Annotated in this window: 52 protein-coding genes and 2 riboswitches (1 of these 54 only partly in view); of the genes, 31 read left to right on the top strand and 21 right to left on the bottom strand. The window is 54.3% G+C overall.

The window, feature by feature from the left end; all coding sequences use genetic code 11:
* Positions 1-105, bottom strand: partial view of an LPS translocon maturation chaperone LptM gene (gene lptM / locus AC0VXT_RS17730; protein WP_475546474.1) — the 5' portion only. The gene continues 42 nt to the left of window position 1, outside the view; the window shows 105 of its 147 coding nt (coding positions 1-105); it begins with the start codon at positions 103-105; its stop codon lies off the left edge, out of view.
* A complete protein-coding gene (argH, locus tag AC0VXT_RS17725) occupies positions 102-1,517 on the bottom strand; it encodes an argininosuccinate lyase (RefSeq protein WP_475546473.1) in 1,416 nt (471 codons plus the stop codon). The genes lptM and argH overlap by 4 nt, the downstream gene beginning before the upstream one ends.
* A gap of 33 nt (positions 1,518-1,550) precedes the next feature.
* Here argH and AC0VXT_RS17720 point away from each other — a divergent pair, with 33 nt between their 5' ends.
* The gene (locus tag AC0VXT_RS17720) at positions 1,551-2,111 is read left to right on the top strand and encodes a TlpA disulfide reductase family protein (RefSeq protein WP_277276326.1); all 561 of its coding nucleotides are present in this window, start codon (positions 1,551-1,553) and stop codon (positions 2,109-2,111) included.
* A gap of 139 nt (positions 2,112-2,250) precedes the next feature.
* Here the strand turns inward: AC0VXT_RS17720 and rbsK are convergent, their stop codons facing one another.
* From rbsK to AC0VXT_RS17680, 8 genes are all read right to left on the bottom strand, one after another.
* A complete protein-coding gene (gene rbsK, locus AC0VXT_RS17715) occupies positions 2,251-3,174 on the bottom strand; it encodes a ribokinase (RefSeq protein WP_430471943.1) in 924 nt (307 codons plus the stop codon).
* Positions 3,175-3,327: 153 nt separating this feature from the next.
* Complete coding sequence (xylB, locus tag AC0VXT_RS17710) at positions 3,328-4,794, bottom strand: xylulokinase (protein WP_475546472.1); 1,467 nt, start codon at positions 4,792-4,794, stop codon at positions 3,328-3,330.
* A gap of 154 nt (positions 4,795-4,948) precedes the next feature.
* Entirely contained in the window at positions 4,949-5,836 is an 888-nt protein-coding gene (locus AC0VXT_RS17705; protein WP_022730970.1) for a 3-hydroxybutyryl-CoA dehydrogenase, read from the bottom strand.
* Between the two features lie 69 nt (positions 5,837-5,905).
* On the bottom strand, positions 5,906-6,841 hold the full coding sequence (locus tag AC0VXT_RS17700; RefSeq protein WP_101298962.1) for an electron transfer flavoprotein subunit alpha/FixB family protein: 936 nt from the start codon (positions 6,839-6,841) through the stop codon (positions 5,906-5,908).
* Between the two features lie 15 nt (positions 6,842-6,856).
* Positions 6,857-7,606 (bottom strand): electron transfer flavoprotein subunit beta/FixA family protein, encoded by a 750-nt coding sequence (locus AC0VXT_RS17695; protein ID WP_028791341.1) that lies wholly within the window; start codon positions 7,604-7,606, stop codon positions 6,857-6,859.
* Positions 7,607-7,846: 240 nt separating this feature from the next.
* A complete protein-coding gene (locus AC0VXT_RS17690; protein ID WP_475546471.1) occupies positions 7,847-8,425 on the bottom strand; it encodes a cob(I)yrinic acid a,c-diamide adenosyltransferase in 579 nt (192 codons plus the stop codon).
* Positions 8,426-8,478: 53 nt separating this feature from the next.
* Positions 8,479-8,673, bottom strand: a complete 195-nt coding sequence (locus tag AC0VXT_RS17685; RefSeq protein WP_102783355.1) for a twin transmembrane helix small protein — start codon at positions 8,671-8,673, stop codon at positions 8,479-8,481.
* Positions 8,674-8,841: 168 nt separating this feature from the next.
* Positions 8,842-10,788 (bottom strand): sigma 54-interacting transcriptional regulator, encoded by a 1,947-nt coding sequence (locus tag AC0VXT_RS17680; RefSeq protein WP_475546470.1) that lies wholly within the window; start codon positions 10,786-10,788, stop codon positions 8,842-8,844.
* Between the two features lie 213 nt (positions 10,789-11,001).
* Between AC0VXT_RS17680 and AC0VXT_RS17675 the strand changes: the two genes are divergently transcribed.
* The 6 genes from AC0VXT_RS17675 (at position 11,002) to AC0VXT_RS17650 (ending at position 16,993) form a co-directional block, all read left to right on the top strand.
* Positions 11,002-12,459, top strand: a complete 1,458-nt coding sequence (locus tag AC0VXT_RS17675) for a CmpA/NrtA family ABC transporter substrate-binding protein (RefSeq protein WP_475546469.1) — start codon at positions 11,002-11,004, stop codon at positions 12,457-12,459.
* 1 nt (position 12,460) lies between these two features.
* Positions 12,461-13,291: a nitrate ABC transporter permease gene (ntrB, locus tag AC0VXT_RS17670; RefSeq protein ID WP_276654305.1), complete on the top strand. Its 831-nt coding sequence runs from the start codon at positions 12,461-12,463 to the stop codon at positions 13,289-13,291.
* Positions 13,292-13,302: 11 nt separating this feature from the next.
* The gene (locus AC0VXT_RS17665) at positions 13,303-14,229 is read left to right on the top strand and encodes an ABC transporter ATP-binding protein (RefSeq protein ID WP_475546468.1); all 927 of its coding nucleotides are present in this window, start codon (positions 13,303-13,305) and stop codon (positions 14,227-14,229) included.
* A gap of 38 nt (positions 14,230-14,267) precedes the next feature.
* On the top strand, positions 14,268-14,708 hold the full coding sequence (gene cynS / locus AC0VXT_RS17660) for a cyanase (RefSeq protein ID WP_475546467.1): 441 nt from the start codon (positions 14,268-14,270) through the stop codon (positions 14,706-14,708).
* Positions 14,709-14,990: 282 nt separating this feature from the next.
* Positions 14,991-15,695, top strand: coding sequence for a glutathione S-transferase N-terminal domain-containing protein (locus tag AC0VXT_RS17655; RefSeq protein WP_276654308.1), 705 nt, complete (start codon positions 14,991-14,993; stop codon positions 15,693-15,695).
* A 131-nt stretch (positions 15,696-15,826) separates the two neighbouring features.
* A complete protein-coding gene (locus AC0VXT_RS17650; RefSeq protein WP_475546466.1) occupies positions 15,827-16,993 on the top strand; it encodes an adenosylhomocysteinase in 1,167 nt (388 codons plus the stop codon).
* 78 nt (positions 16,994-17,071) lie between these two features.
* Here the strand turns inward: AC0VXT_RS17650 and AC0VXT_RS17645 are convergent, their stop codons facing one another.
* The 3 genes from AC0VXT_RS17645 to ccrA form a co-directional block, all read right to left on the bottom strand.
* Positions 17,072-19,171 (bottom strand): methyl-accepting chemotaxis protein, encoded by a 2,100-nt coding sequence (locus AC0VXT_RS17645; protein WP_475546465.1) that lies wholly within the window; start codon positions 19,169-19,171, stop codon positions 17,072-17,074.
* A 235-nt stretch (positions 19,172-19,406) separates the two neighbouring features.
* Positions 19,407-21,074, bottom strand: a complete 1,668-nt coding sequence (locus tag AC0VXT_RS17640) for an acyl-CoA dehydrogenase family protein (protein ID WP_475546464.1) — start codon at positions 21,072-21,074, stop codon at positions 19,407-19,409.
* A 155-nt stretch (positions 21,075-21,229) separates the two neighbouring features.
* Complete coding sequence (ccrA, locus tag AC0VXT_RS17635) at positions 21,230-22,510, bottom strand: crotonyl-CoA carboxylase/reductase (protein ID WP_101298979.1); 1,281 nt, start codon at positions 22,508-22,510, stop codon at positions 21,230-21,232.
* Positions 22,511-22,812: 302 nt separating this feature from the next.
* On the opposite strand from ccrA, the gene AC0VXT_RS17630 reads away from it, so the two are divergent.
* Positions 22,813-24,870, top strand: a complete 2,058-nt coding sequence (locus AC0VXT_RS17630; protein WP_475546463.1) for a protein meaA — start codon at positions 22,813-22,815, stop codon at positions 24,868-24,870.
* Positions 24,871-24,897: 27 nt separating this feature from the next.
* Here the strand turns inward: AC0VXT_RS17630 and AC0VXT_RS17625 are convergent, their stop codons facing one another.
* Complete coding sequence (locus tag AC0VXT_RS17625; protein WP_475546462.1) at positions 24,898-25,518, bottom strand: TetR/AcrR family transcriptional regulator; 621 nt, start codon at positions 25,516-25,518, stop codon at positions 24,898-24,900.
* A gap of 104 nt (positions 25,519-25,622) precedes the next feature.
* On the opposite strand from AC0VXT_RS17625, the gene AC0VXT_RS17620 reads away from it, so the two are divergent.
* Positions 25,623-26,363: a 3-oxoacyl-ACP reductase family protein gene (locus AC0VXT_RS17620; protein ID WP_475546461.1), complete on the top strand. Its 741-nt coding sequence runs from the start codon at positions 25,623-25,625 to the stop codon at positions 26,361-26,363.
* 186 nt (positions 26,364-26,549) lie between these two features.
* Here AC0VXT_RS17620 and AC0VXT_RS17615 read toward each other — a convergent pair whose 3' ends face one another.
* The 4 genes from AC0VXT_RS17615 to ispH form a co-directional block, all read right to left on the bottom strand.
* Positions 26,550-28,949: a putative bifunctional diguanylate cyclase/phosphodiesterase gene (locus tag AC0VXT_RS17615; protein WP_475546460.1), complete on the bottom strand. Its 2,400-nt coding sequence runs from the start codon at positions 28,947-28,949 to the stop codon at positions 26,550-26,552.
* Between the two features lie 241 nt (positions 28,950-29,190).
* A complete protein-coding gene (gene rnhA / locus AC0VXT_RS17610; protein ID WP_475546459.1) occupies positions 29,191-29,643 on the bottom strand; it encodes a ribonuclease HI in 453 nt (150 codons plus the stop codon).
* A gap of 12 nt (positions 29,644-29,655) precedes the next feature.
* Positions 29,656-30,624, bottom strand: a complete 969-nt coding sequence (locus AC0VXT_RS17605) for a homoserine kinase (RefSeq protein ID WP_276654333.1) — start codon at positions 30,622-30,624, stop codon at positions 29,656-29,658.
* A gap of 38 nt (positions 30,625-30,662) precedes the next feature.
* Positions 30,663-31,610: a 4-hydroxy-3-methylbut-2-enyl diphosphate reductase gene (gene ispH / locus AC0VXT_RS17600; protein WP_101298991.1), complete on the bottom strand. Its 948-nt coding sequence runs from the start codon at positions 31,608-31,610 to the stop codon at positions 30,663-30,665.
* A gap of 256 nt (positions 31,611-31,866) precedes the next feature.
* Here ispH and AC0VXT_RS17595 point away from each other — a divergent pair, with 256 nt between their 5' ends.
* The 7 genes from AC0VXT_RS17595 (at position 31,867) to AC0VXT_RS17565 (ending at position 38,929) form a co-directional block, all read left to right on the top strand.
* Entirely contained in the window at positions 31,867-32,421 is a 555-nt protein-coding gene (locus AC0VXT_RS17595; protein ID WP_475546458.1) for a hypothetical protein, read from the top strand.
* 90 nt (positions 32,422-32,511) lie between these two features.
* A riboswitch (glycine riboswitch) is annotated at positions 32,512-32,612 on the top strand.
* Positions 32,613-32,615: 3 nt separating this feature from the next.
* Positions 32,616-32,716, top strand: a riboswitch (glycine riboswitch).
* A 59-nt stretch (positions 32,717-32,775) separates the two neighbouring features.
* Positions 32,776-33,888, top strand: a complete 1,113-nt coding sequence (gene gcvT, locus AC0VXT_RS17590) for a glycine cleavage system aminomethyltransferase GcvT (protein WP_475546457.1) — start codon at positions 32,776-32,778, stop codon at positions 33,886-33,888.
* Between the two features lie 73 nt (positions 33,889-33,961).
* Positions 33,962-34,333 carry a glycine cleavage system protein GcvH gene (gene gcvH, locus AC0VXT_RS17585; RefSeq protein WP_412778071.1) on the top strand — a complete coding sequence of 124 codons (372 nt, stop codon included), beginning with the start codon at positions 33,962-33,964 and terminating at the stop codon, positions 34,331-34,333.
* Positions 34,334-34,335: 2 nt separating this feature from the next.
* Entirely contained in the window at positions 34,336-35,691 is a 1,356-nt protein-coding gene (gene gcvPA / locus AC0VXT_RS17580; RefSeq protein ID WP_475546456.1) for an aminomethyl-transferring glycine dehydrogenase subunit GcvPA, read from the top strand.
* Entirely contained in the window at positions 35,688-37,184 is a 1,497-nt protein-coding gene (gcvPB, locus tag AC0VXT_RS17575) for an aminomethyl-transferring glycine dehydrogenase subunit GcvPB (RefSeq protein WP_475546455.1), read from the top strand. The genes gcvPA and gcvPB overlap by 4 nt, the downstream gene beginning before the upstream one ends.
* A gap of 204 nt (positions 37,185-37,388) precedes the next feature.
* Positions 37,389-38,315 carry a protein phosphatase CheZ gene (locus AC0VXT_RS17570; protein ID WP_475546454.1) on the top strand — a complete coding sequence of 309 codons (927 nt, stop codon included), beginning with the start codon at positions 37,389-37,391 and terminating at the stop codon, positions 38,313-38,315.
* Positions 38,316-38,524: 209 nt separating this feature from the next.
* Positions 38,525-38,929: a hypothetical protein gene (locus AC0VXT_RS17565; protein ID WP_022730993.1), complete on the top strand. Its 405-nt coding sequence runs from the start codon at positions 38,525-38,527 to the stop codon at positions 38,927-38,929.
* Between the two features lie 86 nt (positions 38,930-39,015).
* On the opposite strand, the gene AC0VXT_RS17560 is transcribed toward AC0VXT_RS17565, so the two are convergent.
* Both AC0VXT_RS17560 and AC0VXT_RS17555 read right to left on the bottom strand, forming a co-directional pair.
* Positions 39,016-39,495: a peroxiredoxin gene (locus tag AC0VXT_RS17560; RefSeq protein ID WP_022730994.1), complete on the bottom strand. Its 480-nt coding sequence runs from the start codon at positions 39,493-39,495 to the stop codon at positions 39,016-39,018.
* A 174-nt stretch (positions 39,496-39,669) separates the two neighbouring features.
* The gene (locus AC0VXT_RS17555) at positions 39,670-41,898 is read right to left on the bottom strand and encodes a protein-disulfide reductase DsbD family protein (RefSeq protein WP_475546453.1); all 2,229 of its coding nucleotides are present in this window, start codon (positions 41,896-41,898) and stop codon (positions 39,670-39,672) included.
* A gap of 350 nt (positions 41,899-42,248) precedes the next feature.
* On the opposite strand from AC0VXT_RS17555, the gene AC0VXT_RS17550 reads away from it, so the two are divergent.
* A complete protein-coding gene (locus AC0VXT_RS17550; protein ID WP_022730996.1) occupies positions 42,249-42,827 on the top strand; it encodes a YqgE/AlgH family protein in 579 nt (192 codons plus the stop codon).
* 81 nt (positions 42,828-42,908) lie between these two features.
* Here AC0VXT_RS17550 and AC0VXT_RS17545 read toward each other — a convergent pair whose 3' ends face one another.
* Entirely contained in the window at positions 42,909-43,730 is an 822-nt protein-coding gene (locus tag AC0VXT_RS17545; protein WP_475546452.1) for a hypothetical protein, read from the bottom strand.
* 803 nt (positions 43,731-44,533) lie between these two features.
* Between AC0VXT_RS17545 and coxB the strand changes: the two genes are divergently transcribed.
* The 14 genes from coxB (at position 44,534) to AC0VXT_RS17475 (ending at position 57,641) form a co-directional block, all read left to right on the top strand.
* The gene (gene coxB, locus AC0VXT_RS17540; RefSeq protein ID WP_412778075.1) at positions 44,534-45,385 is read left to right on the top strand and encodes a cytochrome c oxidase subunit II; all 852 of its coding nucleotides are present in this window, start codon (positions 44,534-44,536) and stop codon (positions 45,383-45,385) included.
* Between the two features lie 11 nt (positions 45,386-45,396).
* On the top strand, positions 45,397-46,980 hold the full coding sequence (gene ctaD, locus AC0VXT_RS17535) for a cytochrome c oxidase subunit I (RefSeq protein WP_475546451.1): 1,584 nt from the start codon (positions 45,397-45,399) through the stop codon (positions 46,978-46,980).
* Between the two features lie 79 nt (positions 46,981-47,059).
* Positions 47,060-47,983, top strand: a complete 924-nt coding sequence (locus tag AC0VXT_RS17530; protein WP_412778077.1) for a heme o synthase — start codon at positions 47,060-47,062, stop codon at positions 47,981-47,983.
* A complete protein-coding gene (locus AC0VXT_RS17525; protein WP_276654344.1) occupies positions 47,980-48,120 on the top strand; it encodes a hypothetical protein in 141 nt (46 codons plus the stop codon). The genes AC0VXT_RS17530 and AC0VXT_RS17525 overlap by 4 nt, the downstream gene beginning before the upstream one ends.
* 60 nt (positions 48,121-48,180) lie before the next feature.
* Positions 48,181-48,717, top strand: coding sequence for a cytochrome c oxidase assembly protein (locus AC0VXT_RS17520; protein WP_415749047.1), 537 nt, complete (start codon positions 48,181-48,183; stop codon positions 48,715-48,717).
* Between the two features lie 82 nt (positions 48,718-48,799).
* The gene (locus AC0VXT_RS17515) at positions 48,800-49,600 is read left to right on the top strand and encodes a cytochrome c oxidase subunit 3 (protein WP_475546450.1); all 801 of its coding nucleotides are present in this window, start codon (positions 48,800-48,802) and stop codon (positions 49,598-49,600) included.
* 129 nt (positions 49,601-49,729) lie between these two features.
* Positions 49,730-50,002: a DUF983 domain-containing protein gene (locus tag AC0VXT_RS17510; protein WP_475546449.1), complete on the top strand. Its 273-nt coding sequence runs from the start codon at positions 49,730-49,732 to the stop codon at positions 50,000-50,002.
* A gap of 36 nt (positions 50,003-50,038) precedes the next feature.
* Positions 50,039-50,752 (top strand): SURF1 family protein, encoded by a 714-nt coding sequence (locus AC0VXT_RS17505; protein WP_475546448.1) that lies wholly within the window; start codon positions 50,039-50,041, stop codon positions 50,750-50,752.
* A 134-nt stretch (positions 50,753-50,886) separates the two neighbouring features.
* Complete coding sequence (locus tag AC0VXT_RS17500; protein WP_475546447.1) at positions 50,887-52,374, top strand: carboxypeptidase M32; 1,488 nt, start codon at positions 50,887-50,889, stop codon at positions 52,372-52,374.
* Between the two features lie 187 nt (positions 52,375-52,561).
* Positions 52,562-52,948 (top strand): cyclic nucleotide-binding domain-containing protein, encoded by a 387-nt coding sequence (locus tag AC0VXT_RS17495; RefSeq protein ID WP_475546446.1) that lies wholly within the window; start codon positions 52,562-52,564, stop codon positions 52,946-52,948.
* A 176-nt stretch (positions 52,949-53,124) separates the two neighbouring features.
* Positions 53,125-54,522 (top strand): threonine synthase, encoded by a 1,398-nt coding sequence (gene thrC, locus AC0VXT_RS17490; RefSeq protein ID WP_475546445.1) that lies wholly within the window; start codon positions 53,125-53,127, stop codon positions 54,520-54,522.
* A gap of 47 nt (positions 54,523-54,569) precedes the next feature.
* A complete protein-coding gene (locus AC0VXT_RS17485) occupies positions 54,570-55,829 on the top strand; it encodes a M16 family metallopeptidase (RefSeq protein ID WP_475546444.1) in 1,260 nt (419 codons plus the stop codon).
* Between the two features lie 119 nt (positions 55,830-55,948).
* Complete coding sequence (locus AC0VXT_RS17480; RefSeq protein ID WP_475546443.1) at positions 55,949-56,875, top strand: ROK family protein; 927 nt, start codon at positions 55,949-55,951, stop codon at positions 56,873-56,875.
* A gap of 1 nt (position 56,876) precedes the next feature.
* Positions 56,877-57,641 (top strand): copper homeostasis protein CutC, encoded by a 765-nt coding sequence (locus AC0VXT_RS17475; protein WP_475546442.1) that lies wholly within the window; start codon positions 56,877-56,879, stop codon positions 57,639-57,641.
* Positions 57,642-57,671: the final 30 nt, after the last annotated feature.

Genomic DNA, 57,671 nt, shown 5'->3' with positions numbered 1-57,671 from the left:
GGTTGGCGGTTCAAGCGGGCCTTTTTTACCACAGGCCGCAACCGACAGTCCGAGCATTACAGCAAGTGCGACAATGGTGCCGCGTTTAAGCAAGGCGTTGTTCATTTGAGGAACCTTTCCTTTGCCGCAGCAACGGATTCGGTCACACGAACCGGGGCCGTGCCGCCAAAGCTTTGACGCGCTGCGACCGATGCTTCGACGGTCAGCACATCATACACCGCATTGGTGATTTTCGGCTCGATCCCCTGCAATTCGTCAAGCGACAGTTGATCAAGATCACAGCCCTTGGTTTCGGCCAGTTTGACGGTAGCCCCGACCACATGGTGGGCATCGCGGAACGGCATGCCAAGTTCAGCAACCAGCCAATCGGCCAGATCGGTTGCGGTGGTATAGCCCGCACCGGCAGCCGCACGCATGTTGTCGGTAAAGACTTTCATGTCGGCAATCATACCGGTCATGGCGGCCACACACAGACCAAGATGGTCGTGGGCCTCAAACACCGGTTCCTTGTCTTCCTGCATGTCCTTGGAATAGGCCAGCGGCAATCCCTTCATCGACAGCATCAGGGAATTATAGCAGCCAACAATACGCCCGATTTTGGATCGGATCAGTTCGGCGGCATCCGGATTGCGTTTTTGCGGCATGATCGAGGAGCCGGTCGAAAACTTGTCGGACATGCCGATGAATTTAAACTGTGCCGAACACCAGATGACCATTTCTTCGGCCAGACGCGACAGATGCATGGCGGTGATCGACGCGGCATTGAGATATTCCAGCGCAAAATCACGATCCGATACCGCATCAAGCGAATTTGCCGTCGGGCGGTCAAAGCCAAGAGAGGCGGCTGTCATGTGGCGATCAATCGGGTAGGGCGTACCCGCAAGGGCGGCTGAGCCCAACGGGTTTTCATTGATCCGTACACGGCAATCTGCAACGCGCCCACGGTCGCGACCAAACATTTCGACATAGGCCAGAAGATGATGGCCAAAGGTCACCGGCTGGGCTGCCTGAAGGTGGGTGAAGCCCGGCATGATGGTTTCGGCGTGCGTGCCAGCCTGCGTGATCAGCGCGTCCTGAAGGCCCGTAAGACCGGCTTCAAGATCGCCAAGGGCGACATCGCGGACCCAGAGTTTGAAATCGGTTGCGACCTGATCATTGCGCGAGCGCGCGGTATGCAGGCGCCCTGCGGCTGGGCCGATCAATTCACGCAGGCGGCTTTCGACATTCATGTGGATGTCTTCAAGCGCGGCAGAGAATTTGAAATTCCCGCTCTCGATTTCTTGAAGAATCTGGTCTAGACCATTGGTGATTTTGTCGCCATCTTCGGCAGGGATGATGTTCTGCTTGACCAGCATCGCGCAATGGGCTTTTGAGCCCTGGATATCCTGGGCATACAGGCGTTTGTCAAAGCCGATGGAAGCATTGATTTCTTCCATGATGGCAGATGGGCCTGCTTCGAAGCGGCCGCCCCACAGGGAATTGGCGTTTTTCTGGTCGGTGGCGTTTTGGTCGGTCATCGTGATCCGCAGTATTTGGAAAAGGTGGGAATTGTGAAGGCTTTGCTTCAATTCGTAAAACTTGGCGTGATTGTCGCCATATCGGGCATTTATGCAACCCCTGCCTTTGCAGAACCGCAATTCCCGCAAGAACTTTCAAAAATGACCGTTCCGGAAAATGGCAGTGCGTTGCTTGAAAACGCGACATTTGTTGATGAAAATGGCGAGGTCGCGACCCTTAACAGCCTGAAGGGAAAGGTTGTTTTGGTTAATCTGTGGGCGACCTGGTGTGTGCCGTGCGTGAAGGAAATGCCGGAACTGGATGGTTTGGCTGCGGAAATGGCGGATAAGCCAATGCGGATTCTGGCGCTTAGTCAGGACCGTGGCGGGGCGGACGACGTTTCCAAATTTTTTGAAAACAATAGAATCGATCATCTTGAGGTGTTGCTCGACCCGCGCGGTGCGACCGCGCGCACCATGGGCGCACGCGGTTTACCGACAAGTTTTGTCATTGATGCAGATGGAAATCTGGTGGGCAAACTCGAAGGCATCGCCCAATGGGACGCGCCAGAGGTTGTTGCGTATTTCAACCGCCTGATCGATCAGGCGTCGTAAGGTTTGATCAATCCCGCACAACCAGTATTCCCAACATCTGGAAGAGCGTTATGATACGAAAAAACAAACGTATCATAACGCCGGTATCGCCGGGTCAGATTCAGATCATCACGAACGCAAAACCCATAAGGCCGTGCTGCTAACTGTTTTCTTCAATCAGTGACATGACTTGGCTAAGTGTCGGGGCGGCATCGGCGGCACCGGGGCGGGTTGTTGCCAGAGCCCCGGTCGCACAGGCAAACCGAACCGCATCAGGCAGGCTTTGTCCACCGTGAAGCGCAACGGCCAGACCAGCGTTAAAGCAATCCCCGGCCGCCACTGTATCAACCGGTGACACATCAAATGGCGGCACCAGCCCGGTTTGACCGTTGGCGGAATAAAACGCACCCTTGCCGCCCATTTTAATGATCACGGTTTCCGGACCCATGTCGTGCAGTATTTTGGCCGCGTCACGGGCGGTTGCCATGTCGTCGGGCATAATCCCGGTCATGGCATGGCATTCGGTGGTGTTCGGCGTGACGATATCAGTCAGCACCATCAGATCGCGCAACACCACGCGATCTGGCACGGGGGCCGGATCAAGCATGATTTTGGCACTGCCTTCGCGGGCGTATTTCATGGCGCAATCAACTGCGACCACCGGACATTCAAGCTGCAACAGCAAATATTTGCAGTCACGCAAGACGTGGCGTTTGTCGTGAAGGTCAGCACGGGTCATCATCATGTTCGCACCGCCTGCGACCGTGATCATGTTTTCACCGCTGTCTTCGATTGAAATCAGCGCCGTTCCGGTTTGTGCGTCTGAGGCGACGATCAGATTGTTGGTATCAAGACCTTCGGCCTTGAGCGTTTCCAAAAGGTCACGTCCCAGAAGATCATCACCAATTTTGGAAATGAAGATCGGCGGAACCCCAAGGCGTGAGACGGCCATCGCCTGATTACAGCCTTTGCCACCGGGGCCGGTTGTGTATGCCTTGGCAAGGACGGTTTGGCCGGGCACGGGCAGGGTGGTTACACGGGCGGAAAAATCGACATTGGAACTTCCAACAACTGCAATGGTCATGTTTTATCCAAATAGAAAAATATCAATTCATTCTTGTTCATATTGGGCGCATTTCAGTGCTTTAAAGAACCTGTTGATGAATTCTCTGTTTTTGCAGCTGATGGGGCATGCGCCAAATAGTGTGCGAGAATGTTTTGACTGTGGTGGCGGGCGTTACGCGGGATTGAATTCCTCACGCAGGGCGGAATAGATGCGTTTGAATTTGGCAAAGCGTGGCTGATAGGTGCTGTGGTGGGCCATATCAGGTTCGATGACTTCGTCGATTGCGGGCTTCTGACAGACGTCTTCGACCGCCTCCTTGGTCAGGGCCAGTCGTCCCAGACGTGCCGCGCCAAATGCCGGTCCCTTTGCCGCACCTTCGTAACGGGCAAGCGGTGTTCCCATGATATTGGCAATCAGCTGTATCCAGTATCGGCTACGTGCGCCGCCGCCAATCACACCGGGCAGGTCACAATGTGTGCCCGCGGCATGCAGGCGTGATTGCGCATCGCTCAGCGCAAAGGCGACACCTTCGAGAACGGACTGAACCATCATTTCACGGGTGGTGTCACTGCCAAGGCCAAAGAATACGCCGCGCGCATAGGGATCATTATGCGGGGTGCGTTCGCCGTTGAGATACGGCAGGAAAATCACATCCGAGGGTGCGCGGTGCTGATTTTCCGTGCGCGTCAAAAGGGCCGAGATATCCTTTTCACCCAAAAGATTGGCCGCCCACGACAGGCAACTTGCCCCATTGAGCAGGACCGCCATCTGAAACCACTGGGCGGGGATGGCATGGGCAAAGCTGTGCAGCAGTTCTTCGGGGCGCGGGCGGTATTTGTCCGATGCGACGAAAATCTGTGACGATGTCCCAAGGGAGATAAAGCCATCCCCATGACGCACCGCCCCGACACCGATGCCCCCGGTTGCGGCATCGCCACCCCCGCCAGCGACAATCACACCGGATTTCATGTTCCAGCGGGTCGCGAGTTCACCGCAGATGGTTCCTGTGATGTCACTGCCTTCGACCAGTTTGGGCAATTGATCCATCGAAAGGCCGCTTGCGGCAATGGCCGCCGGGTTCCAGCAGCGGCTTTCTTCGTCAAGCCATAAGGTGCCTGCGGCATCTGACATTTCGGTGACTTTTTCACCGGTCAGGCACAGGCGGATGAAATCCTTGGGCAGAAGAACGGTTTTGATTTTGGCAAAAACATCCGGTTCGTGCTTTTGCAGCCAGATCAGTTTGGGCGCGGTCATGCCCGGCATGGTCGCAACCCCGGCACATTGGCCAAGGTCGGGCAGGGCAGCATCAAGCTCGTCACATTCACGCTTTGCCCGTCCGTCGTTCCACAGGATGGCCGGGCGTAAGGGAAGGTCATTGGCATCAAGCAGGGTCGCGCCATGCATCTGACCGGAAAGGCCAATGGCGCGCGTGGCGGCAAGGGCGGCCGGATTTTCGGATTTGAGCTTATCAATCGACTGGCATGTGGCATCCCACCAGTCGGTCGGGTTTTGCTCGCTCCAGAACGGATGCGGGTTGGACACCGACAATGGGACATCAGCCTCGGCAATCGTGACCGAGTTGTCATCAATCAGCAGTGCCTTGACCGCAGATGTACCGACATCAATACCGAGAAACATTTTCGGACTGCCTCCAGACGTCTTTTTCTCTTTGCCCGGCTATTTTACCAGCGCGGGTATGCGTTGACTGCATTCGAGACGTTTGCCAGTTGTAATGCAACAAAAAAGCCGCTGCAAATGTGCAGCGGCTTTAATCTTGTTACGATTAAGACCCTTATCGGGTTGGGACGGGTTCGTCACCGCTGTAATCGTAGAAACCACGTCCAGCCTTGCGACCGAGCCAGCCAGCTTCGACATATTTAACCAGAAGCGGGCAGGGGCGATACTTGGTATCGGCCAAACCATCATGGAGGACATGCATGATCGAAAGACAGGTATCCAGACCGATGAAATCGGCCAGTTGCAGCGGGCCCATCGGATGGTTTGCACCAAGGCGCAAAGCGGTATCGATCGATTGAACGTTCCCGACACCTTCATAGAGGGTGTAGATGGCTTCGTTGATCATCGGCAGCAGGATGCGGTTGACGATGAACGCCGGGAAATCTTCGGCACTTGCCGTGTCTTTACCGAGTTTTTTGGTCAGTTCATGAATGGTGCGATAGGTGACCTCATCGGTGGCAATGCCACGGATCAGTTCGACCAGCTTCATCAGCGGCACCGGGTTCATGAAATGCATGCCCATGAACTTCGACGGGCGGTCTGTGTAGGACGCCAGACGCGTTACAGAGATCGAAGATGTGTTTGTCGCGATGATCGCTTCGGGGCCAAGAACCGGGCAAAGTGCCTTGAAGATCTGTTTTTTGGTCTCTTCATTTTCGGTTGCTGCTTCGATTACCAGATCGCAGTCAGACAGGAACGTATATTCCGTTCCGGTTGAGACGCGCTTGAGAGCGTCGTCTTTTTGCGCTGCGGTAATCAGCTCTTTCTTGACCTGACGATCCATGTTCTTGCCCATCGCGACAAACGCCTTTTCGAGGGCGTCTTGCGAGATGTCGAGAAGTCGGACGTCGTAACCGGCAAGTGCGACAACATGGGCAATGCCATTGCCCATTTGTCCGGCACCGATTACGCCAATGGTTTTAATATCTTCCAACGAAGCCATTTGTTCCCCACTCGTCCCCTTAGGGTCAAAACAATACAATCGACTGTTTTGACCCTAAATGGGATCAGTTTATTTGTCGAGTTCACTCGCCAGAGCGGGAAGGGCCTCGAACAGGTCAGCGACAAGGCCGTAATCGGCGACCGAGAAGATCGGTGCTTCTTCGTCCTTATTGATCGCTACAATGACCTTACTGTCCTTCATGCCGGCAAGGTGCTGAATAGCACCAGAAATGCCTACAGCAATGTATAGCTGCGGTGCAACAACTTTGCCGGTTTGGCCAACCTGCCAGTCATTGGGGGCGTATCCGGCATCAACTGCAGCGCGTGATGCGCCAATGGCAGCGCCCAGTTTGTCGGCAATCGGTTCGATCAGGTGGAAGTTTTCACCCGACCCCATACCGCGACCACCGGAAATAACCACACTGGCAGCCGACAGTTCGGGACGTTCCGACTCGGTCAGTTCCTGACCGACGAAGCTTGATTTACCGGCATCGGAAACCGTTGCGACGTCTTCGATGGTGGCAGAGCCGCCTTCGGCAGCAACCGGATCAAAGCCGGTGGTACGAACCGTGATCAGTTTCAGCGCGTCAGATGACTGCACGGTTGCCATGGCATTACCGGCATAAATCGGACGGACAAAGGTATCGGCACTTTCGACATCGGTGATGTCAGAAATCTGTGCCACGTCCTGCAGGGCCGCAACGCGGGGCATGAAGTTTTTGCCCGAGGTCGAGGACGACACCAGAATGTGGCCGTAATCGCCCGCCAGTCCATTGACAAGACCGGCAATGTTTTCTGCCAGGAAGTGGCCATAGGCGGCATTATCGGCCACCAGAACCTTGGCGACACCGTCAACCTTGGCGCTCGCATCGGCAACAGAACGGCAGTTTTCGCCAGCGACGAGAATGGTGATGTCGCCACCGATTTTCTGTGCGGCGGCAACCGCATTCAGCGTGCCACCCTTCAGTTCGGTATTGTCGTGTTCGGCAATAACAAGAATGCTCATTTGGATGACCCCCGCTTATATGACTTTTGCTTCGTTGCGCAGCTTGTCGACAAGCTCTGCAACGTCAGCAACTTTGACGCCTGCCTGACGTGACGGCGGTTCCGACACTTTCAGGGTTTTCAGGCGGGGTGCCGTATCCACACCAAGATCAGCCGGGGTGAGCGTATCAAGCGGCTTTTTCTTGGCTTTCATGATGTTTGGCAGTGACGCATAGCGCGGCTCATTGAGGCGCAGGTCGGTGGTGACAATTGCCGGAAGATCAATTTTGATGGTCTCAAGACCACCATCAATCTCACGCGTGACATCAAGTTTGCCATCGGCAACGACAACCTTGGATGCAAACGTGCCCTGCGACCAATCCAGAAGAGCGGCCAGCATCTGACCTGTCTGATTGGCATCATCGTCAATCGCCTGTTTGCCAAGGATCACCAGATCCGGGCTTTCTTTGGCGACGACTTCTTTGAGCAGTTTGGCAACGGCCAGCGGCTGCAGCTCATCATCGGTTTCGACCAGAATGCCGCGATCGGCACCCATGGCAAGAGCAGTGCGGATTGTTTCCTGACACTGTTTTACGCCAAGCGACACCGCAACCACTTCGGTCGCAGTACCAGCTTCCTTGAGGCGGACGGCCTCTTCAACGGCGATTTCGTCAAACGGGTTCATGGACATTTTGACGTTGTTCAATTCAACGCCAGACTGGTCCTGTTTGACACGGATCTTGACGTTGTAATCCACAACGCGCTTAACGGCGACAAGAACCTTCATGACAGACCTGTTCGTTTTTGTTGTCAAAACTATGGGTTTGCTGCGCTCTGCCATGGCAGATTGCGGCGAACCCCGCATGGTAATGTTTTCCCCGCGATGCACAATAGGCAGTGCATTACGGGTTGTCAATTTACGTAAAGAGGTTAACGTTAACGACAACTTCTTTACTGAATTTTTCTCGCCCTTGACTGTCTTGATACGGGACTGAGCCCGGCTTGAACAGGGGGTGTTTGCTTTTTGTTACCGTGTCAGCCCGGGCTGCCACAGAATATCATCCTTGCCACCATTGTTGGCATGGCGGGCCAGAACAAACATATGGTCCGACAGGCGGTTGATATAGCGCACGGCTTCGGGATTGATAAACTCGATTCCCGCCAGTTCAACAATCAGCCGTTCGGCGCGGCGCGATACCGTACGCGCCACATGGAGCTGTGCGGAAAGTGCCGATCCGCCGGGCAACACAAACGATTTTAACGGATCAAGGTTTTCATTGATCTGATCAATCTCGGCTTCCAGGCGTTCGGTCTGTTTGGCGGTGATGCGAAGGGCGGGTTGTTCAGGGTTTTCGTTGCTGCCGTCGCCCGGCGTGCACAGATCCGCCCCCAGATCAAAAAGATCGTTCTGAATGCGGGCCAGCATGGCATCCACATCGGCGTTATCAGAGCAATGCAGTCGGGCAACCCCGATCACGGCATTGGTTTCATCCACCGTACCATAGGCGGTGACGCGAATATCGTTTTTGGCAACGCGCGACCCGTTGCCAAGTGCGGTTTTGCCCTTGTCACCGGATTTCGTGTAGATGCGTGTCAGTTGAACCATGTGCCGTCCATTTTATGCAGGGGATGGAAGAAGGAATAAGGCGCGCGACAGCGCTATTTTCCAAGCGCCATGAAAGACAGAAGAAACAGAAGCAAAAGGGCGCCCGCCTGAAGCAATACGCGCAGCTGCATCAGTTTGTTGGATTTTCGCGCATCGTTGCCGCGTGCCATGGAAATGATGCCCAGAACCAGCACGACCGCCACAGCCGCCATCGCGAGCAACGCGCCAATCTGAAGAAATGCAGCCATTGTTGTTTCTCCCTCGTTTCCAACTGTGGTGTGTGTCGAAAACCTTGTTGTGCAATGACCTTGGCGGCGGCGTGACCCGACGTCACATCATCACAGTTATCTTACAGGCGGCGACATGCTGCGCCAAACCGCCCGCCGGGGCAACCAGCCGTTACAAACTTTTCAAGATTATTCGGTGTTTTTGCCTGAAACAAAGTCACGTCGATCAATTTTGAATGTCTTGATACGCGATGCCAGCGTGGTTGGTTTGATGTCGAGCAGGATTGCCGCACCATCCTTGCCAAAAATCTTGCCCTGTGTCGCCGTCAGGGCCTGAATGATGTTGTTGTATTCGGTCTGTTTGAGTTCGTTACGTGTCAGGATGTTGTTGTGTGGTGGGGGCGTCGGATCTGTTTTGGCGTCGATTGACTTTCGGCTGTCGCGGCCTCCGATTTCAGGCAGATCGAAATGCAATTTGCCGTCATGTGCCAGGATCGCCGCCCGTTCGATGACGTTTTCAAGTTCACGCGCATTCCCCGGCCAGCCATAATTTTGCAGGGTGCGGACCTGCCCATTTGTCAGGGTGGGCTGTGCGATGTTCAGGCGCTGGCAGATGTTGCGCAGAAAATGGGTCGCCAGTGGCGGTATGTCATCGGTACGTTCGCGCAAAGGGCGGCATTCGATTGGAAAAACATTGAGCCGGAAATAGAGATCTTCGCGAAAACGCCCCTGACGGACTTCTTCCTTGAGGTCGCGGTTGGTGGCCGCGATCAGGCGGACATTGACCTCGCGCGTGCGTTCTTCGCCGATGCGTTCAAATTTTTGATCCTGAAGAACGCGCAAGAGTTTGCCCTGAAGTTCGAGCGGGATTTCACCGACTTCATCAAGAAACAGCGTGCCACGATCGACCAGTTCAAAGCGGCCAACGCGGTCGCGGATCGCACCGGTAAATGCGCCGCGAACATGGCCGAAAAACTCGCTTTCAAACAGTTCATGGGGGATGGCGGCACAGTTGACGCGCACAAGCACACGATCAGACCGCGTGCTGGCCTGATGGATGGCGCGTGCGATCAGTTCCTTGCCGGTCCCGGATTCCCCGGTGATCAGGACGTTGGCGTCGGTCGGGGCAACAAGATCAATTTGCTTGAGCGCCCCTTGAATGGCATCGGACTGGCCGATGATTTCATGGTGGTTGTTGGTCGAAAGAATTTCTTCCTGCAGATAGGCGTTTTCAAGTTCGAGACGTTCACGCAGACGATCAACCTCGGCCAGGGCGGCGTGGAGTTTTTCCTCGGCGATTTTACGTTCGGTAATGTCACGAAAAACAATCACCGCACCAATGACAAGCCCGTGGTCGCGAATGGGGGTTGAGGTATATTCGACGCGGATCGGTTTGCCGTCGCTGCGCCAGAAGACCTCGTCGTCAACGCGCCGTACGATGCCTTCGCGGAAGGCATTGTAAATCGGGCATTGTTCGGCGTGATAAGGTTCGCCATCGACGTGCGAATGGTGAATGATCGAATGAATTTCCCGGCCAACCAAAGCATCGGCCGTCCAGCCCAGCATGCGTTCCGCCGCCGGGTTCACAAAGGTTGTTATTCCGTCACTGTTGACGCCGTAAATGCCTTCGCCAGCCGCCCCGAGAATCAACTGGTTTTCACGTTCGATTTCACGAAAGAACCGTTCCGCGCGGCGCCATTCGGAAATTCCTTCGCGTAGATAGTCGTCGGCTTCTGAATCGACATCCCGGCGATGGCGGGCATCAAGGTCGGAAATGGTAACGGTGAGATATTCCTGATCATTAAGGATGATCGCGCGTGCTTCGTGTTCAAGTTTCAGTTCGGTGCCGTCCGGGTGGGTCAGATCAAGGCCGCGGGTCCAGGCAAAGCCGTGATAGAGGGCGGCCTCACTAAACACGACAAGGCTTGGAACCTGGCCTTTGTGCAGTGCGCTCATTTTTGATGATTTAAGCGCCTCGATGCTGCGACCCAGCAATTTGGCCGCCGCGTCATTGGCGAAAACGATGCTGTCGGTTTGGGGATGAACCAGCAATGTTGGATGTGTGTGCGTCAAAAGGGCCTGGAGATGCAATGTCTCCAAGGGCATTGAAATAGGCGGATTTACATCGCGGTTCATCAGAAATTCCTACGATAACTCGTAATATTAATTACGAAAAGTCGTAAATTACGAATTTTCGTACCCCTGAAAGGTGCCAGCCTTCAGCCCCGGAGTCCAGCGTTTCCAACGAAACGGTTGCGTCGCAGCAATCTGGCACGCGGGTTGCTCTTGCCCTTGTGATGATTTGGTGCTGTTCAAGTTGGGCGGCGTAACAACACAGGGGGTGATCAAATGTCAGTTAAAAGTCTGGGCGATCCATTTAGTGGGGACAGCGATCTTCGGCACAGCAAGTCTTGTGGCTGCGAAGTTTGTGCGACCAAGGGGGAGCACACACATGCATCGCCTGTTGATCAGGGTCATGGCGTGAAACATGATCTGGCGAATATGGCGGCACACAGTGACCTTGCGGTAAAGGCACCGGAAAGCAGCGAGGAAATTCTTGATCGCGCAATCGATAGCGCGATTGTCCGGTCGGTTTTCGGTCATGATGAAATTTCACGCCGTTCGTTTGCCAAAATGATTGGCGGCGGCACCATGATGGCGGCATTGGCTTCTGTCTTGCCAATCGACAAGGTCAAGGCGGCCATTCTTGATGATCTTGGCAAGCCGGAAAAATCGAAACTGAACATCGGGTTCGTTCCGATCACCTGTGCGACGCCGATCATTATGGCCCAGCCAATGGGGTTTTATGAAAAATACGGTCTTGATGTTGATGTCATCAAGACAGCCGGTTGGGCGGTTGCGCGCGACAAGTCGCTGAACAATGAATATGACGCGTCACATATGCTGACCCCGATGCCGCTTGCGATTTCGATGGGGGCCGGTTCGACGGCAACACCTTTCCTGATGCCGGCCGTTGAAAACATCAATGGTCAGGCCATTGTTCTTCATAATGATCACCTTGACAAGCGCGACCCGAAGCAGTGGAAAGGATTCAAGTTCGGCGTGCCGTTTGAATACTCCATGCATAACTTCCTGCTGCGGTATTACGTTGCCGAACATGGCCTTGACCCGGATAAAGACATCCAGATCCGTGTCGTTCCGCCGCCCGAAATGGTTGCCAACCTGCGTGCCGGGAATCTTGACGGGTATCTGTCGCCCGATCCGTTCAACCAGCGCGCTGTTTGGGAAAAGATCGGCTTCCTGCATATTTTGACCAAGGAAATCTGGGAAGGTCATCCGTGCTGTGCATTTGCCTGCTCGAAGGCGTTTTCAGAAGAACTGCCAAATACCTATGGCGCCCTTCTCAAATCAATTGTTGATGCCACCCAGTATGCCGCCAAGCCGGAAAACCGTAAGGAAATTTCATCGGCAATCGCGCCAGCAAACTATCTGAACCAGCCGGTGCCGGTGACCGAACAAGTTCTGACCGGACGGTATGCCGATGGTTTGGGCAACGTTATGAATGTGCCTGATCGCATCGATTTCGATCCGTTCCCATGGCATTCGATGGGGGTCTGGATCCTGACGCAGATGAAGCGCTGGGGCTATATCGAAGGCGACATTGACTACAAGAAAATCGCCGAAGAAGTCTATGTCGCGGCTGATTGCGCCAAGGTCATGAAGGATCTTGGCTATGAAGCACCGACATCGACTTACAAGAGCTATTCGATCATGGGCAAAGAGTTCGATCCAGATCAGCCTGAGGCCTATGTCAACAGCTTCGCCATTGGCAAAGGGGTAAGCTGACATGCTGGCATCCTTGAATGCCAGGGCTTTGCTTTTGTCACTCGTGCTGCTGGCGGTCTTCCTTGGTTTGTGGGAGGCCGCCAGCCCGAAACAAGAACTCGCTGGCGAACTTACCGAATATGAACTTCTGATGGGCGGGGCAGCACCAAAGGCTGCTGTCCCGCCGCCATCCGCGGTTTTTGCCAAGGCATGGGAGGAACTCAGTGATCCTTTCTATGATGCTGGTCCCAATGACAAGGGGATTGGTATCCAGATTGGATATTCGCTGTATCGCGTTCTGAGCGGGTATTTCCTTGCCGCGGCGATTGCCATTCCGGTCGGGTTCCTGATCGGGATGTCACCCTTGATGTACAAGGCGCTTGATCCCTTTATTCAGGTTCTCAGGCCGATTTCGCCGTTGGCGTGGATGCCGCTTGCGCTGTTTGTCATTCAGGACAGTCAGGCATCTGCGATCTTTGTCATCTTCATCTGTTCCATCTGGCCGATGCTGATCAACACCGCCTTTGGGGTGTCTGGTGTGCGCAAGGACTGGGTCAATGTGGCGCGAACGCACGAACTGGGTGCGCTTAAAACCGCATGGATCGTCGTTCTGCCCGCCGCTGCCCCAACAATTTTGACCGGTATGCGGATTTCCATCGGGATCGCGTGGTTGGTGATTGTTGCGGCCGAGATGCTCGTGGGCGGAACCGGGATTGGCTACTACGTCTGGAACGAGTGGAACAACCTGGATTTGACCAGTGTGGTGTTCTCGATCGTGATCATCGGGGTGGTTGGCATGCTGCTTGATACCGCATTCGCCTATTGCGCCCGTCTTGTGCAGTACCAGGAATAAGGAGACCTGTTATGTTGACACCATTCCTGAGCGTACAGAACCTCAGCAAGCGTTTTCAGGCCCCCAAGGGCGGTGAGCCCCTGACGGTCTTTGAAAACGTCAGTCTTGGGGTCGAAAAAGGTGAGTTCGTTTGCATCATTGGTCATTCTGGCTGTGGCAAATCGACGATCCTGAACATTCTTGCCGGTCTTGATGAACCGAGCGACGGTGCCGTGATTATGAATGGCAAAGAGGTCTCGGGGCCGAGCCTTGATCGCGGGATTGTTTTTCAGAACTATTCCCTGTTGCCATGGTTATCAGCCCTTAAGAACGTGACCTTTGCCGTTCAGGCACGGTTTCGCAGCTGGAACAAGAAGCAGGTTCACGAGCATTCGATGAAATATCTCGAAATGGTCGGGCTTGCCGATGGGGCGGAGCTTCGTAAACCGTCACAACTGTCTGGTGGTATGCGCCAGCGGGTGTCGATTGCGCGCGCCTTTGCCATCCAGCCGGAGCTTTTGCTGCTGGATGAGCCGTTCGGCGCACTTGATGCGCTGACGCGGGGCAGTATTCAGGATGAATTGATCCGCATCTGGTCGGGGTCGGATCAGACGGTCTTCATGATTACCCATGATGTGGATGAGGCGATCCTGCTTGCGGATCGTATTTTGTTGATGACCAACGGTCCCTATGCGCGGGTTGCCGAGTCCGTACAGGTCGAAATCGACCGTCCGCGCGAACGGGCCAACATCATTCATCATCCCGACTATTACGACATTCGAAATCATCTGGTGGAGTTTTTGGCAACGCGGTCGCGTGCGCTTGCCGGAAAGCAGGAAGGCACAGAACAAAGTGCCCCGAAGGTTGTGCGTTTCGGTGCCAACGCCGGGGCCGTTATTCCATCGGAAAAAGGCAGCAAACCGGGCGCTCGCAAGCGTGCGGTTAATGGGGCCGACTAATCAAAACAACGTGCTGTTATCAGAAGTGGAGAAAAGCCATGAAGAAAGTTGATGTCAAAGAACTGATTTTGGAAGCCAAGAAAGCCAAGGGTCTTGGTTGGGAAGAAATCGCCAGCAAGATCGGCATGTCGCCGGTTTGGACCACGTCGGTATGTCTGGGGATGAATTCGGCGTCTAAGGAAAAGGCCGATATGCTGGTGGCTGCCCTTGATCTTCCGGCCGAAGCGTCGGCTGTTTTGCAGGAATGCCCGATGAAAATCTGGGATCAGGCCGTTCCGACCGATCCGGCCGTGTATCGGATTTACGAAATCATGGGGGTTTACGGTGAAACCCTTAAGGAACTGGTCCATGAGAAGTTCGGCGATGGCATCATGAGTGCCATTGATTACGAAATGTATATCGAACGCAAAGCCGACCCCAAGGGAGACCGCGTTGTCGTCACCCTTGATGGCAAGTTTCTGCCTTATCGCGCCTGGTAACAGGTGACTGGCTTATAACGAACGGCAGTGGACGGATTTATCATTCCGGTGTCGCAGTCAGGTCAGGCCGGTCTGTTGGTGCAGATCGGCCTGACCTTTTTGTCTGCGGGGGATTGTTGATTGTGTGGAGTTGCGAAACAGTTCCTTGCCAATCAAGGACTGGCAGGACGATTGTTTCGTCCTAAATCTTGTTGATAGAAAATATCTTGTACGTTGATAATTGTGGTCAAAAGCCGCGATATCTCAACCGGGATCAACACATGCAACAAGGATGACGATCAGATGGCAGACCTTTCCGCATTCGATATTACCAAACGCTGGCCCGCCAAAAATCCCGACATCTTGCAGCTTTATTCGTTTCCGACCCCGAACGGGGTCAAGGTTTCGATCATGCTTGAGGAAACGGGCCTTGCCTATGAGGCCCATACCATCAAGATCGGTGAGGATGAAACCTGGACGCCGGAATTTCTGTCCTTGAATCCGAACGGCAAAATTCCGGCAATTGTTGATCCTGATGGTCCGGGCGGCAAGCCGCTTGGCTTGTTTGAGTCCGGGGCGATTTTGCAATATCTGGCCGAGAAAACCGGCAAGTTTCTGCCTGCTGATCCGGCAAAGCGGATTGAGACCCTGCAATGGGTTTATTTCCAGATGGCCGGGCTTGGCCCGATCTTTGGGCAGCTTGGGTTCTTCCACAAATTTGCCGGTAAGGATTTTGAGGATAAACGCCCGCGCGACCGCTATGTGAATGAGTCGAAACGGTTGCTGGGGGTGCTTGAAACCCGTCTTGCCGGGCGTGACTGGATCATGGGCGATGACTATACCATTGCCGACATCGCAACACTTGGCTGGGTGCGTAACCTGATCGGGTTTTATGATGCCGGGGAACTGGTGGAATTTGATAAATTGACCCATGTTCCGATCTGGCTGGAACGCGGATTGGCGCGGCCTGCGGTTCAGCGCGGGCTTGATATCCCGCCACGTCCATAGATCAGCGGCCTATGCCAATCGTGGTTTAAATTGAAGTTTGACCGAATGGTCAGAAATGCTTTCCATTCGGTCAGGCTGGCATTAACGTCCGGCCAGAAGATTCGCCCCACGACGTTAAGAGACCAGCCCATATGACCAGTCGCATCAAAGACCCGGCCCTAGCCACCCAGATCACCGACGAAACCCTTGCCTGGCGGGAAGTTATCTGCCCGGTGACGGCGAAATACGGAAATTATGTCGCAAAACGTGATTTGTGCGATAAAACCATCGTCAGTTTCCAGCATGTTCTGGAAGATACCATTCCGACACTTTTGCCCTTTGTCAAAGCCGGGGCCAAGGTCAAGGTCGGGGCGTGCAATCCTGACAGTACCGATGACGTTGCCGCAGCCTATTTGGCGGCCAACGGGGTTGAGGTGCATGCGTTTTCGGGCATGACCCCGGATGAATATGCCAAAAGCATCGATATCCTGTCGTCCGAGCCAGCCGAAATTGTCGCGGACATGGGCGGGGAGTTGATCGAGGCGTTTGTTCAAAAGGGCCAGAAGGTCGATGGCGCGCTTGAGGCGACGACCACCGGTGTGCACCGGGTGGCGAAGCTTGAGTATGCCTTCCCGGTGTTTAACTGGAACGATATTGCGATCAAGGACCGCCTGCATAACCGCCATCATGTGGCACAGGAAATGTGGCCGGTGTTTTCCAATGTGACGGGATTGGCGCTATATGGCCGGTCGGTTCTGGTGATCGGGTTTGGTCCGGTTGGGCGCGGTGTTGCCGAACGTGCGCGTAATCTTGGCGCGGTGGTATCAGTTGCCGAACGTGATCCAGTGCGCGCCCTTGAAGCCCAGCATCACGGATGCCGGGTCGTGGCGCTTGAAGACGGCTTAAAAGAAAGTGCGATCATTGTCACCGCGACGGGGCTTTCGGGGATTCTGGGCGAAAAACAGATCAAAATGGCCCGCCGTGGGGCGGTTCTGGTCAATGTCGGGCATTCCAACACCGAGATTGATGTCGCGTGGCTTGATACCCAGAAACAGACCAAAATGCGCCGCTATATCGAGCGGTTCGAGCTTGATAACAACCGCGAGGTTTATCTTCTTAATCGCGGTAGTTTGTTGAACCTGGCACCGGGTATGGGCGGATCGGGCAAGGATCTGTTTGATCCGTTTTCGGCCATCCTTATTCGCGGCATTGACTGGCTGGCATCGGGTGGGGCGGCATCGTTCAAGCCGGGGTTCTATGCGTATCCGGGCGAAATCGAGCGCGAAATCGCCGAGGCGATCCTGCATTCACACAGCTAAGTTCCGAGTACTGTCAGAACGCAAAACACCCCGGCGATGACCGGGGTGTTTTTGTGTGTGCGGATTTTGACGATCCGGTCAGGCGCGATAGCCAATGCGCAGATTGCCCCATTGTTCGCCGTTAACCATGATCGGCACATCGCATTCCTTCATGAAGACGACGCTGTCGCCCATATCGCGGAAATAGGTTTGCAGAAGGTGCGGTTTGGTATTGCGCGCCGCCATCAAACCGGCCCGGTCATCAAAGATGCGCCGGTTGCGACAGTTGCCCATGTTCCATGCCGGTTCGCCGGGACGTTGTGGCTGACTGTAAATCTTGTTGTGGGTTGGAAGATAGCCGTTGAAATCCACCCCGGCGGCAAAGACGATGTGCTTGTCCTTTTCAAGGACGGCTTCCTGAAGCGGGGTGAAGTTGCCGTCCGTGAACGCGATATAGGGCGTCATGAACTGTTTGGGGTCACTGCCCGCAATTGACTCGTAACGCGGGCTGAACAGATCGTCGTGCTCGACTTCCTTGTTGCGCAGTCCTGTTTCAAGAACCTTGCCGAGTTCACCGGCCAGTTTCATTCCGATATCGGCGATCTTGCCGTCATGTTCGTGGGTCTTACGCAGATGGTCGAGAATGACCTCATAGGCCTGATCGTCGACTTCGGTGAACTGAACATGGGTTCCAAGGTTTGAGACGGCCTTGACAATCCCATGCAGAACCGTGCCATCGACCATGGTGATGATGATTGGTTTGGCCCGGTCCTTTTCACTGGCGTCAATGCGGGCCAGCAGTCCGGAAGGTGACATGTCCGCCGTCACCCCGGTGCGGACATCGCCGCCGCCAAAATCAACCTTGATGTTGACGGCAATCGGGGCGCGTTCTTCGTTGCGGCGGTTGGTGTTATCGGCACTGCGCAAGACACCGCGGAAACGGCTTTCCATTTCGTTGATGTCGTTGCGGATGTTGGAGGCCAGAATGCGAAGGTTTTCGGCGGTTTCGCTGGCGTTTTGGGATTTGTCACTGGCCAGTGCGATGTCGCTTGAAATCCCCTGCATGTGGGTCGAGACTTCCTGCGCGCTTGATGAAATTTCGGCAATCGCGGCGGTTTGTTGTTCGACCGATGCGGAAATATCCGATGAAAGCTGGCTGACTTCGTCAATCGCGCCACCGATGCCTTCAATCGCGGTCACGGCCTCAGACGTTGCCCCCTGAATGGCGGTGATTTGCGAATTGATGTCGAGGATGGCCTTTTCGGTCTGGGTCGCGAGGTTTTTGACCTCGTTGGCAACCACGGCAAAGCCCTTGCCAGCATCGCCGGCACGGGCGGCCTCGATGGTGGCGTTAAGGGCCAGCATCTTGGTCTGATCGGAAATGCGTTTGACGATATCAACAACCTTGCCGATCTCGCTTGCGGTGTCTGACAGGCTGTTCATCGTCTGCGATGTTTCGCGCGCGCGCGTTACGGCCTGACCGGCAATGTCATTGGTTTTGTGAATGCGGTCGGCGATTTCATGGCTGGATGCCTGAAGTTCTTCGGTCGCGGATGCCACGGTTGAGACATTGTTGCTGGCGATTGCGGTGGTCGAGGTGATCCGTTCGACCAGACTGGAAAGGTCGTTGGCATCGTTTTCCATGGCCTGCGCCACGTCGTTGGTGCGACCCGCCTGAAAACCGACTTCGGATATGATGTTGTCGGTTTCACGTTCGATGATTTCGGACATCGACTGGACTTCGGATGCCGAACGGCGCTGCATTTTCTTTGCCTGAATGGCGGACATCAGGCTTGCCATATCGGCCATCAAAAGGCATTGGGCCGCATCGATGAAGGCAGGGGTGTTGCGTGTGCGTTTTGTGCCCGAGGCCAGTGACGCACAGCTTGCTGCTGTGGTGTGATAGGCCTGCACCAGACGGTCGGGCGAAATATCGGTCGCGGCGTCGGCGAGCAGGTGCTCATCGAAACACTGGTTAAACGCGCTGGCAGAAGTGGCATTGGCCATGGCGCGGAAGCGGTTGGCAAGACCGTCAACAAGGCTTCGCGGATCGCCGGGATCGGCGCTGCTTTGGCCGGTGCCAAACAATTGGCCAATCAAGCCTTCTGCCAGTTGGGTGGCATGGTGCTCAAAAAGGTCCTTTGTTTCACCTATGCGCGCATAGATTGTGTTTTCAGACGTTGCAGAGGCGTGATTCATTTTTACGTCTCTCCCTTTTCCCCTTGCGGCGCATTGGCCGGTTTTGCGCAGATTCTTAATACTCTGCGTTCACGTCTTTGAAGTCTACCACTACCCGTCGGGGGACGAGATATCATACTTTAGGTTGATACGAAAAAATGGCCCGTCAAGACTGACGGGCCAAGTCTGCCCTCGTTGGTTACAGGGGCCACGGTTCGAGATGTAAATTTGTGTCAGGTTTCAATCTGTTAGCGGGTCAGCGGCCCAGAATGCCGCGGGTCACGACCTGTGCCTGAATTTCAGCAGCCCCTTCGAAAATATTCAAAATGCGGGCATCACAGAGAACCCGGCTGATCTGATATTCCAGCGCATAGCCGTTGCCGCCGTGAATCTGAAGCGCATTGTCGGCGTTTGACCATGCGACGCGCGCGCCCAGAAGCTTTGCCATGCCCGCCTCAATGTCGCAGCGGATATCCTGATCCTTCTCAAGGGCCGAGAAATAGGTCAACTGACGCGCAATCATGGTTTCCACCACCATCCATGCGACCTTGCCGTACACGCGCGGGAAGGCATAAAGCGGTTTGGAAAACTGCACACGGTCCTTGGCATAGCGCATACCGATTTCAAGCGCGTTCTGGGCAACACCAACCGCACGGGCTGCGGTTTGAATGCGCGCAGACTCGAACGTTGCCATCAGTTGCTTGAACCCCTGTCCTTCGTCGCCGCCCAGAAGGTTTTCGCCGGGTACTTCGAACCCGTCAAACGACAGTTCGTATTCTTTCATCCCGCGATAGCCAAGAACCTCAATCTCGCCGCCGGACATGCCGTTGGCCGGGAAGGGATCATTGTCCGTACCGCGTGGTTTTTCCGCCAAAAGCATCGAAAGCCCGCGATAGCCCGCTTCATCCGGGTTGGTGCGCGCCAAAAGCGTCATCAGGTCAGACCGGGCGGCATGGGTGATCCAGGTTTTGTTGCCGGTGACCTTGTAGGCCCCGCCATCCTTGACGGCACGGGTGCGCAAATGGGCCAGATCGGAACCATTGTTTGGTTCGGTAAAAACAGCGGTGGGCAGGATTTCACCCGATGCCAGTTTGGGCAGGTAATGCTGTTTTTGTGCGTCCGTCCCGCCAAGGCGGATCAGTTCGGCGGCAATTTCCGACCGGGTGCCAAGCGAGCCGACCCCGATATAGCCACGTGACAGTTCCTCGGTCACGACGCACATGGCGGTTTTGCCCATGCCAAGCCCGCCGAATTCTTCGGGGATGGTCAGGCCAAACACGCCGAGTTCGGACATTTCATTGACGATCTCAATCGGGATCAACTCATCGCGTTCGTGCCAGCCGTGGGCATGGGGGGTGACCTTTTCATCGACAAAACGGCGGAACTGGTTGCGCACCATATCAAGCGTTTCGTCTTCAAGGCCGGTTTCGCCAAACTGGCCGGTATCAAGGCTGTCCTGAATTTCATGGGCAATGGCGCGCCGGGTGGCATCCGAGTTGCCATGGGTCGCCAGCATCATAACCGATGGGTTGGAGGTGAATGCCGTAATGACATCGGCGGGAACGCCAAGGGTCGAAAGGCGGATAAACTCGCCCTGCGACATGGCAATGCCGCCCGAAATCTGGGCCAGATATTCGCCAAAGGCGGCTTGCAGGACAAGCTGTTCAAGTGTGCCGTATTTGCCCTGTGTGTTAAGCCGTTCGGACCATGCCTTCATTTGTTGAAGGGCGGTGACATAGGTTGTGAACCAGGCAAAGCCATGGGCGGCAAACTGATGTTCATCGAATGCGGCGGCATCAACCTTGCCATCGATGGTGACCGCCGTGCGCAGGGCATTTTCGGCGGCGTCATACACAGGTGCCAATGCCGACACAGCGTCGTCACACAGACGGTTCAAATCAGCAAGCAGGGCGGTCTCGGTCATGGTTCTGGTCCTCGGATCGGCAATCATGTGGGGCGATTGCGCAATAGAATAAGGTATCGGAGCTAACTGCCCGAAAAGGGTGGTGGCACCCCGTACGCTGATCGGGCGAGAACGCGCGCGGGGTGCCAACGGTCAGTCGAAAGCGTTATGTGGGTTCAGCTTTCGACTGCTTCTTCAAGTGTGCGCATGCCGGGGCGTTTTGCCTGTACCAGCACGGCCATATTTCCCGGTTTGTGTTCGTTGCGCATCATTTTCATGTGCGAACGCGGGATATCATCCCAACTGAACACTTCGGACATGCTGGGATCGATACGGCGTTCGATCATCAGCTTGTTGGCCTGTGCGGCCTGTTTCAGGTTGGCAAAGTGGCTGCCTTGAATGCGTTTTTGGCGCATCCAGACAAAACGTGCATCGAACGTCAGGTTGAAGCCAGTGGTCCCGGCACAGAAAACAACCATGCCGCCGCGTTTCACCACATTGCACGATACCGGGAAGGTTTGTTCGCCGGGATGTTCAAAGACGATATCAACGTCATTGCCCTTGCCGGTGATGTCCCAGATCGCTTTGCCGAATTTGCGGACTTCTTTCATGTAATCGCCAAATTCCGGGCCATTGACCGTGGGCAACTGGCCCCAGCAATTGAAATCCTTGCGGTTGATGACAGCCTTGGCACCAAGGCCCAGCACAAATTCACGCTTGGACTCATCGGAAATCACCCCGATGGCATTGGCCCCGGCGGTGGTGATCAACTGGATCGCCATCGATCCAAGTCCGCCCGATGCACCCCAGACCAGAACATTATGTCCCGGACGCAGGATGTGCGGACGATGGCCAAACAGCATGCGATAGGCGGTGGCAAGGGTCAGGGTGTAACACGCACTTTCTTCCCACGTCAGATGTTTGGGACGGGGCATGAGTTGCTGAGACTGCACACAGGTGAACTGGGCAAAGGATCCGTCGGGGGTTTCATAGCCCCAAATACGCTGGGTCGGGGATAGCATCGGATCGCCACCGTTGCATTCCTCGTCATCGCCATCATCCTGATTACAATGAATGACGACTTCATCGCCGACTTTCCAGCGGGTGACTTTTGATCCAACCGCCCAGACGATGCCCGACGCATCGGACCCGGCGATATGATAGGGCAGGTCATGAACATCGAAGACCGAGATCGGTTGGCCGAGCGATGCCCATACGCCGTTATAATTTACGCCCGCCGCCATCACGAGAACGAGGACTTCGTGGCTGTCAGGCTGTGTTACCGGCAGGACTTCGCATTGCATGGCGGTATCAGGTTCGCCGTGGCGTTCACGACGAATGGCCCAGCCATACATGTTTTTGGGCACATGACCCAATGGCGGGATTTCGCCAATTTCATATAAGTCTTTTACTTCCTGACCGCCGCGGAAAGGCAATACTTCGGCAGTGGTATTCATGGCCTTCACTCCTTGTTCGGGGTCGATCCGAATCGCGCCGGGGTGTCGTGTAATAAAATTACCCTGTGTTGCGCTGCGGTTGACGAATCCTCCAAGCCACGGAATTTGTTTTTATTTCCCTGACAATTCCCCGGTTTTCAGCCGATATTGCGCGACGGTCTTCCGGGATTAGTTTGTTTTCGCTTTTATCGCGTTGCACAAATTGTTATATAATTATCCAAATGATGTCTAGTGGATAATTTAATAACGTTTTTGTGTAATAAAACGTAAGCGTTTCAGCAATAAAAGTACGCGAGGTCGTGATGCCGATGGAAAACCAGCGCAGCGCAGTAAATGCGGAACGGGATCGCCCATGGTTGATCCGGACCTATGCCGGGCACAGTTCGGCGGCGGCGTCGAACGCGCTGTATCGACAGAATCTGGCGAAAGGACAAACCGGGCTTTCGGTGGCCTTCGACCTGCCAACCCAGACGGGCTACGATTCGGATCATGTTCTGGCACGCGGTGAAGTCGGCAAGGTCGGGGTGCCGGTTGGGCATCTCGGCGACATGATGACCCTGTTTGACGGCATTCCACTTGATCAGATGAACACATCAATGACGATCAATGCGCCCGCTGCATGGTTGTTATCGCTTTATATCGCGGTGGCGGAAAAGCAGGGAACACCGCGTGCCAGCCTTCAGGGCACGACCCAGAACGACATCATCAAGGAATATCTGTCACGCGGGACATATATTTTTCCCCCGGCACCGAGTTTGAAACTGATTACCGATGTTGCGGCATTTACGTACCGCGAGGTGCCAAAATGGAACCCGATGAATGTCTGTTCGTACCATTTGCAAGAAGCCGGTGCGACGGCCGAACAGGAACTGGCCTATGCGCTGGGCACGGCGATTGCGGTTCTGGATGCGGTGCGCGATTCGGGGCAGGTGCCCGAGGAAGACTTTGCCAAGGTGGTCGGGCGGATTTCCTTTTTCGTCAATGCCGGCATCCGGTTTGTCACGGAAATCTGCAAGATGCGGGCATTCTGCGAGCTGTGGGATGAAATCACCTGCGACCGATATGGCATCGAAGACGCCAAATACCGCCGGTTCCGTTATGGGGTTCAGGTCAATTCGCTGGGGCTTACCGAACAGCAGCCCGAAAACAATGTGTATCGCATCCTGATCGAAATGCTGTCGGTGGTTTTATCGAAAAATGCCCGGGCACGTGCGGTGCAGCTTCCAGCATGGAACGAGGCGCTTGGTCTGCCCCGGCCCTGGGATCAGCAATGGTCGCTGCGGCTTCAGCAAATCATGGCCTATGAAACTGATCTTCTGGAATATGAGGACCTGTTTGATGGCAATCCGGCGATTGACCGTAAGGTCGGGGTCCTTAAGGAAGGCGCACGTGCCGAACTGGCGCGGCTTGATGCCATGGGTGGGGCGATTGCAGCGGTGGATGCCGGATATATGAAACAGGAACTGGTCAAATCCAACGCCATGCGTTTGGCCGATATTGAAAACGGGGTGACCAAGGTCATTGGCGTTAATGCCTTTACCGAGACGGAGCCATCGCCCCTGACCTCGGGGGAGAAATCGATCATGACCGTTGATGAGATGGCCGAGCAGGAACAGATCGAAAAACTGAAAGCCTGGCGATCTGATCGTGATCAGGCCAAGGTTAGGGACACATTATCGACCCTGGAACAAGCAGCCCGTGAAGGCCGCAACATCATGGAAAGTTCGATTGCCTGTGCCCATGCCGGGGTGACCACCGGCGAATGGTCGGAAACCCTGCGCGAAGTTTTTGGCGAATATCGTGCGCCAACCGGCATTACTTCCATGATCGTGACCGGCGATGCGGAAAACCTTCAAACGTTGCGGTCACGCGTGGATGAGGTATCGGACAAGCTTGGTGAACGCATGAAAATGCTGGTTGGCAAGCCGGGGCTTGATGGGCATTCCAACGGGGCCGAGCAGATTGCGGTCAAGGCGGGCGAAGCCGGGATTGAGGTTTTGTATGACGGCATTCGCTGGACACCGGATGAGCTGGTGCGCAATGCGATTGACGAAGGTGCGCATGTGATCGGGCTTTCGATCCTGTCGGGGTCGCATGTGCCGTTGGTGCGCGAGGTGGTCAATGGCTTGCGCGCGCGCGCGGCGGGGCATATTCCCGTGGTTGTCGGTGGTATTATCCCCGAGGCCGATATGCTGATTTTGCGCCAGATGGGGGTGGCGGCGGTTTATACGCCCAAGGATTACCAGCTGGTGCGGGTAATTTCCGAAATTGTCGATCTGGTGGATCGTACATCGTCAAAACCGCCTGTCGCCCAATCGGGCAACCGCACATCGGACGGGGCGGGGACGGCGATTTATTGATCGGGGTGCAGGGGTGCGTTCTGGCCCTTAGCGTCTGGTTTGCGATGAACTGATCAGGTTGGGCCATGTCGTCATGGCGGCATCGGCGACGGCGATCATCTCGGCGCGGGTCGCGCCATCGCGTGCCTGTATGGACATGCCATGCTGCACCGTCGCGTAATAGGTCGCCATGGTGTCGATGTTGGCGATGCTTGGAATGTGGCCGCGCCGTTGTCCTTCAGCATACAGGTTTCGCAAGATTTCAGTCACTTTACGGCGATAACCGCGCAGGGTCTGATTGACGGTTGCGTGGTTTGACTCCGCCTGTGGTGCGGCCAGCACAACCAGACAGCCATGTGGTGTATCATCACGGGTAAAGGCGTTGGCCGAGGCAAACAGCACGTGATGGGTTGCGTCTTTGGGGTGTTTGAACCGTTCTAGATTACCCCAGATTTCTGTGCCGTGCAGCTTGCTGTAATGGACGATAACCTCATCAAACAGCGATTCTTTACTGCCAAAGGCGGCATAGATGCTGGGCGGGCGGAGTTCCATTGCCGTGCTGAGGTCGGCCATGGATGTATTGTCATAGCCGCGTTCCCAGAACAGGCCAAGGGCCTTGTCCAATGCATCGTCCCGGTCAAATGCGGGTGGTCTGCCGCGTGTCGCCATGGTCTCATTTCCCATTATGTAATGATCACTAAATAAATCACTTGACCTTAAAATGCAAGGCTGCGATCAATTGTGTAGTGATCATTACATAATTGGAGTTTCCTATGCAGAACCTTACTGGAAAAGTTGCCTTCGTCACTGGCGGAAGCCGTGGCATTGGGGCCGCCATCGCAAAACGTCTGGCCCGCGACGGGGCCACAGTTGCGCTTACCTATGTCAGTAGCCCGGACCGGGCACGCGATGTGGTCGGCGAGATTGAGGCGGCGGGCGGTACGGCCTTGGCGATAAAGGCCGATAACCGCAATGCCGAGGAGATTGAAGCCGCAGTCAATCAAGCAGCGGCACAATTTGGACAGATCGATATTCTGGTGAACAATGCCGGGATTATCGAATTCGCACCGATTGACGAATTTAGTATCGAGCAGTTTGACCGCACGGTTGATGTCAATGTGCGTGCGGTTTTTGTCGCGACCAAGGCCGCACTGGCCCATATGCCTGATGGCGGGCGGATCATTTCGACGGGTAGTAATCTCGCACACCGGGTGCCATGGCCGGGGTTGAGCCTTTATGCCCTGTCAAAATCGGCCCTTATCGGCTTTACCCGTGGGGTGGCCCGGGATTTGGGACCACGCAAAATCACCGTCAATGTTGTTCATCCGGGACCAACCGAAACCGACATGAACCCGGCAGAGGGCGACATTGCCGATGCGGCACGCAGCATCATGGCCATCCCCGATTACAGTGATGCCAATGATACGGCCGGTCTTGTCGCGTGGCTTTCCGGGCCCGAGGCAAAGGTCGTCACCGGTTCGGAGTTCACCGTCGATAGCGGCATGAACGCTTAATACAGGCGCAGTTACGCGCACGTTAAATGGATCTTCGGTGGGTTGGTCTTCAGCCCACCGACACCGGCAGTATCTGACGGAACTGGATTGCCGGGCGGTGGTTTTGCCGTCCACAGATGATTTGGGGATGAGTTTCTGCGAAGCAAAAGAACAGCCAAAGTGCGGGCGTAGGCCGTTTTTCTTCAATCAGGTTTTGGCCGCAATCCGTTTGGGTTCCTGCGCCTGACGTTCGGTGACCCAGGTGACGAATGTGTCGGCCGGCAGCGGTTTGGAATAGAGGTAGCCCTGAATGAAGTCGCAGCCCTTTTCACGAAGGTAATCTAGCTGTTCGACTTCTTCCACGCCCTCGGCAACAACTTCAAGGTTAAGGCTGTGGCCCAAGCCAATCACCGCATCAACAATCGCCTTGTCATCCATATCGACATGGATGTCATTGACAAAGGACTGGTCGATCTTGATTGAGCTGACGGGGAACCGTTTAAGGTAGTTGAGCGACGAATAGCCGGTGCCAAAGTCGTCAATGGCAATCATCACGCCAAGTGCCTTGAGTTCTTTTAGCGTCGAGACGGCTTTTTCCGGATTGTTCATCAGGATCGACTCGGTAATTTCGAGTTCCAGCGTGCCTTCTGGCATTGCTGTATCTTTGACGATTCTGGTGACACTCGATACCAGTTCAGCATCCTGGAACTGTGCGGGCGACAGATTTACGGCAATGCGGAGGCCCGGCAAGCTGCTGTCGCGCCAGATCTGCGTTTGTTTGCAGGCTTTTTCAAGAACCCATGCGCCGAGACGGTTGATCAGGCCGCATTCTTCAGCGACCGAGATAAACTCGCCCGGCATGATCATGCCGCGATCAGGGTGATGCCAGCGTACGAGGGCTTCGGCGCCAACGACCCGCTCGGTACGGCAATCAATTTTGGGCTGGTAGTACAGTTCAAGCTGATCGTGCTCAAGCGCGTTGCGCAGGTCTTCTTCGATGGTTTTACGTTCCTTGACTCGTTCGTGCATCGACGGGAGGAAGAAGCGGTAATTGTTGCGGCCTTCGGCCTTGGCGGCATACATCGCCATATCGGCATTTTTGACCAGCTGTTCGGGATTTTCGCCGTCCTCGGGGAACAGCGTGATGCCGACACTGGCGGTGGAATGCAGGCGGATGCCACGGCAATCAAACGGCTGGCACAGTTCATCGATGATGCGCTGGGCAAGGACAATGGTGTCTTCGATGTTTTGAACGTCGGTCTGAATAATTGCGAATTCATCACCGCCAAGACGCGCAGCGGTATCGGAATCACGAATGATCCTTGATAGACGTTGTCCCATTTCCTGAATCATCAGATCGCCGACATCATGGCCAAAGTGGTCATTGATGTCCTTGAACCGGTCAAGATCGACAAACAGAACCGTAACCCCGCGCTGGAACCGGCGGGCCGAGAGCAAAGCCTGACGCAGACGGTCAAGGAACAGGGTGCGGTTGGGCAGGCTGGTCAGCACATCATGCACGGCAAGGTGGCGCATGCGGGCTTCGGTCTGTTTACGTTCGGTAATGTCGGTATAGGTCGCAACATAGCCGCCGCCGGGCATCGGGTTGTGATCGACCTGAATAACACGGCCGTTCGGGCGGGTGCGTTCCATGCGATAGGGTTCGCGACGACGCGCAATCGCAACACGGTCGGAAATCAGGGCCTGAATGCTGACATCGCCATATTCGCCGCGTTCGCCATTGTAGCGCAGGATATCGGAAAGCGGGGTGCCTTCCTTGACCAGATCACGCGGCAGGTTGAGCAGTTCGATGTAGCGTTCGTTCCAGACCATCAGATTAAGGTCCTGATCGAACAGGCAGATGCCCTGACCAATATTATGAAGGGTTGCTTCGAGCAGTGCCTGCTTACGCTGGGCTTCTTCCTGCGATTGCCCCTGCAGGGCGACCATTTCGTTATATTCGCGGATCAAAAGACCCAGTTCGTCGGCACTGTTCCATTCAACCGGGCGGCGCAACCGGCCATGTTTGGTCATCCGGATGGAATGCAGCAGGCGGTTAAGCGGTTCCTTGATCGACCGTTTGTTGGCAATCAGCAAGCTGGCGGCAACGACGGCGATCAGCAGGCCAAACAGGACCATGTCAATCGCGATGCGCCGGAGAAGAAGGTTCTGGACACGTTCTTCTGTGAAATAGATCACCAGTTCACCAACGTCGTGGCGAACATTATTTCGTTCAAAATAGACTCGGCGCGACAGGCGCAGCGTATCGGCCAGTTCGGATTGGGAAACGCCAGTATGGGCAAATTCGGTTCCGTCGGCGCCAAGGGCCTGTACAGCAACGATGTCGCTATCACGCGCCATGGCGTTCAGTGCAGATTCGATATTATCAACATCAAGATACCAGAACGGTGTGGCCAGCACGCGCGCGTTAATGTCGGCGGTTTGTTCGACTTTGCCGTTCAAATCATCGCGCAAAACCTTGTAGCTGACGTACCCGAACACGACAAACAGCGCGAGCGAGAACATCGAAACCAGCGGCAATGCTATGAATAGCAACCGGCTGCTAAGCGACTTGCTTTGTAAAAAGCCGTATGATCCGCGCGACAAACGTATTCTCCTAGGCACTCACTTTCGACTAGCCAAGCTCTACAATACTCGACCTCGGTATGAGGGCCAATACCCCTTACGTTAGGGTTGAATGAACCCGGAAGCTTGTCGAAACGCAAGTTTGATTTTGATTTTCTTATAAATAAACGTCTTAAGTTCTCCAACCCCATCTATTTTGGAGTGAAGTGGTTCAGGTTCAAGTATTTGTCATCAATTGTAAGGATTTGTCACTATTTAGGGTTCAGACCTTAGGCACAGCCAGCCGGGCGAGTTCATCGCAGCGTTCGTTTTCCGGGTGGCCGGCGTGGCCTTTAACCCAGTGCCATTCGACCTGATGGGGTTTTAAGGCTTCGAGCATGCGTTGCCACAGTTCGATGTTCTTGACCGGCTTCTTGTCAGCCGTTTTCCAACCGCGTTTCTGCCAGCCAAAAATCCATTTGGTAATGCCATCACGGACATAGCTGCTGTCGGTATAGACATTGATGATGCACGGGCGTTTCAGGGCTTCAAGCGCGCTGATCGCGGCCATCATTTCCATGCGGTTGTTGGTGGTTTCCGGATCACCACCTGACAGTTCTTTTTCGACACCCTTAAAGCGCAGGATTGCGCCCCAGCCGCCGGGGCCGGGATTTCCGCTACAGGCGCCATCGGTATAGATCTCGACGTGGTTGTCGTCTGTTGCGTCTGAAGTCATCTCGTCACGTCCTTAATCAAGACCATAGGCCGATGCATTTTCCACCCGTTGATGGAACCGCAGTTTGGTGATGTATTCGCGGGGGTTCTTGGGCGTGACCAATGCGTCCTTGGGGGTGTTGACCCAGTCATAAAGACGGGTCAGCAAGAACCGCAAGCTGGCCCCGCGTGCCAGAACGGGAAGGGCTGCCAGTTCCGCATCGGAAAGTCCGCGTACCTTGCCATAATACGACAGAAGGTTTTTTGCCTTGGTGACGTTAAAGCTGCTGTCTGGTTCAAAGCACCACGCATTCATGCAAATGGCGATGTCATAAGCCAGAAGGTCATTGCAGGCAAAATAGAAATCAATCAGGCCCGACACATCTTCCTTGCCGGGGAAGAAAAACACATTGTCGGGGAAAAGATCGGCATGGATGACCCCCTTGGGTAGGGCATGCGGCCAGTTGGCTTCAAGATAATCAAGCTCATCACCGATCATTTTGCCCAAATCGGGTTCAACATCATCGGCGTGTTCCTGGCAGCTTTCAAACAGCGGCCGCCAGCCTTTGACGCTCAGCGCGTTGGGCAGATGCATTTCAAAGCCCAGACCCGCAGTATGGAGCTGTGCCAGTGCAGTGCCAAGTCCGGCGCAATGGTGCGGCTGGATGCGGCGCGGTGACATGCCCTGCAAGAAGGATGTGATGGCAGCCGGGCGACCGCACAGGCGACGCAGCGCAACACCATCCTTGCCGTGGATCGGGGTCGGGCAATTAAGCCCCGTGGCCGACAGATGATCCATCAGCCCGAGATAGAACGGCAGGTCGTCCGGGTTTACCCGTTTTTCATACAGGGTCAGGATAAAAGGTGCCTTGGTCGTCTGAAGCAGGAAATTGGTGTTTTCCACGCCTTCTGCGATGCCCTTGAACGAAACGACATCACCGATATCGTATTCGGCGACAAAACGAGAGATATCTTCGTCTGAAACGTCGGTATAGACGGCCATTGGGTCTTTAATATTCCTGAATTAGGTTTGAAACCAGATCAGCTTGCGAGCTGACGGGGCAGTTTGAAGGTCACATTTTCGTCGGTCAATGTGATGGTTTCAATTGTGACGTTGTAGCGTTCACGACAGGCATCAATGACTTCCTCGACCAGGATTTCCGGTGCGGATGCCCCGGCTGTGATGCCAAGGGATGTGATGCCTTCAAGGGTTGACCAGTCGATGTCCTTGGCCCGTTCAACCAGAACCGATTTGTCACATCCTTCGCGTTTGGCAACTTCGACCAGACGGTTTGAGTTTGACGAGTTCGGTGCGCCAAGTACCAGAATGGCTTCGGTCTTTTCCGCGATCAGTTTGACAGCATGCTGACGATTGGTCGTCGCATAACAAATGTCTTCTTTTTTCGGCACTGAAATGGACGGGAACCGCCGCTGAAGAATCTCGATAATTTTCGCGGTGTCATCGAGCGACAGCGTGGTCTGGGTGACAAAGGCAAGGTTTTCCGGGGTGTGATATTCCAGATTTTCGGCGTCTTCCTCGGTTTCGATCAAGGTCATGCTGCCCGGTGGCAATTGACCCATGGTGCCGATGACTTCCGGGTGGCCTGCGTGACCGATCAAAAGAATATGTTTGCCGTCGGCATGATGGCGTTCAGCGCCACGGTGGACTTTGGACACCAGCGGACAGGTTGCATCGAGATATTCCAGTTTGCGGCTTTCGGCGGCTTCGGGAACCGATTTGGGAACGCCGTGCGCCGAAAAGATGACGGGAACACCGTCAGGAACCGCATCAAGTTCATCAACGAAAACAGCGCCCATGTCGCGCAGGCGATCAACGACGAATTTATTGTGAACGATTTCATGTCGGACATAGACAGGCGCGCCATATTTTACGAGCGCCTTTTCCACAATCTCAATCGCGCGATCAACCCCGGCACAAAATCCGCGCGGGTTGGCAAGAACGATCCGAAGTTCGGCTTTGTCTGACATGATACTGTCCGAGTTTCCATGTGTGCTGGTACGCTCAGCACAGTTGTTTAAACGTTCTCGTTACATAACCCGCCTGATCTTGCGGTGCAATGTCTGAGCAACGTTTAGAGTATTGCTTTTGACGTATGGGTTTCCTGTTTTGTTTGTTAACCTGTGTTTGAAGCGGGTTGTGTGCGGCACGGCGAAAGAATAGACTGCGCGCGGGCCGCCCGAAACCGGGTATGGTCATAAAACAGACGGTATAATAGAGGCTTGGATGACGATCGGTAACGGATTGCGACGTACATGTGCATTTGGAATGGTCTCGCTTGCGGGGCTTTTGGCCGCGTGCGGGAGTAATCCGTTCGAAGAAGTCCCGGTACCGGCATGCCCGTCGGCCTATTTGCCAAAGGATACGGCAAAGCTGACCCAGTTTAATGGTGCAGGCAAGGATTTGACCGATGTCATGTTCGAAGCCGAGTTTAACGGGTATCTGGGCGATTGCGGCTATGACCTTGATGACAAGACGCTTGATGTGATCATCAGCCCGATCATCACCGCCGAACTTGGACCCGCAGCCCAGAGCCGTGGCGCAACATTCCAGTATTTCGTTGCCTTGCGCGATCCGGACGGAAATTTTGTTGAAAAGTCGGTTTTTGATGTGAACATGCCGTTCCCGCAAAACCTTAATCTTGCGCGCTATCGCGACGAGCAGGTCACCCTGACGGTGCCGCTTTCTGATGTGTGGGCCGGGCCGGAATATGAAATTTACCTGGGCTTCCAGCTCAGTTCAGATCAGCTCGACTATAACCGTCGTTTCGGGTCAGAATAACCGATCAGGGTTGAAAACCTCCGTCCGTGATTGCCCGAAATTAGGGGCTGGTCGGTTTGGGATGAAATCCGTATAAGAACGCATACCCAAGTGATCCCCGTGGGAGAGTGCCACGGTCCATAACGGATTGCGCGGACGCCGAAGGAGCAACCACCCCGGAAACTCTCAGGCAAACGGACCGCGGGGAGATGGGACTCTGGAAAGTAGGTAGCATCTTATGATGTATGCCTCGCCGAAGATGTAAGCAGACCGATGATCTAAATCGGCTGTGATTCTTTCAGGCTCCAAGACAGAGGGGGAATGTGGTTGGCCTTTGGTCGGCTATGTTTCGCAACCACTGTTCCGGAGACCTTGATGGCCGATGATCAGACCGAACTGCTTAAAACTGCCCTTCACGACCTGCACGTAGAGCTTGGCGGCAAAATGGTGCCGTTTGCGGGCTATGACATGCCTGTTCAATTCCCGCTGGGTGTGAAAGGCGAACATCTTCATACCCGCGCCAAAGCCGGACTTTTTGACGTTTCGCACATGGGGCAGGTCCGCCTGACCGGTGAACACCGCGTGGCCGAGCTTGAAAAGCTTGTGCCCGGTGATATTGCGATCCTTAAACCCGGTCGCACCCGCTATTCCGCCTTTACCAATGATGATGGCACCATCCTTGATGACCTTATGATTACCAATGCGGGCGACAGCCTGTTTTTGGTGATCAATGCGGCGTGCAAGGATGACGATATTGTCCATATGCGCGCCAACCTTGGCGATGGTGTGTCGCTTGAAGAAATTGATGACCGGGCGCTTATGGCGTTGCAGGGACCAGAAGCCGCCAGCGTTTTGGCGCGTTTTGCCCCGGCCGTGACCGAGCTTAAATTCATGAGTTTTGCCGAACTTGATATTGCGGGTATTGCCTGCTTTGTCACCCGGTCGGGCTATACCGGCGAAGATGGCTATGAAATTTCCGTACCAAATGATCGCGCCGAAGAACTTGCGCGCAAGCTTCTGGGCGAAGATGAGGTTGAGGCCATTGGTCTTGGCGCGCGTGATTCGCTCCGTCTTGAGGCCGGTCTTTGCCTGTATGGAAATGATATCGACACGACCACGACCCCGGTCGAGGGTGATCTGAACTGGATCATTAACAAACGCCGCCGCGCCGAAGGCGGGTTCAAGGGGGCGGATGTCATCCTTGATCAGCTTGAACATGGTGCAGACCGCAAACGTGTTGGCATCAAACCCGAAGGCAAGGCACCGGCGCGTGAACATACCCCGATCCTTAATACGGACGGGGAAGAAATCGGTGAAATCACCAGTGGCGGATTTGGTCCGACGGTCGATGCACCGATTGCCATGGGCTATGTGGCAATTGAATTTGCCGCACCGGGTACCAAGGTCGATCTTATGGTGCGCGGCAAGGCCCGCCCGGCAGAGGTTGTTGACCTTCCGTTCGCACCGCATCGTTATTTCCGCGGCTAAGTGCTGTACTCTTTCTTGAATGTGCGGCTGATCGCCGCGTTGGCAGACAATCGATCAACAGGGACAAATTAAAATGGCTAAGAAATTCTCGCAGGAACATGAGTGGATTGAACTTGAAGACGGCATCGCAACGATCGGGATTACCGATTATGCGCAACAGTCGCTTGGTGACATTGTTTATGTCGAACTGCCGGAAGTTGGTAAGAAACTGACCAAAGATGGCGATGCGGCAGTGGTTGAATCTGTGAAAGCTGCCAGTGACGTTTATGCGCCGCTTGATGGCGAGATTGTCGAGATTAACGAAGATCTTGACGTTAATCCGGCACTGGTCAACGAAGCCCCGGAAACGGATGGCTGGTTTTTCAGAATGTCGCTGACTGATGAGTCCCAGCTTGATGAGCTGATGGATGAAGCAGCCTATAAAGACTTCGTTGAAGGTCTGTAAGCATGCGTTATCTTCCCTTAACCCGCGCTGACCGCGCGTCGATGCTTGAAACCATCGGGGCAGCGTCAGTCGAAGAACTTTATCATGACGTTCCTGACGGTGCGTTACTTGATGCCCCGGTTGATCTGCCAAGCCATCTTGGCGAAATGCAGGTCGAACGCGACATGATGGCTTTGGCGGCCAAGAATACTGGTGCGTCGAGTGTGCCAAGCTTCTTGGGCGCTGGTGCCTATCGCCATCACGTGCCGGCGACTGTTGATTACGTGATCCAGCGTGGCGAGTTTCTGACGGCCTATACCCCGTATCAGCCTGAAATCGCCCAAGGCACGTTGCAGTATCTGTTTGAATTCCAGACACAGGTTGCCTCGATCACCGGCATGGATGTGGCCAACGCATCAATGTGGGACGGGGCAACGTCCTGTGCCGAGGCGGTCTTGATGGCATGCCGTGCGACACGTCGCAAAAAGGCCGTGCTGTCGGGCGGGGTGCATCCGCATTACCGCGAAGTGACGGAAACCTATTGCCAGTTCAGTGATACCGAAGTTGCCGGACGCGATGGCAATCCCGAACAGCAGGCAACGGTCGAAGAACTCGACGACCTGATTGATGATCAGACGGCCTGCGTTGTGGTTCAGTACCCCGATGTGTTCGGACGGGTTCAGGACCATACCCAGCTTGCCGAAGTATGCCATGCCAAGGGTGCGCTTCTGGTGGTTGTCTTTACCGAGGCGGTTGCCTTTGGTGCGATCAAATCACCGGGCAGTTTTGGGGCGGACATCGTGTGCGGCGAAGGCCAGTCGATCGGCAACGCGCTGAGCTATGGCGGTCCTTATGTTGGTCTGTTTGCCACAACCCAGAAACTGGTGCGTCAGATGCCCGGTCGTCTGTGTGGTGAAACGGTCGATCAGGACGGCAAGCGCGGTTTTGTTCTGACCCTTTCGACCCGTGAACAGCATATCCGTCGTGAAAAGGCGACATCGAACATTTGTACCAATGCGGGTCTGTGTTCGTTGGCCTTTACGGTGCATATGAGCCTTTTGGGTGAAGATGGTTATCGCCGTTTGGCGACCCTGAACCACGAAAACGCCTGCAAGGCCGCCGATGCACTTGATGCGGTTGACGGTGTTACGGTGGTTAATGACAGCTTCTTTAACGAGTTTACCGTGAAGCTGAGCAAGCCAGCCGCAGACGTGCTTGAGGTTCTGGTTGATAAGGGCGTTCTTGGGGGCGTTCCGCTGTCGCGTCTGTATCCGAACCGTTCGGATTTGGACAACTACCTTCTGGTGGCGGTGACGGAAACCAACACAGACGAAGACATCGCGACCCTTGCGGACGCATTGAAGGAGGCGCTGGCATGATCTTCACAACTCATACCGGTAACCGTGGACTTGTTCTTGAAGAAAAACTGATTTTTGAACAGGGCCAAGCGGGCCGTACCGGCGTTGATCTGCCCGAACCAAAAGGAACCAAATCGCGTCTTGGCGGTTTGGACCGCGACAGCAATGTCGGTCTTCCGGGCCTGTCAGAACCGCAAGTGGTGCGTCACTTTACCCGATTGTCGCAGAAGAATTTCGGGATTGATTCCGGGTTCTTCCCGCTGGGGTCATGCACCATGAAGCATAACCCGCGCATCAACGAAAAAGTTGCCCGTCTGCCCGGTCTTGCCGATTTGCACCCGATGCAGCCTGAAAGCACGGTGCAGGGCGCGCTTGAGCTGATTGACCAATGTGCGCATTGGTTGCTGGTTCTGACCGGAATGCCTGCGGTTGCCATGTCCCCGGCAGCCGGTGCGCAAGGGGAGCTGTGTGGCATGATGGCCATTCGTGCAGCCCTTGATGCACGCGGGGAAAACCGCCGTCGTGTTCTTGTGCCCGAATCCGCACATGGTACCAACCCGGCAACGGCTGCGGCCTGTGGCTTTACGGTTGATTCCATTCCGGCAACTGAAGACGGCCGTGTTGATCTGGCCGCATTCGAAGCCAAGCTTGGTGATGATGTGGCCGGCATCATGCTGACCAACCCGAATACCTGTGGGTTGTTTGAGCGTGATGTGCGCAAGATTGCCGATCTGGTCCATGCCGCGGGTGGCTATTTCTATTGCGATGGTGCGAATTTCAACGCCATTGTTGGTCGGGTCCGCCCGGCTGATCTTGGCATTGATGCCATGCATATCAACCTGCATAAAACTTTCTCGACCCCGCATGGCGGTGGTGGTCCGGGTTCAGGGCCGGTTGTGTTTTCTGATGCACTCGCACCGTTTGCGCCGATCCCGTATGTGGTGCGTACCGAGGACGGGTTCCGTCTGGTGGAAACTGCCGACGAAAATGACGGCACCAAGCCGTTTGGTCGCCTGAAAGGGTTCCACGGTCAGATGGGCATGTTCATCCGGGCACTGGCCTATATGAAAAGCCATGGTTCTGATGGTCTGCGTCAGGCATCTGGTGATGCGGTTCTTAATGCGAACTATCTGCTGGCACGTCTGAAAGACAAGCTCAGCGTCGCATACCCGGGATATTGCATGCACGAAGCGCTGTTTGACGATGGGTTCCTCAAGGATACCGGGGTTTCGACCCTTGATCTTGCCAAGGCAATCATCGACGAGGGCTTCCACCCGATGACGATGTATTTCCCGCTGGTGGTGCATGGTGCACTTTTGGTCGAACCGACCGAAACGGAAACCAAAGAATCGATTGATCAGTTCTGTGATGCTGTTCTGTCTTTGACGGCCAAAGCACAGGCCGGAGATGCGGAATTCTTCAAGAATGCGCCGTATTTGACGCCGCGTCGTCGCCTTGACGAAACGGCAGCAGCAAGAAAACCTGTTTTGCGCTGGATGCCGGAAACGGCTTGATACACAACGCAGAGCGGCAGTTAAAAGCACCCCGGCCAGATGGTCGGGGTGTTCTTTTTCAAGGACTTGTTCTTGAAACTCATTGGACTTGTCGCAATCTCAACCCTTATACTTGTTCGAATTGTAATGAACGGAGCCCGGTGGGTTAAGTTTGGGGATAGTGCGATAGGGCGAATGCCCATTGCCGGAGGTTTGAATTCAATCATGTCGCGTCGCGTACAAAAAGTGTTTACCGCCGAACGCCGGTTAAAAGAACGTTCGGGTGGGGGGGGCGAAGACTGGTCGGATTCGTTTTTTGACCCTACTCTTGAAAGTGGTATCGGGGCGGGTGAAGCATTGCCGTCACCATCACCATCACATGTCCCTGAGGATACGTCGGGGATCAATCAGGCCGTTCTTGATGAAATCCGGGCGTTGCGTGCGGAAGTCGGGCAGTTGCGCGATGCTGTTGGAAATAGCGGGCAATTGGCAGGCTCCCCGGACGCAGGCGGCATGGCAGCACCGGTTGCCTCAAACGATGCGCCAATGGATGTGTTGCCTGAGCCGGTTTCAAGTAACTTCAGCCATTCAAACCGGCCGGGGGCATCTGAACCCGATAGTGACGATCTGGAACTGATCCGGACCCAGATCGAGGAAATGAACGAGCACATCCATAAGGCCAAGGTTCAGATTGCGTCACTTCGCCATCCAAAGGCGCAGGATGACCGGTTCATGAGTGCCGCGACCGAGCTTGACGCTATCGTCAAGGATACGGAGATGGCAACTCATACGATCCTTGAGTCTGCGGAGCAGATCGACGATCTGGCAATGACATTGAAGAATTCGGCGCCGAGTGATTTTGTCGCCGATCACGTTGAGCAGATTGCCTTTATCGTCACGAAAATATTTGAATCCTGTAACTTTCAGGACATTACCGGTCAGCGGATCAACAAGGTTGTGAGTACCCTCGCATTCGTTGAGGAACGGGTTCACAACATGATTTCGATCTGGGGGGAGGATGCATTTTCCGACCTGCCAGTTTCAGACAAGGACGACACCGAAGAGAAGCCGGAAGACTCCGAGCTTCTTAATGGTCCCCAGCTGCAAGGCGAAGGTATCAGCCAGGATGACATCGACAAATTGTTCGATTAGCTGTTCTAAATGTTGCGGTTTTTCCTATATTTAGGCTAGAAGGCTTTGAAATCTGGCTTGAAATAAGGTGGCAATCCGCCCATGCGGCGTTTTTTGTCAACTAATCGTTTACATATGCTGGGGTAGGTTCATACCTATAAGAATGAGAAGCGATGTTGGGATGCGTGTAACATGCGTTTGCACGTGTTTTGCCGTGCTTGGAGGATAAGATGGGATTTTGGTCTCTTGGTGGTATTCGCCAGCCAAAGGCACAAGACATTAAGTGGCGCAAGAGTCCGCGTGGTGAATACTATCGTCTGTTCATGATTGACGACATTGCGGAACTCAAGCTGAACGGTGTCGGTGGCGTATATCTTTTGTGGCATGGCGGTTTGAAACCATCATGGCTGGTTGCGGGTGCAACCGAAGATCTTGGCCATAGTTTTGCAGAATTGATGCGTGATCCCGACATTCGTGAATACGATGGCCGGGGTGGCGTTTACATGAGCTGGTCGCCGATCAAAGGCAGCTTCCGTGAGGGTGTGGTGCATTTCATTGCAAAGCACACCAATCCGACCTTTGAGTGCGATTACGACAGTCGTGAAGACCCTATTCCGGTTTTGCTGCCGCGCTAACTATTTGGCTTGATGGCTCTTAACGAACAAAAGCTCCGCAGGTTCCTGCGGAGCTTTGTTTTTTGCGTAAAAGCCAAGATGTCAGCTTAGAGCTTTGTCAGCACGGATTCAGCACTGGATACTTCAAATGCGCCGGGTTCTTCGACGGCGAGATGGGTGACCTTGCCGTTTTCAACAACCATGGCAAAGCGGTTGGCGCGTTTGCCAAGGCCACGGCCGGTAAGATCAAGCTCAAGACCGGTTGCATCGACAAAGGCAAGGTCGCCGTCAGACAGCATGGTGATGCCATCTGCATTCTGGCTTTTGGCCCATTCCTGCATGACAAATGCATCATTGGATGCGAGGCAGGCGATTTCATCAACGCCCTTTGCCTTGATTTCGTCAGCCTTGGCGATGAAGCCTGGAAGATGTTTGGCTGAACAGGTCGGGGTGAAAGCACCCGGAACAGCGAAAAGAACGATTTTGCGGCCTGCAAAGAATTCTTTGGTATTCACAGCTTCCGGACCGTCGCTGGTTGCGCGGAACAGGGTTACATCCGGGACTTCGGTGCCGACTGAAATGGTCATGGATATCTCCGTTTGGTTACGTAATCCCGTTGATTACGTCATGGATCGCATGGCTTGGAAGCAAACTACAAAATCACTGGATGTTCAATGGTATCCGCATCCGTTTTACCAAGTGTCATTATTTGTACGCGATTATTCTGGAATTGTTCCGGTTAGGCTCAGATGTGGGTGAAATTAATTGCTGGCAAGCCCGGCCGTCGATCTTGCATCCTTGATGGCATCAAGAACCGCATCACGGCTGAGCAATTCAGACAGCAAAACCCCCTTGGGTGCATTCGGGCCAAACACCGCATTAAACGGGATGCCATACCGTCCAAAGGATGCCAGATAAGCGGCAATTTCCGGATCGGGGCGGGTCCAGTCAGCTTGCATCAGAATAATGTCGTCATTGGCAAAAAATTCTGCAAGCTCGGCGGTTTCAAGCACCAGTTTCTTATTGACCTGACAACTGACACACCATTCCGCCGTAACGTTGACAAAGACGGTTTTGCCATCTGCAATCAATGCCGGAATGGTCTCAGGTGCAAACGTCTGCCAATCAAGGGGGCCAGTGGCCGCAGTGGATACGCTTGACGGTGCGGGCGGTTTCGAGAAGCCCGGCGCAAACAGGGCGACCAGAAAACCGGTTACGGCAAGGGCGGTAAAGACAAATCGTGGGCGCAGGTTTTGACTGCGTTTGCGCGCCCAGACAAATACCGCGCCAAGGACAAGGCCGAGCCCAACGGCAATCGCGCCGCCAAGGCCGATTTGAACCGCCAGAATGCTCAGAAGCCATATTGCGGTGCCAACCAGTGCCAGACCAAGAACAGCCTTCACAACACTCATCCAGCGTCCGGGCTTGGGCAGCGCATGGGCCAGTCTTGGCTGAAGGGCGATTGCCAGATACGGAATGGCAAGGCCAACGCCCAGCAACGTGAAAATCCAGATGATGTCAAAGCTGCTGCCTGCCAAGGCAAAGCCAACCGCCGTTCCAAGGAACGGGGCAGAACAGGGCGTTGCGAGCAAGGTCGCGAACATGCCGGTCATGAAATGGCTGCTGAGGTGACGGCCACCTTTTTCCTGCTGGTTGATCACGTCATTGGCGGCGGTGCCCAGATTGTCGGAGCCGTTAATTTCAAACAGGCCCCACATATTGAGAGCAAACAGCGCAAGAATGATGGTCATCACGGTCAGGAAAAGAGGTTGCTGGAACTGTATGCCCCAGCCAATCGATCCCCCGGCTAGCTTGATCGCGATCAGAACCGCTGCAATCAGCCAGAACGATGTGATGATGCCTGCCGCACTGGCGAGAAAACCACTGCGGACCCGGCTGATTTCGCCTTCGCGGGCGTTGATCGCCGACATGACCTTGATCGACAAGACCGGCAAGACACAGGGCATGACATTGAGGATCAGGCCGCCAAGCAATGCAAAAAGGCCAATAAGCCAGATGTTTGTAACGGCCCCGGTTGCAGACGCCATGGTATCTGCGCCAAGAGGTTCGCCTTGGGCGGAAGCATCAGTTGGGCCATTTGCGACGGTCCGGCTTTGTTCAATGGCCAATGGTCCAGCAATGACAGTGACGGTCACTGTTTCAGATGCAAGATCCTGATCGGCGTTGAGGCCAAAAACCGGGACAGTGAAGTGTCGGTTATTGCTTTCGCCGTCTTTGTTCACCGCAACAGGTGCACCAAAGCCAATACGAAGCGGGCTTTCCACCAGAATATCATCCACAGTCACACCGGCATTAGACAGCCCGTCAACCGATAGGTGTAATTGCGTCGCGTCACCGTCCTTGGTGGCAAAAATGTTGCTGACCTGTATTGGCAGGTTGTCGCCAGTTAGCGGAACCTTTGAGACGAACTTTTCAATTTCGTGTGCGTGGGTGCTGACAGTTGATGCGCCGGAGGTTGGGGTGTCGGGGTGTCCGCTTGCGGGGATATCAAGGGCGAAGGTCGCGGCAGCAGGAATGCAGATGTCGCTACAGACAAGGTAGTTAACGTCCAAATTGATTGCGACGGACTGTGAGCGATCGGGGATCGCGACGTCAATCGGCAGGATGACATGGTTCTTGTAGCCAAATGTTTCCAGACCAAAGATCGAGAACCGGTGCGGGGCAGGCCACAGGATATTGGCATCCCCGACGTTTTGTGACCCCGTCCAATCCAGTTGCGGTGGAAAACCGGCGTCGCCTGCGCTGCGCCAATAGATTTTCCAATCAGGTTGAAGTTCGAATTCAAGGCCAAGACGCAGCGTGTCTGATGAACCGGTCTGGGTTTGCGCGCTGATGAGCCGAAGAGACGCGAAATCTTCGTCGGTCCATGGGGTGGATACATCGGTGGCAGCCGTCGCCGGTGTGACTAAAACCGGGGCGCAAATGGCAGCAAGAAAAAACACAAAACGGGCGATCAGGTGGCGGAGCACGTCAATGTCCTTAAAACGGTGTGCGTCATGGCATTTGGCAGTGGGGCGCTCATGCCATTGAGGTATGGCACAATTCAGGCAGTTTTTCATCTATCGAAGGCGTAGTCCCCAGCCGCGATCAAATCAAGCCACGACTGTGTGACCGGGGTCTCTGTCAGGGTGTTTTTAGGGCCATGATCGGTAAGTAATCACCGAAAACCGTGGCACTGAGCAAAGGTTGACCCTACATTTAGAATATCAAGTTTTGATCGTTGCGGGGCGATGTTTTATCGGGTTTTTCCGGGTTCTTGATGGAAATAGACCGCTAATCGCGCTAGGCTTGGTCAAACAGACACAGAAAGAGACGTAAAATGGGCGTGCGTGGAGACACAGGTGAATATCTTGGTGGAAAGTTGTTGATCGCAATGCCTGGCATGCGTGATCCGCGCTTTTCACAAAGTGTTGTCTATGTCTGTGCCCATAATGAAGATGGTGCAATGGGGCTTGTGATCAATCGTGTGATTGACAGCATCACCTTCCCGGAGCTTCTTGAGCAGCTTGGTATTGCGCGCCCGGCACCGACCATTCAGGACATTCAGGTGCATTTTGGTGGCCCGGTCGAAAGCAGTCGCGGGTTCGTATTGCATTCCACCGACTTTTCCAATGAGGCAACCCTGCACGTTGATACCGGCGTTTCGGTGACGGCCACGGTTGATATCCTCGAACAGATTGCCTTGGGGGAGGGGCCGGAAAACAGCATTCTGGCGCTTGGCTATGCCGGATGGCGCAGCGGGCAGCTGGAGAACGAAATTCTGGCCAATGGCTGGCTGCATCTTGATGCGGATGCCGATTTGTTGTTCGACATCGATTGCGAAGACAAATGGGAACAGGCATTTACCAAGCTTGGTTTTGCCCCGGAGTTGCTGTCGGGGGAAGCTGGTCACGCCTGATCAGAAGGTCTCTTGTACTGCTGGAATTGGAAAAGCCTGCCGACTGGCAGGCTTTTGCGTTTCATATGGGCCACACCGGCATTAATCAAACAAGGCGTCGATTTCGGCCTGTGAGAAGATCTGATCGACTTCATCCTGATCGACACGTTGCGCGTTTTGCGGCGCCTTGGTGACGGTTTTATCAAGGTTGTCGAGCCCTTTGGGGTCGGCGGGAACGTCGAAGTCACCGAAGTCATCATCACCCCAGATTTCGATCACGCGATTTACGCGTTCCTCGATATATTTCATGGTGTTAACGACTTTGGTAATCCGTTGACCGGTCAAATCCTGGAAGTTGCAGCTTTCAAAGACCTTGACGACAAGTTCAACAATATCGTCGGCCAGCCCCTGAGTGTAGTCATCTGTGGCGGCCGAACGGATGTTGTGGGCAACAGCATCAATTTTCTCGACAGTGTCGAGAATGCTTGCAGTTGCATCCTCGGTCGCGGCAACGACAGAGTCCAACTCGCCCTTGACGATATTGATACGCGTGCCGCTGTCATCTTCAGGGGCGGTATACAGGGCGGCGATTTCTTTTTTGGTTTCCTGAATGGAATTTGCCAATGCCCGAATTTCGGTTTTCAGCAGGCGCAGTTCAGCACGTGCGTCCTCCTCATCGTCCTCTTCGGGCTGCGCGGTGAGTTTCTTCTGCTCTTCGATCATGATGCGGATGTCAGACAGCAGCTCAAGCTTGAGGTCTTCAATCGCGGTATGAACGGCCGACAGATCCGGGCCGCCAACACCCGCTTGATGTGGTTCGGTGGGCATCTCGGTTGGCAAGGCGACCATGTCGCTCATGTTTTCGAGTTTGTTAAGCAACCGCAATTCTGCGGTGAAGAGCTTTTTGCTTCCGTGGCGTGCCATTAACGAACCTCTGAATTTAACAATCGGTATCTCGCAAGAGACCTTGGCGTCACTTCCCTGAAGGGCAGCGGCATTCATACTTTAGGATAGAGTAATCTGCAAACGTCGTCTCGCCAACCGAATTCCTATCCGTGATATTGGGGAAAATACCGAAGAATTAAAGGCTTCGGGACCGGAATTTATCATCGGATAGGACAAATTATATCAGGCGAGGTGCGAATCGCCATTTTGGGCTGGCCGTGTGGGGCTGATTCTTGATCACACTGTTGTCGAGAATGGCAAGGCTCAGGATACCGTAACGGCGTTTTCCTGAAATGGCTGCTGGCGGGGCAAAAATGCGGCGGGGCTGGCTTTATCCATTGGTTGAAGTGATTTGAAGATCATTCTGTGGTTATGTTGCACGGCAATAAGTGCGTGGGAGACCAAAGAACGCTGACCAGAATGGCGGTATTTCTATCAGGACGTGGGTATTTAGAGCCATTTCACGCAAAACCAAAGCGACAAAGTCACAAAGGCAAAATTACATTTTTTGTGCAACGCAGCGAGGTTTTTTCTGGAACAGGTGCCTAAGATACGCTATTTGCCTGCGTTACCGATGTACTTTCGGGTGCAGGGTTATTAAGAATAAGATATGTCAGAGGAAATACTCCGGGCTGATGATTGAGCCAATCTTTGGTTGAGAGGGCAAGACCACCCTTTATAAGGTGGACCCGTAACTTGTCTGAGAAACTGTTGACGAAGGTCAGGGACGGAGACGATTGAGGCATATCGCCTTGAGATGTAATGCGAGGGGGCAGATTCGCATGTCGATCAAGAAGCTATTTCCCATTCTTTTGTTGGGATTGGCGGTAATTACCGGGCTTGATAGTGCGGCAGTTGCTGCCGTTGGTCAGGCCGAACCTTGGCAGCTTGGGCTGCAGGATCCGGTTTCGCCTGTGGCTGTTGAAGGCCATAATTTCTTTGTTCTAGTGACGTGGTTGATGACGATCATCACCGTGATCGTTTTGGTGTTGCTGCTTTACGTGCTGTATCGCTTCAGCGCGAAACGCAACCCGGTACCGTCGAAGACGACCCACCATACCCTTCTTGAAGTGGTCTGGACGGTTGTTCCGGTACTTATTCTTCTTGTCATTGCGATTCCGTCGTTCCGCCTGCTGTACTTTGCAGACCGTGTCGAGGACGCCGATCTTACCCTTAAGATCATCGGCAAGCAGTGGTACTGGACATATGAATATCCAGACAATGGCAATTTCACCTTTGATTCTTTGATGATCGATGAGGAAACCGCCGTTGCCGAAGGAAAAATGCGTTTGCTGGATGTGGACAATCCCGTTGTCCTGCCGGTTGACCAGAACATTCGTCTGATCATGACGTCCGATGATGTGATCCATAACTGGGCCATGCCATCACTGTTCATCAAACTTGATGCAGTGCCGGGCCGACTGAATGAAACCTGGACCCGCATTCCAGGTGAATATGCCGGTACAACCTTCTATGGCCAGTGTTCGGAGCTGTGTGGTGTGAACCACGCCTATATGCCGATTGCTGTTAAAGCTGTTACCATGGAAGAATACGAAGCCTGGGTCGCCAAGGCGCAAGAACAGTTCGCATCTGTTGACTTGCCGTCTTCGGTTTCCGTGGCATCGGCAGAGTGAGGGAGAGATTGATGGCTCACGCTGACACACATGATCACGATCATACCCCCGGCTTCTTTACCCGTTGGTTCCTGTTGACCAACCATAAAGATATCGGGACGCTTTATCTTATTTTCTCCGTGATTGCCGGTTTGATCGGTGGTGCTTTTTCGGTCTGGTTCCGTATGGAACTGGCCCATCCGGGCACCCAGATCATCGAAGATCACCACTTCTTTAACGTGCTCATCACCGCGCACGGCATGATTATGGTCTTCTTTGTTGTCATGCCTGCCATGATTGGCGGGTTTGGTAACTGGTTCGTGCCGATCATGATTGGCGCGCCGGACATGGCGTTTCCGCGGCTTAACAACATTTCGTTCTGGCTGCTTGTTCCGGCCTTCCTGATGTTGATGCTGTCAGCTGTTGTTGGCAGTGGTGCCGGGACCGGTTGGACCGTTTATCCGCCGCTTTCAAGCACGTTGGGTCATCCCGATGCATCGGTTGATCTGGCGATCTTTGCGCTGCATCTTGCCGGTGCCAGCTCGATCCTTGGTGCGGTGAACTTCATCACGACGATCTTTAACATGCGTGCGCCGGGCATGACCCTGCACAAAATGCCGCTGTTTGCATGGTCAATGCTGGTAACGGCATTCCTGCTGCTGTTGGCTGTGCCGGTTCTTGGTGGCGCGATCACCATGCTTCTGACCGACCGTAACTTTGGCACGGACTTCTTTAATCCGGCCGGTGGCGGTGACCCGATCCTGTATCAGCATCTGTTCTGGTTCTTTGGTCATCCCGAAGTTTACATCATGATCCTGCCGGGCTTTGGCATTGTCAGTCACATCATCTCGACCTTCTCGCGCAAGCCGATATTTGGCTATCTCGGGATGGCCTATGCGATGGTGGCAATCGGTGTTGTTGGCTTTATCGTGTGGGCACACCACATGTATACCGTCGGCATGGATGTTGACACCCGTGCATATTTCACCGCGGCGACGATGGTGATTGCGGTGCCGACCGGGGTTAAGATTTTCTCATGGATTGCGACCATGTGGGGGGGGTCCATCACCCTGCGTGCACCGATGCTTTGGGCTATCGGCTTTATCTTCCTGTTCACTGTGGGCGGTGTGACAGGTGTGATTTTGGCGAACTCGGGCCTCGATCTGCCGCTGCATGATACCTACTTTGTTGTGGCGCATTTCCACTATGTGCTGTCACTTGGTGCGCTGTTCTCGATCTTTGCTGGTTTCTATTACTGGTTCAGCAAAATGTCGGGGTACGAGATTTCCGATCTTGGTGCGAAGATCCACTTCTGGCTCTTCTTTATTGGCGTCAACATGACGTTCTTCCCGCAGCATTTCCTTGGGCTGGCTGGCATGCCGCGTCGTTATGCCGATTATCCTGATGCGTTTGCGGGCTGGAACCTTGTATCGTCGTATGGTGCGTATATTTCGTTCGCGGCAACGATCTTCTTCCTTGGTGTGGTGGCGCATGCCTTCATCCGTGGCAAGAAGGCCGAAGCCAACCCATATGGCGAAGGTGCCGATACACTGGAATGGACCGTCAGCTCACCGCCGCCGTTCCATACCTTTGACGAATTGCCACGTATCAAGTAAGTGATCCTGGTTTAAGTCCCCCGCAGGCCTGTCTTGCGGGGGACACCCTACCGCCCAAAGAAGAGAAGACCAGAGTTTCATGACCAAGCAGGTTGCCGATCAGACCCTTGCGCTTAGTGCTGTGCATCTCCCCGTTTCGGAGGTGCGCGACTATATTGCGCTGCTCAAACCCGGTGTAATGACCCTTGTGGTCTTTACCGGTGCTGTGGGTCTGTTGATTGCGCCAGGATCGATCCATCCGTTCCTCGGCCTTGTCGCAATTGCCTGTATTGCGGTTGCCAGTGGTGCCGCAGCATCCATTAACATGTGGTATGATCGTGATATTGATCAGCACATGAAACGCACCCAGAACCGACCTATTCCGGCGGGGCGTGTTGAAGCCGACGAGGCGTTGTCACTTGGCATCGCATTGTCGATTGTTTCCGTGACTGTGATGGCAGTTGCCATTAATTTTGCGGCTGCGGCTTTGCTGGCGGTGTCGATTGCGTTTTACGTTTTCGTTTACACCATGTGGCTTAAGCGCAGCACACCACAGAATATTGTCATTGGCGGTGCCGCCGGGGCATTTCCCCCGATGATCGGCTGGGCGTCAGTGACCGGCGGGATTGATATCAATTCAATCGCGTTGTTCTTGATTATCTTTATGTGGACACCACCGCATTTCTGGGCGCTGGCCCTTTTCCGTTGTGGCGATTATGCCAAGGTCGGCGTGCCGATGATGCCGGTTGTTGCCGGTGAAGCGGCCACCAAAAAGCAGATGTTGATTTATACCATCCTGCTGTTGCCGGTGACCTTTATCCCGGTCGCAACCGGATTGCTTGGTGTCATCTACGGCGCGACGGCGGCCCTGACCGGTCTGTGGTTCCTGCGTCATGCGGTTCGTGTTTTACGCAATGTCGAAGAACGCGCGCCACACAAGATGTTTGGTTATTCTATCCTGTATCTTTTCGTCCTGTTCGGGGCGATGGTGGCAGATGTCTTCCTGAATGGATTTATCGCATGAGTGAGCAGCCCAATCCCAACAAGGCCGAACTTGATGCGTTTCTTGCCAAGCGCAAGAAAAAGAACTGGGTGTTCCTTGCCATTCTGGGCGGGTTGTCCGTTTTGTTTTTCGCCATCACGATTTTGAAGATGAGCTAGGACGCCATGGCTGATCAGACGCAAACAGAAAAAACAAAAACGCAAAACAGGCGTGTCCTGTTGAGTTGCGTTGCTGTTGTTGGCGGTATGGTCGGCTTGGCTTATGCGTCTGTGCCGCTTTATAAGCTGTTTTGTCAGGTTACCGGATTTGGTGGCACGACCCAGGTCGCACATGAAGCGCCGGTTGACGTGTCTGAGAAAACCATCAAAATCCGGTTTAATGCGGATGTGAATTCCGGGCTGCATTGGCAGTTCAAACCCGACCAGCGCGAAATGACGGTTAAGCTTGGGCAGGATAATCTTGCCCATTACACAGCTGAAAATATGTCGGTTCACCCGATCACCGGGCAGGCCGTTTACAACGTAACACCGCTTAAGGCGGGGCAATATTTTAGCAAGATCGCATGTTTTTGTTTTGATGAGCAGACCCTTGAACCGGGACAGCGCGTTGACATGCCGGTCAGCTTCTATGTTGATCCAGCCATTGCTGAAGACATTAATACCCAAGACGTGAAGACAATAACCCTGTCCTACACTTTCTATAAGGCCGAGTCATCGGTCGAAGCGCCGGGCGGGAACGAAGATCAGGGGGGCTGACAGAACGCAGTGAAGCGGTCTGTTGTCTCTGTTTAACAAATTGAAATTGAGTTTCTTTTGTAAGGATTGAGGGGGGCACGGAATGAGTGATCATGCTCAGAAACATCCATTCCATCTGGTAGACCCAAGCCCGTGGCCGCTGGTGGCGGCAACTGCGGCCGGTATGTTTACTGGTGGTATGGTTATGTTCATGCATTCGGATCGTACACCGGCTGATTTCTGGCTGGCGGCGCTTGGGATTGCAGGCATCCTGTTTGTGATGTTCCGCTGGTGGGGCAACGTGATCAGCGAGTTAAAGATTTACCATAACAAGGTCGTTCAGATCGGCCTGCGCTATGGCATGTCGCTGTTCATCGCATCCGAGGTGATGTTCTTTGTCGCCTTCTTCTGGGCCTTCTTCCACAACGCGTTTGTGATCTTTAGCCCCGGTGTGACTGAATGGCCGCCTGCTGGTGTCGAAGTTCTTGATCCGTGGGACTTGCCGTTCCTCAACACCCTGATCCTGCTTTTGTCGGGCTGTACCCTGACGTGGGCGCATCACGGTTGTCTTGAAGGCAAGAAAAAGGATCTGGTACAGGGGCTTGCCCTTACCGTGGGGCTTGGCGTTATCTTCCTTGCTTTGCAGATGTACGAGTACAGCCACGCTGCATTTGGCTTTGCCGATAACATCTATTCTTCGACCTTCTATATGGCGACCGGTTTCCACGGCTTCCATGTGTTCGTCGGGACGGTGTTCCTTGCGGTGTGCCTTGTGCGCGCGATGAAGGACGGCTTTGATGCCAAACAGCATTTCGGTCTGGAAGCTGCAGCATGGTATTGGCACTTTGTCGATGTCGTCTGGCTGTTCCTGTTCTTTGCCGTATACATCTGGGGCGGCGAATAAGCCGCGCCGACCCGACCATTAAACGGGTCCTGCAGTATGGATGAGTATTATCCAAATCTTTCCCCCTTTCGCGCCGGGCTGGCATGTAAATGCCCCCGCTGTGGAAGGGGGAAACTTTTTGAAGGCTATTTGACCGTTCGTGCATCTTGTGATGTGTGCGGTCTTGACCTGCGTGGTCATGATGCCGGTGACGGCCCGGCCGTTTTCATTATTTTTATTCTTGGCTTTATCATCGTGCCTGTGGCGTTATGGGTTGAAATGACCTATCGACCGCCGCTTTGGCTGCATGCGGTGATGTGGGCCCCCACCATCCTTGGTGTGACACTGGCCTTGCTTCGACCGTTAAAAGGTCTCATGGTCGCATTGCAATATCGCCATAGAACGACTTCCGAACAGGACTGATTTCACTTCATGCCCCTATTAAATACGCGCCCCAGTATGGCGATGAAAATTTGTGTCGGATTGTCTCTGGTCATTCTTGTGGGACTGGGCAGTTGGCAGGTTGACCGGTTGTTCTGGAAGCAGAACCTGATTGAGCAGCGTGAAGCGCAGGCAAGCCTGCCACCGATTGCCGTGCCTGTTGATGTTGAGCTTGATCCTGCGATGTCATTTCGCGCCGCCTTTGCCGAAGGACATTTCCTAAACGATCAGGAAAAGTATCTGATGGCGCGGACCCTTCGGGGGAATGTCGGGTTTCAGCTGATCACACCGCTTGAACAGGAAGACGGACGGATCATTCTGGTTAACCGTGGTTGGGTGCCGACCGATAACCGTGATCCGGCAACCCGCCCGGAAAGTCTGATCGAAACACCTGTACGTGTGACCGGCGTCTTGCGCCTGCCAAGAGAAAAACACTGGGCGCAGCCGGAAAATGAAGCGTTGGAAAACCAGTGGTTCTATGTCGATGTCGACCATATGGCAGAAGACAGTGGTGCTGATCTTGCCAGCCCGTATTATCTTGAGCTTGATGACAATCCTGTGCCCGGCGGTCTTCCGATTGGCGGGCAGGCAAAAGTGCAGTTGCCCAATAATCACCTGCAGTATGCCATCACGTGGTACAGCCTTGCGCTGTCGCTGATTGTGGTTTTTGTGATTTATCATCGACGCCCGGAAGACGACAAAGACACAACAGACCCCAAAGACGCGGCCTGATCCTCTGTGTCAGCATGCCGTTAGAATATAGCCGCCGAGAAGGATAAGACTGCTTATCTTTCCCGGCTGGCGGTATCGCCCCAAACATCATTTTGTGCCAGCGGTTGCCAAGTGCCGCCGCACAGGAGTTCGTGATGACCAAAGCCTATAAAACCCTCGAAACCCGTTTTCGCCGGATGAATGTACTGTCTGATATTGGCAGTATGTTGCATTGGGACATGGCGGCGATCATGCCAGATGGCGGGGCGAACGCGCGATCTGAACAGCTTGCGACCCTTGATGTCATGGAAAATGAGCTGATCAATGCGGCTGATCTTGGTGATCTGATCGAAGATGCGGGCAATGAAGGTCTTGATGCGTGGCAGCAGGCCAACCTTGGCGAAATGAAACGCGCCTGGGTTCATGGCACAGCTGTTCCGGCCGAACTGGTCGAGAAAATGTCACTGGCGGAAACGCGGTGCGAAGTCGCATGGCGCAGTGCGCGGGCAGATAACGACTTTAAGGGGTTGCTGCCAAAATTACAGGAAGTGCTTGATCTGTCGATTGAGGCAGGTCACGCCAAGGCGGCGGCACTGGGGACCTCGGTCTATGATGCGTTGCTCGATCAATATGATCCGATGATGCGTTCAGACCGCATTGATAGCCTGTTTTCCGATCTTGAAGATTTCCTGCCAGCCTATACCGCCGAGGTCATTGAACGTCAAAAATCCGAAGATGCCCCCGTCGCGCCAACTGGTCCTTTCCCGGTTGAGATTCAAAACACTGTCGGTCTCGATTTGATGAAGGCGGTCGGATTTGGTTTCGACCATGGACGACTTGATATTTCGCATCATCCGTTCTGTGGCGGCATTCCCGATGATGTGCGTATTACGACCCGGTATGACGAAAACGATTTTACATCGGCGATCATGGGCGTTCTGCATGAAACCGGCCATGCCATGTATGAGCGCGGATTGCCGTCTGATTGGCGCGGACAACTGGTTGGCAAGGCGCGCGGCATGACCATGCATGAAAGCCAGTCTTTGCTGGTCGAAATGCAGGCCTGTCGATCCGAGGAATTCCTGACCTATGCGGGCCCAATGTTTGAAAAGGCGTTTGGCGGCAATGCAGATGCATGGGACGCGGCCAATTTGCATCGTCTTTACACCCGGGTCGAGCTCGGCCTTATTCGCGTTGATGCCGATGAGGTAACCTATCCCGCGCACGTTATTTTGCGGTATCGTCTTGAACGCGCCCTGATTGAAGGGGATATGAAGCTTGCCGATTTGCCAGGAGCGTGGAACGAGCTGATGCAGAAGCTTCTGGGGATCACACCGCCCGATGACCGGAATGGCTGTTTGCAGGATATTCACTGGCCGTCCGGTGCATGGGGATATTTCCCGACCTATACGTTGGGTGCGATGGCCGCGGCACAGATTTTCGCTGCTGCCAAGGAAGCCTGCCCGGAAATCCCCGGTGCCCTTGCGCAAGGAAACTTCGGTCCGTTGATGGGCTGGCTTGGCCAGAACATCCATAGCCAGGCGTCAAGCCGTTCAACTAATGACATTCTGCACGCGGCAACGGGAAAAGTTCTTGGTATTGATGCCTTTAAATCGCATATAATTAATCGCTATGGCCAGTAACAGCGATTGAACCTGCGGGGTATGTCCTTGTGTTGTATGCTTTGCTGACCAAGAGCAGCCTATATTCGATAGACCGGATGGAATAGCTTTCCCGTTTCGGTCTTTGATGCGTGTCCTCATATTACGAGGGTGCCAATATCATGGATGTGATCGCAAGATGGGAATAACCGACGGCAATAAGAAGGTTATGGATCGGCAAGTTTTTGCCGTGGATCAGGTCATTTTTCGCGAAGGAAAGCATGGCAGTGCCGCCTTTGTTGTGCAGGAAGGCAAGGTTGAAATCTTTAAAACCATTAATAGCGAAGAAGAAGTCGTTCTTGGCACGATTGAGGCGGGCGGTTTGTTCGGGGAGTTGGCCCTTGTTGATAACCAACCGCGTATGGCGTCGGCGCGTGCGGTCGATCGCACCGTTCTGATTGCCATTAGCAGGCAAACCTTTGAAAAGAAAATGTCGTCGTCAGATCGCTTTATCCGGGCGATCCTGCGAATCCTGCTGGGCAATTATCGTGAGGTCGTCCGCCGGGCGGCAATTGCCGAGGCAAAGCTCAAGGAGCATGGCATCTCAATCGAATGATTGACGATGATTTACGGGGCTTTGCGCATTAACACGCACAGCACGGCTGATCTGCTTGATTGCCCCTTGACTATACCCTAACTTCCCCTCACTAACTCAGGCGTTGGAGTGTGTTTTTGCGTCAAGGATGCAAGGATGCGCGGAACTGGTAATTGCCCAATTCAGGAGCAGGTATAGTGCGCTATGTCAGTACGCGGGGAAGCGCCCCCGTTTTGCAGTTTGATGAAGTTCTTCTTGCAGGTCTGGCCCGTGATGGTGGTCTTTATGTTGCTGAAACCTGGCCAACTTTTTCCAAGGATGACATTCGTAGCCTGCGCACTCTGACATATGCCGAGGTTGCCTTTAAAGTGATCCAGCCGTTTGTCGCGGGCACTGTCGAGGATGACGCGCTTATGGCGATCCTTGAAGATACCTATAACGGGTTTGATCATGCGGCGGTCGCACCGCTGAAACAGCTTGGCGCGAATGATTGGGTGATGGAACTGTTCCACGGCCCGACACTGGCGTTTAAGGATTATGCGCTTCAGGTCGTTGGCCGGTTGTTTGACTATGTTCTGGCCAAACGCGGTGAGCGCATTACGATTGTTGGTGCGACATCGGGCGATACCGGGTCTGCGGCCATTGAGGCCTGTCGTGATCGTGAAAACATCGACATCTTTATCCTGCATCCCAAAGGGCGCGTTTCGGAAGTCCAACGTCGCCAGATGACCACGGTCTTGTCGGACAATGTGCATAACCTGGCGGTTGAAGGATCGTTTGACGATTGTCAGGATCTGGTCAAGGCACTGTTTAACGATCACGGGTTCCGTGATGAGGTCGGGCTGTCGGCAGTGAACTCGATCAACTGGGCGCGCATCATGTGCCAGATCGCCTATTACTTCTGGGCAGGCGCGCAACTTGGGTCGCCGGACCGTGAGATTTCCTTCTCTGTGCCGTCGGGCAACTTTGGCAATGTGTATGCCGGTTATGCCGCGATGCAGATGGGGCTTCCGATCAAACAGTTTGTGGTTGGGGCCAACCGCAATGACATTCTTGCGCGCTTTTTCGAAAGTGGCGTGATGAAGATGGAAGGTGTTGAGCCGTCACTCAGCCCGTCTATGGACATTCAGGTCAGTTCAAACTTCGAACGTTTGATGTTTGATCTGTATGACCGCGATGGTTTGGCGGTGGCCGAGATGCTGACCAAATTCCGTGAAACCGGCGTTATGGAAATGTCGCAGGGGCAGTTTGGCCGGGCACGCGAACATTTTGACGGGTATCGTCTTGACGACGCACAAACCCGTGCGGCGATCAAGAATGTGCTTGAGACCAGTGGTGAGCTGGTTGATCCGCATTCCGTGATCGGGATTGTTTCGGGGCGTGAGTGCAACCGCGATAAATCCGTACCGATGGTGGCACTGGCAACAGCACACCCGGCGAAATTTCCGGATGCGGTAAAGCAGGCGTCGGGGATTTACCCGGACTTGCCATCGCGTCTTTCTGATCTATATGACCGACCAGAAAAAGTCGAACCGATGTCCAATGATGTTGCAACATTGATGGCGCATGTCCGTCGTAATCGGCGTGCGGCCTGAGCATCAAGCAACGTGGGGCATGATATGAAAAACAGGAGTACTGCTATATGACAGTCGAGCTTACCCAGCTTGACAATGGGATGATTGTCGCAACGGACCGCCTTGACCATGTTGAGTCAGTGGCCTTGGGAAGTTGGGTTGATGTTGGCGCGCGTCACGAGACGCCAGACATTAACGGCATCTCTCATATGCTTGAACATATGGCCTTTAAAGGCACCCGTCGTCGTTCTGCATTGCAGATTTCCGAGGAAATCGAGTCTGTCGGTGGACAGATGAATGCCTATACGTCGCGCGAAAACACCGCTTATTACTGCAAGGTCCTGCACGAAGATCAGAAACTGGCGATTGATGTGATTGCCGATATCCTTCAGCATTCCACCCTTGATGCCAAGGAACTGGAACGCGAACGTCAGGTGATCTTACAGGAAATCGGTCAGGCGAATGACACGCCAGACGACATTATTTTCGATCATTTTCAGGAAACTGCCCTGCCAAACCAGTCGCTTGGCCGGTCCATTCTTGGCAGTCCGGAAAATGTGTCGTCGCTGTCACGCGACCATTTGTTTGATTTTATGTCACGGCGCTATAGCCCGAAAAACATGGTGTTTTCGGCATCTGGCAAGGTTGAGCATCAACGTGTTGTCGATATGGTTGCCGAAAAGTTCGACAGCCTTCCGGCACATGAAGAACACGAGATCGAGCCGCTGAAATACGAAGGCGGCAGCCGGATCGAGAACCGTAAGCTTGAGCAGGTGCATGTGATCATGGGCCTGCCGACGGTTTCCTATACGCATGACAGCTTCTTTGACCTGCAGGTGTTTAACACGCTTCTGGGCGGGGGCATGTCATCGCGCCTGTTCCAGGAAATTCGTGAAAAGCGCGGCTTGGTCTATTCGGTCTATAGTTTCTCATCGCATTATGTCGATGGCGGCCTGTTTTCGATTTATGCCGGGACCGGGGCCAATGACATTGGTGAACTGATGCCGGTGATGTGTGACGAACTGGTGCGCGCCACCGAGGACCTGAGCGAAGAAGAAGTCACGCGTGCGCGTGCGCAACTTAAGGCATCTGTGGTCATGGCGATGGAAAGCAATTCCGGTCGCTGTGAAACGCTTGCCCGTCAGATCCAGATTTTCGGTCGTCCGCAAAGCATGGAAGAAATTGTTGCCAAGGTTGATGCGGTTGACCTTGAAAGTGTTCGCCGTGCAGGTAAGGCGCTTTTGGATGGCAAGCCGACCATCACCGCCCTTGGTCCTGTCGATAAAATGCCGGAATATGACACGCTGACGGCCCGTCTTCGTAGCTAGTCATATCGGAATTGATATTGAAGATAACGGCACTTGCCCTGATGGGCCGGTGCCGTTTCTTTTTGCGGCGCCGTGCCGGGTCGTGTATTCCGGTATGACCATGGCAACGGGATACCGAAATGATGCAGTACGCGTTTGATATTGGCGGATCGAAGATTGAATTCGGTGTCTTCGATGATGCCGGGGACATCCTGTCGCACAGCAAAACGCCAACGCCGGCCCATGATCGCGATGCATTCGTTGCTGCTGTTTCGGGGCTGATTGAAGAAGCGGACCGCGAATTTGGCGAACGCCCAAACATCGGGATCAGTTTTGCTGGCGGGCTTGATCCGCAAACGGGTGCTGTGATTTCGGCCAATATCCCGGCGATCAAGGGCTGGTTGCTGGCGGTGGAGCTTTCGGCAATTCTTAAGCGCGACGTATTGGTGGCAAACGATGCTGATTGTTTTGCGTTGGCCGAAGCGCGAACCGGGGTGGCAAAGGATGCCCGGACGGTATTTGCCATCATCCTTGGCACCGGGGTTGGTGGCGGCATTGTCGTTGATGGGCATTTTATTGGTGGGCGTAGCGGCATTCGCGGCGAGTGGGGACATGGTAATGATGTCACCGGTGGGTTGATCCGCAATGGGTTGGCGCCGGTTGCCTGTGGTTGCGGCAATACTGGCTGTCTTGATGCCTGGGGCGGGGCGCGGGGACTGGAAAACATCCACGCACAAATCAGTGGCAATCGCACCACCAGTTTCGAGATTACTGACGCGTGGCGGACTGGTGACGATCATGCAACGCGCAGTCTTGAAATTTATTGCGATCTTGTTTCGCGTGAGTTGGCCTTGATGGTCAATGTCCTTGATCCCGATTGCGTGCCGGTTGGAGGCGGGATCGCGTCAGAAGAAAACCTGATAGCCAAAATCGATACTATGGTCCGTCAGCGCGTGCTGGGGCGCTATGATGCGCCACTGGTTGTTCCGGGCCGTTACAGCCGCGACGGGGGCCTTCGCGGGGCGGCAATGCTCCATGTGATCGCAAATGCGCAAGGCAGCCAATAGCATGCGTTCGACAAACAAGGACAAACAGGCAAATACGCCGTTGCTTGAAGTGTGCGTTGAAAGCTTCACCGATGCGGTGCGCGCGGTCGAGGCCGGTGCAGACAGGATAGAGTATTGTTCCGCACTGGCCCTTGGTGGTTTAACGCCAACACCGGGTGCATTAGCACGGCTCAAAGATATTCCAGCACCTTGTATGGTTATGATCCGGCCACGGCCGGGCGCGTTTTGGTGCGAACCCGAAGACGTTGCGATCATGAAGCGCGAAATTGCGATTGCGCGCGACAGTGGGGCTGCAGGGGTGGTGTTTGGTGCCTGTGACCGCAATGCGCACCTTGATGTGTCGGTTCTTTCCGACTTGATGTCAGAATGTGCAGGTTTGCAAACCACCTTGCACCGCGTGTTTGACGATGTGCCCGATCAGCGGTACGCCCTAGAGCAGGCGATTGAAATTGGCTTTGATCGTATTTTGACAAGTGGGGGGAAACCCGATGCAAAATCGGGTGCAAAACAGATCGCTGCGTTGACCAAGGATGCCGCCGGACGGATTGTCATATTGCCGGGGGCTGGCGTCAGTGCGTCAAATGCCACCGAAATCCTTGAGGTTACCGGTGCGACGGAGCTACACGCATCCTGTAAGACGGTGACGACGGATATGTTAGATGATGGCCGAACGCGCGTCGATGTTGTACGGGTTTCCACGTTGCGCAACGTCATGAATGTTCGCGCCGAAGTCGTCTGCGTTAGCCGCGCACCAAGTTTGTCATGACGTCGATATAAAGCTATTCGCATTGAAATG

The sequence above is a fragment of the Thalassospira sp. Z349TD_5 genome (genome assembly GCF_056173045.1).
Note: the sequence above shows the minus strand (reverse complement) of the source record. Positions and strands in the feature narration are given on the sequence as shown.

Coding starts and splice junctions, on each gene's coding strand:
- gcvT (WP_475546457.1), top strand. CDS start 32,776: ATGGCCGATGATCAGACCGAACTGCTTAAAACTGCCCTTCACGACCTG.
- AC0VXT_RS17630 (WP_475546463.1), top strand. CDS start 22,813: ATGCCGATGGAAAACCAGCGCAGCGCAGTAAATGCGGAACGGGATCGC.
- AC0VXT_RS17570 (WP_475546454.1), top strand. CDS start 37,389: ATGTCGCGTCGCGTACAAAAAGTGTTTACCGCCGAACGCCGGTTAAAA.
- AC0VXT_RS17475 (WP_475546442.1), top strand. CDS start 56,877: ATGCGTTCGACAAACAAGGACAAACAGGCAAATACGCCGTTGCTTGAA.
- gcvH (WP_412778071.1), top strand. CDS start 33,962: ATGGCTAAGAAATTCTCGCAGGAACATGAGTGGATTGAACTTGAAGAC.
- AC0VXT_RS17500 (WP_475546447.1), top strand. CDS start 50,887: ATGACCAAAGCCTATAAAACCCTCGAAACCCGTTTTCGCCGGATGAAT.
- rbsK (WP_430471943.1), bottom strand. CDS start 3,174: ATGACCATTGCAGTTGTTGGAAGTTCCAATGTCGATTTTTCCGCCCGT.
- AC0VXT_RS17505 (WP_475546448.1), top strand. CDS start 50,039: ATGGCGATGAAAATTTGTGTCGGATTGTCTCTGGTCATTCTTGTGGGA.
- AC0VXT_RS17620 (WP_475546461.1), top strand. CDS start 25,623: ATGCAGAACCTTACTGGAAAAGTTGCCTTCGTCACTGGCGGAAGCCGT.
- argH (WP_475546473.1), bottom strand. CDS start 1,517: ATGACCGACCAAAACGCCACCGACCAGAAAAACGCCAATTCCCTGTGG.
- gcvPA (WP_475546456.1), top strand. CDS start 34,336: ATGCGTTATCTTCCCTTAACCCGCGCTGACCGCGCGTCGATGCTTGAA.
- AC0VXT_RS17545 (WP_475546452.1), bottom strand. CDS start 43,730: ATGGCACGCCACGGAAGCAAAAAGCTCTTCACCGCAGAATTGCGGTTG.
- AC0VXT_RS17495 (WP_475546446.1), top strand. CDS start 52,562: ATGGATCGGCAAGTTTTTGCCGTGGATCAGGTCATTTTTCGCGAAGGA.
- AC0VXT_RS17695 (WP_028791341.1), bottom strand. CDS start 7,606: ATGAAGGTTCTTGTCGCCGTTAAGCGCGTTGTGGATTACAACGTCAAG.
- AC0VXT_RS17700 (WP_101298962.1), bottom strand. CDS start 6,841: ATGAGCATTCTTGTTATTGCCGAACACGACAATACCGAACTGAAGGGT.
- AC0VXT_RS17605 (WP_276654333.1), bottom strand. CDS start 30,624: ATGGCCGTCTATACCGACGTTTCAGACGAAGATATCTCTCGTTTTGTC.
- AC0VXT_RS17690 (WP_475546471.1), bottom strand. CDS start 8,425: ATGGTTCAACTGACACGCATCTACACGAAATCCGGTGACAAGGGCAAA.
- AC0VXT_RS17705 (WP_022730970.1), bottom strand. CDS start 5,836: ATGGCTTCGTTGGAAGATATTAAAACCATTGGCGTAATCGGTGCCGGA.
- AC0VXT_RS17650 (WP_475546466.1), top strand. CDS start 15,827: ATGACCAGTCGCATCAAAGACCCGGCCCTAGCCACCCAGATCACCGAC.
- AC0VXT_RS17565 (WP_022730993.1), top strand. CDS start 38,525: ATGGGATTTTGGTCTCTTGGTGGTATTCGCCAGCCAAAGGCACAAGAC.
- AC0VXT_RS17655 (WP_276654308.1), top strand. CDS start 14,991: ATGGCAGACCTTTCCGCATTCGATATTACCAAACGCTGGCCCGCCAAA.
- AC0VXT_RS17530 (WP_412778077.1), top strand. CDS start 47,060: ATGACCAAGCAGGTTGCCGATCAGACCCTTGCGCTTAGTGCTGTGCAT.
- rnhA (WP_475546459.1), bottom strand. CDS start 29,643: ATGACTTCAGACGCAACAGACGACAACCACGTCGAGATCTATACCGAT.
- AC0VXT_RS17640 (WP_475546464.1), bottom strand. CDS start 21,074: ATGACCGAGACCGCCCTGCTTGCTGATTTGAACCGTCTGTGTGACGAC.
- AC0VXT_RS17665 (WP_475546468.1), top strand. CDS start 13,303: ATGTTGACACCATTCCTGAGCGTACAGAACCTCAGCAAGCGTTTTCAG.
- AC0VXT_RS17485 (WP_475546444.1), top strand. CDS start 54,570: ATGACAGTCGAGCTTACCCAGCTTGACAATGGGATGATTGTCGCAACG.
- AC0VXT_RS17525 (WP_276654344.1), top strand. CDS start 47,980: ATGAGTGAGCAGCCCAATCCCAACAAGGCCGAACTTGATGCGTTTCTT.
- AC0VXT_RS17480 (WP_475546443.1), top strand. CDS start 55,949: ATGATGCAGTACGCGTTTGATATTGGCGGATCGAAGATTGAATTCGGT.
- AC0VXT_RS17675 (WP_475546469.1), top strand. CDS start 11,002: ATGTCAGTTAAAAGTCTGGGCGATCCATTTAGTGGGGACAGCGATCTT.
- AC0VXT_RS17515 (WP_475546450.1), top strand. CDS start 48,800: ATGAGTGATCATGCTCAGAAACATCCATTCCATCTGGTAGACCCAAGC.
- AC0VXT_RS17645 (WP_475546465.1), bottom strand. CDS start 19,171: ATGAATCACGCCTCTGCAACGTCTGAAAACACAATCTATGCGCGCATA.
- ntrB (WP_276654305.1), top strand. CDS start 12,461: ATGCTGGCATCCTTGAATGCCAGGGCTTTGCTTTTGTCACTCGTGCTG.
- AC0VXT_RS17625 (WP_475546462.1), bottom strand. CDS start 25,518: ATGGCGACACGCGGCAGACCACCCGCATTTGACCGGGACGATGCATTG.
- cynS (WP_475546467.1), top strand. CDS start 14,268: ATGAAGAAAGTTGATGTCAAAGAACTGATTTTGGAAGCCAAGAAAGCC.
- AC0VXT_RS17685 (WP_102783355.1), bottom strand. CDS start 8,673: ATGGCTGCATTTCTTCAGATTGGCGCGTTGCTCGCGATGGCGGCTGTG.
- coxB (WP_412778075.1), top strand. CDS start 44,534: ATGTCGATCAAGAAGCTATTTCCCATTCTTTTGTTGGGATTGGCGGTA.
- ccrA (WP_101298979.1), bottom strand. CDS start 22,510: ATGAATACCACTGCCGAAGTATTGCCTTTCCGCGGCGGTCAGGAAGTA.
- AC0VXT_RS17550 (WP_022730996.1), top strand. CDS start 42,249: ATGGGCGTGCGTGGAGACACAGGTGAATATCTTGGTGGAAAGTTGTTG.
- gcvPB (WP_475546455.1), top strand. CDS start 35,688: ATGATCTTCACAACTCATACCGGTAACCGTGGACTTGTTCTTGAAGAA.
- AC0VXT_RS17680 (WP_475546470.1), bottom strand. CDS start 10,788: ATGAACCGCGATGTAAATCCGCCTATTTCAATGCCCTTGGAGACATTG.
- AC0VXT_RS17595 (WP_475546458.1), top strand. CDS start 31,867: ATGACGATCGGTAACGGATTGCGACGTACATGTGCATTTGGAATGGTC.
- AC0VXT_RS17560 (WP_022730994.1), bottom strand. CDS start 39,495: ATGACCATTTCAGTCGGCACCGAAGTCCCGGATGTAACCCTGTTCCGC.
- ispH (WP_101298991.1), bottom strand. CDS start 31,610: ATGTCAGACAAAGCCGAACTTCGGATCGTTCTTGCCAACCCGCGCGGA.
- xylB (WP_475546472.1), bottom strand. CDS start 4,794: ATGTTTCTCGGTATTGATGTCGGTACATCTGCGGTCAAGGCACTGCTG.
- ctaD (WP_475546451.1), top strand. CDS start 45,397: ATGGCTCACGCTGACACACATGATCACGATCATACCCCCGGCTTCTTT.